48 protein-coding genes and 1 tRNA gene (1 of these 49 cut by a window edge) are annotated in these 57,277 nt (G+C 70.2%); 18 read left to right on the top strand and 31 right to left on the bottom strand.

Features of this window, described 5'->3' with window-relative positions; all coding sequences use genetic code 11:
* A protein-coding gene (locus ABD093_RS07905) for an arsenate reductase/protein-tyrosine-phosphatase family protein (protein WP_193118052.1) crosses the window boundary here: on the top strand, nt 1–461 show its 3' portion. Its footprint begins 58 nt before the window's first position; 461 of the gene's 519 nt are visible here — the last part of the coding sequence; its start codon lies beyond the left edge, outside the window; its stop codon occupies nt 459–461.
* Between the two features lie 96 nt (nt 462–557).
* Here ABD093_RS07905 and ABD093_RS07900 read toward each other — a convergent pair whose 3' ends face one another.
* From ABD093_RS07900 to ABD093_RS07875, 6 genes are all read right to left on the bottom strand, one after another.
* Nucleotides 558–2,078 (bottom strand): midas domain-containing protein, encoded by a 1,521-nt coding sequence (locus ABD093_RS07900; protein ID WP_343923549.1) that lies wholly within the window; start codon nt 2,076–2,078, stop codon nt 558–560.
* Nucleotides 2,079–3,030: 952 nt separating this feature from the next.
* Nucleotides 3,031–4,668 (bottom strand): phosphoglucomutase (alpha-D-glucose-1,6-bisphosphate-dependent), encoded by a 1,638-nt coding sequence (pgm, locus tag ABD093_RS07895; RefSeq protein ID WP_193118107.1) that lies wholly within the window; start codon nt 4,666–4,668, stop codon nt 3,031–3,033.
* Between the two features lie 193 nt (nt 4,669–4,861).
* Nucleotides 4,862–5,659 carry a hypothetical protein gene (locus ABD093_RS07890; protein ID WP_193118050.1) on the bottom strand — a complete coding sequence of 266 codons (798 nt, stop codon included), beginning with the start codon at nt 5,657–5,659 and terminating at the stop codon, nt 4,862–4,864.
* A 126-nt stretch (nt 5,660–5,785) separates the two neighbouring features.
* Entirely contained in the window at nt 5,786–6,796 is a 1,011-nt protein-coding gene (locus tag ABD093_RS07885) for an inorganic phosphate transporter (RefSeq protein WP_193118049.1), read from the bottom strand.
* Nucleotides 6,797–7,420 carry a DUF47 domain-containing protein gene (locus ABD093_RS07880; RefSeq protein ID WP_193118048.1) on the bottom strand — a complete coding sequence of 208 codons (624 nt, stop codon included), beginning with the start codon at nt 7,418–7,420 and terminating at the stop codon, nt 6,797–6,799.
* A 276-nt stretch (nt 7,421–7,696) separates the two neighbouring features.
* On the bottom strand, nt 7,697–8,323 hold the full coding sequence (locus ABD093_RS07875; protein WP_193118047.1) for a hypothetical protein: 627 nt from the start codon (nt 8,321–8,323) through the stop codon (nt 7,697–7,699).
* A 142-nt stretch (nt 8,324–8,465) separates the two neighbouring features.
* On the opposite strand from ABD093_RS07875, the gene ABD093_RS07870 reads away from it, so the two are divergent.
* Both ABD093_RS07870 and ABD093_RS07865 read left to right on the top strand, forming a co-directional pair.
* Nucleotides 8,466–9,125 (top strand): PH domain-containing protein, encoded by a 660-nt coding sequence (locus ABD093_RS07870; RefSeq protein ID WP_193118046.1) that lies wholly within the window; start codon nt 8,466–8,468, stop codon nt 9,123–9,125.
* Between the two features lie 31 nt (nt 9,126–9,156).
* Entirely contained in the window at nt 9,157–9,762 is a 606-nt protein-coding gene (locus ABD093_RS07865; RefSeq protein WP_193118045.1) for a DUF4126 domain-containing protein, read from the top strand.
* Between the two features lie 93 nt (nt 9,763–9,855).
* On the opposite strand, the gene ABD093_RS07860 is transcribed toward ABD093_RS07865, so the two are convergent.
* On the bottom strand, nt 9,856–10,548 hold the full coding sequence (locus ABD093_RS07860) for a hypothetical protein (RefSeq protein WP_343923545.1): 693 nt from the start codon (nt 10,546–10,548) through the stop codon (nt 9,856–9,858).
* Between the two features lie 166 nt (nt 10,549–10,714).
* Between ABD093_RS07860 and ABD093_RS07855 the strand changes: the two genes are divergently transcribed.
* Nucleotides 10,715–11,878, top strand: coding sequence for an ROK family protein (locus tag ABD093_RS07855; protein ID WP_343923543.1), 1,164 nt, complete (start codon nt 10,715–10,717; stop codon nt 11,876–11,878).
* 151 nt (nt 11,879–12,029) lie between these two features.
* On the opposite strand, the gene ABD093_RS07850 is transcribed toward ABD093_RS07855, so the two are convergent.
* The 4 genes from ABD093_RS07850 to ABD093_RS07835 all read right to left on the bottom strand — a co-directional run bounded on the left by ABD093_RS07850 (nt 12,030) and on the right by ABD093_RS07835 (nt 17,689).
* The gene (locus ABD093_RS07850; protein ID WP_343923541.1) at nt 12,030–13,475 is read right to left on the bottom strand and encodes an ABC transporter substrate-binding protein; all 1,446 of its coding nucleotides are present in this window, start codon (nt 13,473–13,475) and stop codon (nt 12,030–12,032) included.
* Nucleotides 13,476–13,485: 10 nt separating this feature from the next.
* The gene (locus ABD093_RS07845; protein ID WP_193118041.1) at nt 13,486–14,457 is read right to left on the bottom strand and encodes a carbohydrate ABC transporter permease; all 972 of its coding nucleotides are present in this window, start codon (nt 14,455–14,457) and stop codon (nt 13,486–13,488) included.
* A gap of 14 nt (nt 14,458–14,471) precedes the next feature.
* On the bottom strand, nt 14,472–15,383 hold the full coding sequence (locus ABD093_RS07840) for a carbohydrate ABC transporter permease (protein WP_193118040.1): 912 nt from the start codon (nt 15,381–15,383) through the stop codon (nt 14,472–14,474).
* Nucleotides 15,384–15,445: 62 nt separating this feature from the next.
* On the bottom strand, nt 15,446–17,689 hold the full coding sequence (locus ABD093_RS07835) for an alpha-galactosidase (RefSeq protein WP_343923537.1): 2,244 nt from the start codon (nt 17,687–17,689) through the stop codon (nt 15,446–15,448).
* 363 nt (nt 17,690–18,052) lie between these two features.
* Here ABD093_RS07835 and ABD093_RS07830 point away from each other — a divergent pair, with 363 nt between their 5' ends.
* Together ABD093_RS07830 and ABD093_RS07825 are read left to right on the top strand one after the other, a co-directional pair.
* On the top strand, nt 18,053–19,264 hold the full coding sequence (locus ABD093_RS07830) for a pyridoxal phosphate-dependent aminotransferase (protein WP_343923535.1): 1,212 nt from the start codon (nt 18,053–18,055) through the stop codon (nt 19,262–19,264).
* Between the two features lie 767 nt (nt 19,265–20,031).
* The gene (locus ABD093_RS07825) at nt 20,032–20,847 is read left to right on the top strand and encodes an endonuclease domain-containing protein (RefSeq protein ID WP_343923533.1); all 816 of its coding nucleotides are present in this window, start codon (nt 20,032–20,034) and stop codon (nt 20,845–20,847) included.
* 366 nt (nt 20,848–21,213) lie between these two features.
* On the opposite strand, the gene ABD093_RS07820 is transcribed toward ABD093_RS07825, so the two are convergent.
* From ABD093_RS07820 to ABD093_RS07800, 5 genes are all read right to left on the bottom strand, one after another.
* Nucleotides 21,214–21,603 carry a DUF1304 domain-containing protein gene (locus tag ABD093_RS07820; RefSeq protein ID WP_343923531.1) on the bottom strand — a complete coding sequence of 130 codons (390 nt, stop codon included), beginning with the start codon at nt 21,601–21,603 and terminating at the stop codon, nt 21,214–21,216.
* Nucleotides 21,604–21,653: 50 nt separating this feature from the next.
* Nucleotides 21,654–23,120: an FAD-dependent oxidoreductase gene (locus ABD093_RS07815; protein WP_343923529.1), complete on the bottom strand. Its 1,467-nt coding sequence runs from the start codon at nt 23,118–23,120 to the stop codon at nt 21,654–21,656.
* Between the two features lie 281 nt (nt 23,121–23,401).
* On the bottom strand, nt 23,402–24,400 hold the full coding sequence (locus ABD093_RS07810; RefSeq protein ID WP_343923527.1) for a transglutaminase family protein: 999 nt from the start codon (nt 24,398–24,400) through the stop codon (nt 23,402–23,404).
* Nucleotides 24,390–26,777, bottom strand: a complete 2,388-nt coding sequence (locus ABD093_RS07805) for a circularly permuted type 2 ATP-grasp protein (protein ID WP_343923525.1) — start codon at nt 26,775–26,777, stop codon at nt 24,390–24,392. Before ABD093_RS07805 ends, ABD093_RS07810 begins: the two co-directional genes overlap by 11 nt.
* A 46-nt stretch (nt 26,778–26,823) precedes the next feature.
* Nucleotides 26,824–27,501, bottom strand: coding sequence for an AIM24 family protein (locus ABD093_RS07800; RefSeq protein WP_343923523.1), 678 nt, complete (start codon nt 27,499–27,501; stop codon nt 26,824–26,826).
* A gap of 327 nt (nt 27,502–27,828) precedes the next feature.
* Between ABD093_RS07800 and ABD093_RS07795 the strand changes: the two genes are divergently transcribed.
* From ABD093_RS07795 to ABD093_RS07785, 3 genes are all read left to right on the top strand, one after another.
* Nucleotides 27,829–29,949: a serine/threonine-protein kinase gene (locus tag ABD093_RS07795; RefSeq protein WP_343923521.1), complete on the top strand. Its 2,121-nt coding sequence runs from the start codon at nt 27,829–27,831 to the stop codon at nt 29,947–29,949.
* Nucleotides 29,950–30,121: 172 nt separating this feature from the next.
* The gene (locus tag ABD093_RS07790) at nt 30,122–30,955 is read left to right on the top strand and encodes a DsbA family protein (protein ID WP_343923519.1); all 834 of its coding nucleotides are present in this window, start codon (nt 30,122–30,124) and stop codon (nt 30,953–30,955) included.
* A 73-nt stretch (nt 30,956–31,028) separates the two neighbouring features.
* Nucleotides 31,029–31,100 (top strand) — tRNA-Thr (locus tag ABD093_RS07785).
* Between the two features lie 100 nt (nt 31,101–31,200).
* On the opposite strand, the gene ABD093_RS07780 is transcribed toward ABD093_RS07785, so the two are convergent.
* The 3 genes from ABD093_RS07780 to ABD093_RS07770 all read right to left on the bottom strand — a co-directional run bounded on the left by ABD093_RS07780 (nt 31,201) and on the right by ABD093_RS07770 (nt 35,743).
* On the bottom strand, nt 31,201–32,877 hold the full coding sequence (locus ABD093_RS07780) for a variant leucine-rich repeat-containing protein (RefSeq protein WP_343923517.1): 1,677 nt from the start codon (nt 32,875–32,877) through the stop codon (nt 31,201–31,203).
* 308 nt (nt 32,878–33,185) lie between these two features.
* The gene (treS, locus tag ABD093_RS07775; RefSeq protein WP_343923515.1) at nt 33,186–34,967 is read right to left on the bottom strand and encodes a maltose alpha-D-glucosyltransferase; all 1,782 of its coding nucleotides are present in this window, start codon (nt 34,965–34,967) and stop codon (nt 33,186–33,188) included.
* A 98-nt stretch (nt 34,968–35,065) separates the two neighbouring features.
* Nucleotides 35,066–35,743: a uracil-DNA glycosylase gene (locus ABD093_RS07770; protein WP_343923513.1), complete on the bottom strand. Its 678-nt coding sequence runs from the start codon at nt 35,741–35,743 to the stop codon at nt 35,066–35,068.
* A gap of 77 nt (nt 35,744–35,820) precedes the next feature.
* Here ABD093_RS07770 and ABD093_RS07765 point away from each other — a divergent pair, with 77 nt between their 5' ends.
* The 4 genes from ABD093_RS07765 (at nt 35,821) to ABD093_RS07750 (ending at nt 40,002) form a co-directional block, all read left to right on the top strand.
* Nucleotides 35,821–36,285: a DUF3263 domain-containing protein gene (locus tag ABD093_RS07765; RefSeq protein WP_226850424.1), complete on the top strand. Its 465-nt coding sequence runs from the start codon at nt 35,821–35,823 to the stop codon at nt 36,283–36,285.
* An 83-nt stretch (nt 36,286–36,368) separates the two neighbouring features.
* Nucleotides 36,369–36,962 carry a LytR C-terminal domain-containing protein gene (locus ABD093_RS07760; RefSeq protein ID WP_193118024.1) on the top strand — a complete coding sequence of 198 codons (594 nt, stop codon included), beginning with the start codon at nt 36,369–36,371 and terminating at the stop codon, nt 36,960–36,962.
* A gap of 372 nt (nt 36,963–37,334) precedes the next feature.
* The gene (gene groL / locus ABD093_RS07755; protein WP_193118023.1) at nt 37,335–38,972 is read left to right on the top strand and encodes a chaperonin GroEL; all 1,638 of its coding nucleotides are present in this window, start codon (nt 37,335–37,337) and stop codon (nt 38,970–38,972) included.
* A gap of 568 nt (nt 38,973–39,540) precedes the next feature.
* Nucleotides 39,541–40,002, top strand: a complete 462-nt coding sequence (locus ABD093_RS07750) for an SRPBCC family protein (protein ID WP_343923509.1) — start codon at nt 39,541–39,543, stop codon at nt 40,000–40,002.
* 82 nt (nt 40,003–40,084) lie between these two features.
* On the opposite strand, the gene ABD093_RS07745 is transcribed toward ABD093_RS07750, so the two are convergent.
* Nucleotides 40,085–40,915, bottom strand: a complete 831-nt coding sequence (locus tag ABD093_RS07745) for a CPBP family intramembrane glutamic endopeptidase (protein WP_343923507.1) — start codon at nt 40,913–40,915, stop codon at nt 40,085–40,087.
* A gap of 483 nt (nt 40,916–41,398) precedes the next feature.
* Between ABD093_RS07745 and ABD093_RS07740 the strand changes: the two genes are divergently transcribed.
* Genes ABD093_RS07740 through ABD093_RS07730 form a run of 3 tightly spaced genes read left to right on the top strand, consistent with a single transcriptional unit; the run spans nt 41,399 to nt 44,315 of the window.
* Entirely contained in the window at nt 41,399–42,337 is a 939-nt protein-coding gene (locus ABD093_RS07740; protein ID WP_343923505.1) for a TRAP transporter substrate-binding protein, read from the top strand.
* Nucleotides 42,337–42,984 (top strand): TRAP transporter small permease, encoded by a 648-nt coding sequence (locus ABD093_RS07735; protein ID WP_343923503.1) that lies wholly within the window; start codon nt 42,337–42,339, stop codon nt 42,982–42,984. Before ABD093_RS07740 ends, ABD093_RS07735 begins: the two co-directional genes overlap by 1 nt.
* A 2-nt stretch (nt 42,985–42,986) precedes the next feature.
* Nucleotides 42,987–44,315 carry a TRAP transporter large permease gene (locus ABD093_RS07730; protein WP_343923501.1) on the top strand — a complete coding sequence of 443 codons (1,329 nt, stop codon included), beginning with the start codon at nt 42,987–42,989 and terminating at the stop codon, nt 44,313–44,315.
* Between the two features lie 97 nt (nt 44,316–44,412).
* Here ABD093_RS07730 and ABD093_RS07725 read toward each other — a convergent pair whose 3' ends face one another.
* From ABD093_RS07725 to ABD093_RS07710, 4 genes are read right to left on the bottom strand one after another with little or no spacing between them, the layout of a single operon-like run.
* Nucleotides 44,413–45,243: an energy-coupling factor transporter transmembrane component T family protein gene (locus ABD093_RS07725; RefSeq protein ID WP_343923499.1), complete on the bottom strand. Its 831-nt coding sequence runs from the start codon at nt 45,241–45,243 to the stop codon at nt 44,413–44,415.
* The gene (locus ABD093_RS07720; RefSeq protein WP_193118016.1) at nt 45,240–47,009 is read right to left on the bottom strand and encodes an ABC transporter ATP-binding protein; all 1,770 of its coding nucleotides are present in this window, start codon (nt 47,007–47,009) and stop codon (nt 45,240–45,242) included. The genes ABD093_RS07725 and ABD093_RS07720 overlap by 4 nt, the downstream gene beginning before the upstream one ends.
* Nucleotides 47,006–47,560: an ECF-type riboflavin transporter substrate-binding protein gene (locus tag ABD093_RS07715; RefSeq protein ID WP_193118015.1), complete on the bottom strand. Its 555-nt coding sequence runs from the start codon at nt 47,558–47,560 to the stop codon at nt 47,006–47,008. Before ABD093_RS07715 ends, ABD093_RS07720 begins: the two co-directional genes overlap by 4 nt.
* A gap of 26 nt (nt 47,561–47,586) precedes the next feature.
* Nucleotides 47,587–48,426: an SAM hydrolase/SAM-dependent halogenase family protein gene (locus tag ABD093_RS07710; RefSeq protein ID WP_343923497.1), complete on the bottom strand. Its 840-nt coding sequence runs from the start codon at nt 48,424–48,426 to the stop codon at nt 47,587–47,589.
* Between the two features lie 120 nt (nt 48,427–48,546).
* Between ABD093_RS07710 and ABD093_RS07705 the strand changes: the two genes are divergently transcribed.
* Nucleotides 48,547–49,365, top strand: coding sequence for an endonuclease/exonuclease/phosphatase family protein (locus ABD093_RS07705; RefSeq protein WP_343923495.1), 819 nt, complete (start codon nt 48,547–48,549; stop codon nt 49,363–49,365).
* Nucleotides 49,366–49,381: 16 nt separating this feature from the next.
* Here the strand turns inward: ABD093_RS07705 and ABD093_RS07700 are convergent, their stop codons facing one another.
* Nucleotides 49,382–50,023 (bottom strand): hypothetical protein, encoded by a 642-nt coding sequence (locus ABD093_RS07700; protein ID WP_193118012.1) that lies wholly within the window; start codon nt 50,021–50,023, stop codon nt 49,382–49,384.
* Nucleotides 50,024–50,123: 100 nt separating this feature from the next.
* Nucleotides 50,124–51,155: an LLM class flavin-dependent oxidoreductase gene (locus ABD093_RS07695; RefSeq protein ID WP_193118011.1), complete on the bottom strand. Its 1,032-nt coding sequence runs from the start codon at nt 51,153–51,155 to the stop codon at nt 50,124–50,126.
* Between the two features lie 105 nt (nt 51,156–51,260).
* Here ABD093_RS07695 and ABD093_RS07690 point away from each other — a divergent pair, with 105 nt between their 5' ends.
* Complete coding sequence (locus ABD093_RS07690; RefSeq protein ID WP_343923494.1) at nt 51,261–52,232, top strand: MsnO8 family LLM class oxidoreductase; 972 nt, start codon at nt 51,261–51,263, stop codon at nt 52,230–52,232.
* A gap of 127 nt (nt 52,233–52,359) precedes the next feature.
* On the opposite strand, the gene ABD093_RS07685 is transcribed toward ABD093_RS07690, so the two are convergent.
* The 5 genes from ABD093_RS07685 to ABD093_RS07665 form a co-directional block, all read right to left on the bottom strand.
* Nucleotides 52,360–53,184, bottom strand: coding sequence for a hypothetical protein (locus tag ABD093_RS07685; RefSeq protein WP_193118009.1), 825 nt, complete (start codon nt 53,182–53,184; stop codon nt 52,360–52,362).
* A gap of 173 nt (nt 53,185–53,357) precedes the next feature.
* Complete coding sequence (locus tag ABD093_RS07680) at nt 53,358–54,758, bottom strand: FAD-binding oxidoreductase (protein WP_319021603.1); 1,401 nt, start codon at nt 54,756–54,758, stop codon at nt 53,358–53,360.
* Nucleotides 54,759–54,846: 88 nt separating this feature from the next.
* Nucleotides 54,847–55,434 (bottom strand): hypothetical protein, encoded by a 588-nt coding sequence (locus ABD093_RS07675; RefSeq protein ID WP_193118116.1) that lies wholly within the window; start codon nt 55,432–55,434, stop codon nt 54,847–54,849.
* Between the two features lie 197 nt (nt 55,435–55,631).
* Nucleotides 55,632–56,627 carry a cation diffusion facilitator family transporter gene (locus ABD093_RS07670; protein WP_193119466.1) on the bottom strand — a complete coding sequence of 332 codons (996 nt, stop codon included), beginning with the start codon at nt 56,625–56,627 and terminating at the stop codon, nt 55,632–55,634.
* Nucleotides 56,624–57,085, bottom strand: coding sequence for an ArsR/SmtB family transcription factor (locus ABD093_RS07665; protein ID WP_193119465.1), 462 nt, complete (start codon nt 57,083–57,085; stop codon nt 56,624–56,626). The genes ABD093_RS07670 and ABD093_RS07665 overlap by 4 nt, the downstream gene beginning before the upstream one ends.
* Nucleotides 57,086–57,277: the final 192 nt, after the last annotated feature.

The raw sequence follows: 57,277 nt of genomic DNA, 5'->3' as shown, positions 1-57,277 counted from the left end.
CAGCGGTGATGCTGCGCGAGGCGATCCTGGAGGCGGGGCTCGCTGACCGGATCGAAGTCGGTTCGGCCGGCACGAGCTGGGAGGCCGAGGGGATGCCGATGGATGAACGCACCGAGCTCGCGCTCATCCGTGCGGGATACACGCGGCCCTTCGAGCACACTGCCCAGACCATCCATCTCACGGAGCTGCTCACCTGGGACCTCGTGCTGCCGATGACGATCGAGCACGCGCAGCTGCTGCGTCGCATGGCCGAGCAGGCACCCGAGGGGAAGGATGCCCCGGAGATCGCCCTCTGGCGCCGGTTCGATCCGAAGACGTCCGCGGAGACCCCGGAGACCGAGATCGCGGTGGACGACCCCTGGTACGAGGGTCAGGGCGCCTTCAACCGCACTGTCGTGCAGATGCAGCGGAGCCTGCCCGCGATCATCGCCCATGTGCAGGACGCGCTGAGCGCCCGCTGACGACATCTCGCCCCGGCTCGGGACCTCGACTCGGCCCGACACGCTGACTCGACCCTCGAGCTGACCCGGTCTGGCGTATCGACCCGGACGAGGGGCTTACTTCTTCGGCGAGATCGAGCCAGAGGCACGCCGGCTGTGCCAGGTGGCACCGGCGAAGCCTGCTGTGGTGAGGAAGCCGATGCCGAGCGCGACAGCGAGCACCTGCTGCATGCGGCCGAACGCGGAGTCGGGATCCTGCGAGGACACCGCGTTGAGGAGCTGGACGATCGGGCCGTCCTCCTGCGTGCTCGCGACCGGTCGTGGCTGCGGAGCCGGGCTCTGGTCGTCGGGGCTCGGTGCCGGCGCTTCCGACGTGGTCTCCTCGGGCGAGCTGCTCGTCCCGGGCGACGTCCGCTCGGTGTCCCTGCTGGCCTGCTCGGTCTCATCGACCTGGGCGTCCGAGTGCTCGTCGGTGGCAGGTGCTTGCGACGCTTCGTCCCGGGTCTCACGCTCAGGCTCGGCCTCGGGAGCGGTCTCAGGGGTGCTCTCCGGCTTCACCTGCGGCGCGATGGGGCGCGGCGCCTCGGACTGCTCGGGAGTATCGGTCTTCTCCGGTGCCTCGGTCGTTTCCGGAGACTCTGTCTCGTCTGGCGTCTCAGTCGTCTCGGGAGATTCCGTCTTCGCCGGGGTCTCGGTCTTGTCCGGCGTCTCTGTCTTCTCCGGTGTCTCTGACTGGTCGGGTGCCGTCGACGGCGCCTCGGACTCCGGCGTGGTCGGTGCAGGAGACTCCTCCTCCTCGGGGGTGTCGTCCTCGGTCGGCGTCTCCGGGGCGCCAGTCGTCTCGTCATCGTCGGGCGCCGTGGACGGAGTTTCTGTCGGTGTCGGTGTGCCCGTGCCAGTGGCGTCGTCGGTCGGCTTCTCGGCTGACGGCTGCGTTGTCGCTGAGGCCGGGGTCGTGGTCGGCGGCAAGAGAGCCGGATCCGAGTCGTCATTCTGCGACTCGTCCGTGGAGGCGCACTCCTCGCCCTCGACAGGCGCGGACGGCGTAGTGGTGTCGTCACTCTGCGCCGATGATGCGTCGGAATCGGCGTCATCGTCGTCCGAGGCCGACTCAGCGTCGGAGCCGTCCTGCGGGTCGGCATCCTCGGAGTCGTCGAGGCAGGTGTCCTCCGGAGCTTCTGCCTCGTCGTCCTCGCCCGCTGTCTGGTCACCGGTCTCGGTGCCCTCAGAGTCTTCAGTGGTCTCGGTGCCGTCAGCAGACTCTGTGTCCTGGCTGGGCTCGCTGTCGTCGGTGGACTCAGGGTCCTCAGTCTCCTCGGCCCCCTCAGCGAACTCGGTGTCCTCAGGGTCCTCAGCGGACTCGGTGGGCTCGCTGCCGTCGGTGGACTCCGTGCCCTCGGCGGACTCAGTGGAGTCCGCTGGAGTCGGGGACTCCTCGTCCGCGGGATCGTCCTTCTCCTGATCGGCACCGGGGGTGGCAGCAGCGTCGCCATCCGCGGGTTGCTGCGTGTTCGACGAGTCTTCCTGCGGCTTCTCGGTCTCCTCGGCGTCCTGCTGGTCGGCGCCCGAACCGATGGTGATCGTGACGGGGGCCGGGTCCTTCTCGGGGTGATCGTCAGCCGAGTCGGTGGCCGTCACCTCAACGGATGCGGTGGGCCCGGAGGCGGATCCTGCGTCATCGGCGGATTGCGTGGAATCGGGCGCGTCGACGGAATCGGCGGGTGCGCTCGCTCCGGAGGGCTCAGTGGCCTCAGGGGAGGAGGTGGTCTCGGGGGAAGCGGTGGCCTCTTCAGGAGCGTCGGTGTCTGCGGAGTCGGCGGGCTCAGCGCCTGCGCCGTCGCCGGGCTCGGTGGCAGTGTCGTCGGCAGATTCGACGGCCGACTGGTCGGCCTGATCGGGAGGTTCAGGTGGCGTCGCGAGGGCGGGTGCGGCGGCCGCGGGAAGGGAGAGTGTGAGGGCAGCGGAGCAGGCATACAGACGTGTTCGTAGCCGCATAGGCGCTAATCCCCCTCTCCGGGATGTGCTTCCGACGGGTGCGGTCGGCGTCATCATTGGTGGCCCGACGGAGCATATTACCCTACCGACCCTTTACCTTCGGGCTCCATGCTCCTGCGCGGAAGAGGGGTGACGCAAGGGGATGTGGACGGAGACACCCCGGCGTGACGCACGCTATGTTGACCGCTGCTTGGCAATTCCTTGACCATCGACCTGGCGCGTTGTCCAGATTGTCGCAGTGGGGCCGCTGCGCCGAGCTGAGCGCGAGCAATGGGGAGGAAGCGTGAATGCGCAGATGACCCAGGGGTCATATAGCCCTCCGGGCACTGCGGAGGGCACCCTCCCTCACGGGGCGAGCGCCGCCGGGACGACCGATGGCTCGGAGTGTCGACGGCGTCGCTCCCGATCGATCTCGGCCGCTCCAGCGCGACAGGACACCTCGCCCGCAGCGTGACGGGCGGCACGATCCGCGGCGGTTCTGTACGTCGTGCGGGAACTCTGTCGTCGCACGGTGACTCTTCACTGCGCGCAGTGGCTCCGTGCTGCGCCCCGCCCTCCGGAGCCGTGGCAGCCGGAGCGCGGGGCGCAGAGGTGGTCAGTCGGCCAGGGCGCCGTCGACCAGAGACTTCGCGGCCTCCTGGACCTGCGCGAGATGCTCCTCGCCGCGGAACGACTCGGCGTAGATCTTGTAGACGTCCTCGGTGCCTGAGGGGCGTGCGGCGAACCAGGCGGACTCGGTGGAGACTTTCAGGCCGCCGATCGCGCCGCCCGAGGGAGCCTCCGTGATCGCCGAGGTGATCGTCTCTCCGGCCAGCTCGGTGGCGGTCACCTGCGAGGGGTTCAGGGCCTTGAGCTTCGCCTTCTGGGCGCGGTCGGCCGGGGCATCGATGCGGGCATAGGCGCTCGAGCCGAACTCCTCGACCAGCTCCGCATGCAGCGCGCTGGGGGAGCGGCCGGTGACCGCGAGCATCTCGGAGGCCAGGAGCGCCATGATGATGCCGTCCTTGTCCGTGGTCCAGGCAGAACCGTCCTGACGCAGGAACGACGCCCCGGCGCTCTCCTCACCGCCGAAGCCGACGGAGGAGTCGATCAGGCCGGGCACGAACCACTTGAAGCCGACGGGGACCTCGTACAGCTCGCGGCCCAGGGAGCCCACGACCCGGTCGATGAGGCTCGAGGAGACGACGGTCTTGCCGACCTTCGCCCCGGCAGGCCACTCCGGACGGTGCGCGAAGAGGTACTGGATCGCCGTGGCCAGGTAGTGGTTGGGGTTCATCAGCCCGCCATCGGGCGTGACGATGCCGTGGCGGTCGGAGTCCGGATCATTGCCGGTGGCGATGTCGAACTCGTGGCGCTTCTCGAGGAGGGAGGCCATCGCCCACGGGCTCGAGCAGTCCATGCGGATCTTGCCGTCGCGGTCCAGGGTCATGAACGACCACTGCGGGTCCACGTCGGGATTGACCACGGTGAGGTCCAGGTCGTGCATCTCGCCGATCTCGGCCCAATAGTCCACCGCCGCCCCGCCCAGCGGGTCGGCGCCGATCCGGATGCCGGCGCGACGGATCGCGTCGATGTCCACGACATTGGCCAGATCCTTCACGTAGGTGTGGAGGTAGTCGTAGCGGCCGGCATCCTGCAGGGCTTTCTGACGGCCGTGGCGGCGCACGCCGTTCAGGCCCGCGGCCAGCAGCTCGTTGGCGCGGTCCGCGATCCAGGTGGTGGCGTCGGAATCGGCCGGTCCGCCATGGGGCGGGTTGTACTTGAAACCGCCGTCACGTGGCGGATTGTGGCTGGGCGTGACGACGATGCCGTCGGCCCGGCCGGGATCGTTCGTGGCGCGACCGCGGTTGTGCACGAGGATCGCGTGCGAGACCGCCGGGGTCGGCGTGAAGCTGTCCAGGGAGTCGACCTGCGCGGCGACGTCGTTCGCGGCGAGCACCTCGAGGGCGGTGTCGAAGGCGGGCCGGGACAGGGCGTGGGTGTCGCGGCCGATGAACAGCGGGCCGCGGATGCCCTGGCCGGCGCGGTATTCGACGATCGCCTGGGTGGTCGCGGCGATGTGGTCCTCGTTGAAGGCGGTATCCAAGGAGGAGCCGCGATGGCCTGAGGTGCCGAAGGCGACGGCCTGGTCCGGGTCCGACGGGTCTGGATGAAGGTCGTAATAGGCGTCAAGGAGAGCGTCGACGTCGACGAGGTCCTCCGGAAGGGCCTTCTGGCCTGCACGGGGGTGCATGATCATCACTCCATCCTGAGCTGTGGGTATGGCGCCACTCTAGGTCAGGGGTGCCGCGCGCATGTGCGGAAGGGCCGATCCCTGAGACGCAGCGTTCTCGACGGAGGATGCTCGCCGGCGCGTCGGTCCCGAGGGCAGTCCGTACGCAGGGGCGACGTCAGGCGCAAGGACGACGGCAGACACAGGGGCGACGTCAGGCGCGACGGCTCCGCACCAGGCGGACGATGCCGATGATCGTGAGGATCAGACCGATCAGGCCGGCGATGATGCCGATGATCGGGCCGATCAGCATCGGGGCCGCCATCTTCGTCACGCTGTACGGCCCGAGATAGGCAGGGGCCTCCGTGCCCGTGCAGGCGATCGTCACCGTGGTGTCCTCCATCGCGGCGACGCCGAGAGCCTGCTCGTACGACGTCCCGTTGCCGAAGGTGACCGATCCGGAGGTCGGGAACTCGGTGACTGCACCGGAGGACGATCCCTCGGCGGTGCACTGCGCCTCGGCGGCGTCCTCAGCGGGGACATAGAGGATGAGCATCTCGTTCTTGCCGACCTCGAGCTCGCCGGTTCCGCCCTCGAGCACGGTGGGCCCGGTCGAGGCGTCGCCCACCAGGGAGCTGAACGACCACACGAGCCCGCCGATGGTCGCCGCCGGGCCGATGATCAGCAGCAGAGCGAGCCCGATGATGAGCGGCAGCAGCCCGCGACGCTTGGACGGCGCGGACCCGCCCGATGACCGGGGCGGCTGGGCCGGCAGAGGCCCGGTGGCCGGCCCGTCGGGGTACGGCGCCTGAGCGGGCGACCCGTGGGCGAACGGTGCCTCGGCGGAGGGCTCCTGGGCGAACCCTCCCTGCGTGAACTGCCCCTCGGCGTACGGGACCGTCGGGCTCCCGGGAGCCGGCGACCCGGAGGCGGCTCCGGGGGACGTCGGTGCAGGGCGTCCGTAGACGGGACGTCTCCTCGGGGCGGGAGTGGTGGACTCGCCGTCGGACATCGGGTCTCCTTCGCGATCGGGCCTGCACAGGATAGCCGTCGACCCTCCGAGAACCCTCCGGGTCCAGCCCCGTCAATCCAGTCCGGTCTAGTCCGGTGAGGTGAGGTGAGGTGAGGTGAGGGGAGGTCAGCCCAGTTCGAGCAGCACGCCGGCCAGCGCCGCCGCGAGCAGAGCCGTCACGATCGGCGTCAGCAGCCACACCGCGACCATCGTGCGTGCCACGCGCCAGCGCACCTGACGCGGCCCCACCGCGACCCCGGCGCCGACGACGCCCGACGCGAGGCCGTGCGAGGTGGAGACGGGGGACTCCAGTCCGAAGATCGCCACCGACATCGACAGCACCGAGGAGCCCTCCGCGGCCAGGCCCTGGGCGACGGAGAGATCGGTGAGGCGGCGGCCGATGGTGCGGATGATGCGATGCCCGCCCAGGAAGGTGCCGGCCGCGACGGCGACCGCCACGGCCACCATCATCGGCAGGGCGGCGCCGAAGGACAGGTCGGAGACGGAGGCCGCGACGACGATCACGGCGAGGGGGAGACGGGCATCGCTGAGGCCGTGCCCGGTGGCGACCGCGCCGGCGGTGACCGTCTGGGCGAATCGCAGGTGCGCGACGCGAAGGCGCTCGTCGCGCGCCAGGGCGAGGATCCCCTGCATCACCAGATAGGATACGAGCACCGCGGTCAGCGGACCGACGATCGAGCCGATGACGATCACCACCAGTCGATCCCAGGCGGCGGCCGCCCCGATGGCCAGGGACGCCCCGATCACGCTCCCGTAGAAGGCGTGCCAGGTGGAGGAGGGCATCCCGATCCACCAGGTCAGCAGCTCCCAGCACAGGGTGGCGAGCAGGATCGCCACCAGGCCGGCGCCCAGCACGTCGGGCGTTCCGGCGGTCGAGGCGGCGAGCTCGCCCAGCCCCAGAAGGTGCAGCGCCCATGGAGCGGTCACGGCCAGCAGGAGCATCCCCAGCAGCGCTCCGAGCAGGTTCAGGATCGCCGCCATCCCCAGGGCCGTGGACTCTCGCAGGGACCGGGTGGTGATGGCGGTGGAGACCGCGTTGGAGGCGTCATGGAATCCGTTGACGAACGCCATCGCGAGCGCGAGGAGGACCACCAGGGCGAGAAGTGCCGGGGTCACTCAGGCGTCCTTGACGCGCAGCAGATCGGCCAGGCGCCCTGTGTGCTCCTGCAGCTCGATCGTGCGCCCCATGGACGCGGTGATGTCGCGCAGGGGGAGCAGGTCGGTGGACGCTCCGCCGCGCTGGTAGAGCTCGCCCAGGGCCTGGCGGACCAGCCGGTCCCCCTGCCGTTTGAGCTTGCGGATCTGCGGGTAGTAGTCGCCCATGTCCCGCACGCGGTTCAGCGTCCAGGTCGCGACGACCGTGAGCTCGGCCGCCCGTTCGATGCCCTTGGCCGCTTCGAGCAGGGGTGTGGGCAGGGCGCCGACCCGGGAGACGACCAGCAGCTCAGCCGTGTTCTCCATGGCCGCGACGGTGTCGGCCAGGGTGAGGGCGAGGTCGTAGAGCAGCTCCGCCTCGTACGGCGTGATCAGCGACTGCGCCAGGCGCTGCGCGATCCTCAGGCACAGCTCCTCGGCGCGGGACGCCTGGTCGTGCAGCACGGGCGCGATGCGGGTGCGCTCGCGGTATCCGTGGCCGAGCAGCCGGGAATGGGTGTCGGTGGCTTGGACCAGGAGCTCGGCGAGTTCGCTGAACAGGTCCGTCATCGAGCGTTCGACGCGACGCGGGAAGAGCTGCACCACCTCAGGTCTCCTCCTTGCGCCGTGGGGCGCGGTACCCGGTGCCGATCGCCGCTGGCGTAGGGCGTCGGCATGCTCGCGATGCTGGAGCGCCGGACCGGGATGCGCCTGTCGGCGCGAAGGCCGCTCGAAGCGGCAAATGTTGGAGCCCGGGGCAACCGCGGCCCGACGCCCGTTCATCGTAGGGCACTCACGGGCCGGGCATCCACCCGTCACCCGGGCTGGAATGGCATGTGCCACGTCTGCGGCGATGCACAGCCCGGACGCATGGCTCCGGGTTCAGTCCAGTCGGCCGGCCTCGGCGTGACGGCCGGCCATCGCGAGCTCCTCGCCCGTGCTCAGCAGCCGCTCCGCCTGCCGGGTGCGCTGGGGGCCGGGATCCTCATCGGCCAGCTGGGCGGTGCCATGGGCGACGATCGTGGCGACCGCCCCGGCGCGGGTCAGCGCGAGGGCGAGGTCGCCGGTGAACGCCCCGCGCAGGATGTCGTCCATCGTGCGCTGGACCTGCTGAACGTCCGGCGGCTCGGCGAATCCGGAGAGATAGCGCAACCCCGGGATGGTGCGCGAGCCGGCCCGGTAGCGGTGCACGACATCCTCGCCGCTGTGCTGGACCCAGGTATGCAGCACGTAGAGCCGCCACAGGGCACCGGGCAGGGTGCTCGCGGGCGATCCGGACCAGAGGGCGGCCAGGTCCGAGAGACCATCCTGCGCGGCCAGCCGCAGGACCCGTTCGACGACCTCGGGGTCCGAGCTGTGGAACACCCCGTCCAGGAGGGCCTGCGCCGAGTCATGGGCGAGATCCGTCGAGGTCGAGGGATCCGGGTCGCCGGGGATGGCTTCCGCGGTCGAGGGGAACAGGGAGGCCGGACGACGGAATCGGGGAGAGCTGGATCCAGGGGAGGACATGCTGTGAACTCTACGGCGAGCGACCGGACGCTGGCACCGGACCGGTGGCGCACCGCACGGCTCCGAGGCCCGTTCCGTCCGGTGCATGAGGTGGGGAGTTCAGCCCATCGACCCTGCGCAGAGGCCGGAATAGCCTGCGAGAATGACTATTCCGCGGCACCTCGACCCCGAGCCGGGGGTCCGTACTCTCCTGCCCGACTACTCGCGCAGCGCGGCGACGGTGGAACGGATGGTCGGCACCCTCCAGCAGGAGCCGACAGCACGGGGGAGGACCAGCCGCCGCATCGCCAGGACGGTGCGCCCGGCAGACGCGATGCGGGACACGCTGCTGCGGTCCGTGGTCTCCGCGCTCGCCCTCGGCAGCGCGCTGGTGATGGGGGTGGCGGCCGTGCTCCTGTGGACGACGACGGAGGACGGCCACGCTCCGGGCATCGGCCTGCTGCTGGTGCTGCTCGCGCTCCTCGGAGCGGCGACGCTCAGCGGCCTGCTGGGGATCCGGTTCGGACTGGTCGCCCTCGCGACCGCGAGGTCGCGCCTGCAGATCTCCGAGGAGGGTCTGCGGGTGGTCGGGGCGCTGCGGACCCGGGACGTGCCGTGGAGCAGGATCGTCGCGGTCGAGTCACGGGTGATCCATCCGGTGCACTGGCTGACCGTCGGCCTGCGGCTGCGCGACGGCGCCCGCATCGTCGTTCCCGCCCTGGACCGCCACATCTGGTCCTACACTCGGCCTTCCGGACAGGTCGTCCGTGCACTGCGTGCGGAGCTGCGCCGGCGGGAACGGGCAGCACGGGGCAGGCTCTGAGGGGCTGACACGAAGGGGCGGGGAGACGGCGATGGAAGCACTGCTGATGACGCTGGGATCCGGATGGGTGAGCGGGATCAGGCCCTACTTCATGGCCTTCCTGCTCGGGCTCGCCGGGCGCCTCTTCGACCTCGAGCAGGTCCCTGACGTCCTGCAGCGCACCGACCTGCTGGTCATCACCGCGATCCTGCTGCTGGTCGACTTCGCGGCCGACAAGATCGCCTTCTTCGACTCCTTCTGGGATCAGCTGCATACGGTGATCCGCCCGATCGCCGGTGGCGCGATCGGGTTCCTGCTGGGCGGCGAGACGGACACGACGACAGCGATCGTCATGGCCGTGATCGGTGCGGCGGCCGCCTTCGGTGCGCATGCGGCGAAGTCCACCGCGCGAGCCGCGGTCAACGTGTCCCCGGAGCCGGTCTCCAACGCCGTGGTCTCGACCGGTGAGGACGTCGCGGCGCTGGTCGTCGGAGGCCTGACGATCCTGCTGCCCGCGGTCGCCGCCGTGCTGGCACTCGTCCTGCTCGCCGCGGGGATCTACCTCATCTACCGGGTGCACAAGCTCTACCGGAACCTGCGCGGCAGGCTGCGCACCGCTCGCGCCGAGCGCACGACGGGGCTCGATCCCGCGCCCTGACCCGCGGGTTCAGGGGGAATCAGGCTGGCTCCCCGTCGGGCTCAGGCTGGCTATCAGCCGGGCTCAGCCGGGCTCAGCCGGGCTCAGCCGGGCTCAGGCGGTCGGAGCGGCCGGTGCTGAGCTGGCGCCGTCGGCCCACAGCTGGCGCACGGCGTCGGCGACTGCGTCCCGGGAGATGTCCGAGACGGTGAGGATCCCCTCGTCGTCGAGCGGGAGATGCCCGGACCGCCAGGTGCCGTCGGCCTCGGCGTGGAGCATCATCGGGGTCTCGTCCTCGGGCGTCGCGATGTCCTTGCGGCGCAGCGAGACGGTGCGCTCAGCCCCCTCGTCGAGGAAGGCGGTGACGATGTCGGCCACCGAGGCCGGGACGTGCGCCGGATCGGGCAGGGCGGAGACCACGAAGGAATCCAGCTCGTCCTGCGTGAGCATGAGCACTGCGTCGTCCGCCTTGATGACGAAGGCCATCCGCATGGCCTCGCCCTCGGCGAGGGCGAGGCCCAGCCAACGATCGGCGGAGGTCAGCGCGCTCGCAACGATCTGGCCCTCCTCGCCGAGCAGCCACTGGCCGTCGTCCGAGCGCTCGACCTTCCCGCGTGCCCGCAGCCCGGACGTGACCGCGGCGGTGATGAACTCCTGCGCGGCCTCGGGGGCGCGGCGCAGACCGACCTGCTCACGGGTGATCGCCCCGTTCTGCGTGGGGCGCAGCGCCAGCATGAAGTCGATCTCGTAAGCCGTGTAGATCGTGGGCTGATCGTCCGTCGCGGCGTCCGTCGAAGTCTCGCTCATGGGGTCCCCTGCTGCATGTCGTGGAGTCATTCCGGCGCCTCGGGCGAGGGTCCGGCGGTCTGGGAGGAAGCATGTCAGATGGCGAGGACATGATCCACAGGATCCCGATGCCCGGGGAAGGCAGGACAGCACGCGGGAAGCGGTCCACGCCGGATAAGCTCGGGCTATGCAGGGCAGTCACGAGGAGCACAGCGCAGGGCCGGACGTCGTCGCCGACCTCGGCACCGAGAGCATGCGCGCCGTCTACCGTGACCTGCTGCGCTTCGGTCCCCGCTCCCGCAGCGAGCTCACCAAGCGGCTGGGCCTGTCGGCGCCCACCGTCACGAGGGTCACCCGCGACCTGCTGGACCACGATCGCCTGCACCCGCTCACCGCCGTGGTGCGCCCCAAGGGACGCCCCCATGAGCCCCTCGACATCGTGGAGAACCGCGGCCCGCGCTTCATCGGCGTCAAGGTCACGGCGCAGGAGGTCCACGCCGTGGTCACCACCGTGCGCGGCAACGTGCTCGAGGAGCTCGTGATCCCGCTCGAGGACAGCTCCCCGGACGAGCTCGTCGAGGCGATCCTTACCCCGGTCGAGGCCCTCCTCGAGGCGCATCCGCACGTCGCCGGGATCGGGGTGAGCCTGGGCGGCCTGGTGGCCGGACGACGCACCGTCGTCTCCGCGCACCTCCTTGGATGGCAGAGCCCGGTCGAGCTCGCCGCCGTGCTCGAAGCCCGGGTGCAGCTGCCCGTCGTGGTCGAGAACGACCTGGTCGCGATGATCAACGGCCTGCACTGGTTCGGGATCGGCCGTGCCTACAGCTCCTTCGGCGTGCTCACGATCGGCGCCGGCGTGGGCTTCGGCACCGTGATCGACGGGCGGGTCGTCGAGGGTCGGAATCACATGGCGGGCCTCACCGGCCGGCTCGCCGTGAGCCATGACGCCCACGGTGAGCCGCTCGCGATCCGCGACGTGGCCAGCACCGAGGCCGTCGTGCGCGCGGCCCGGGCACGAGGCGTGCTCGCCGCCGACGAGGGGATCGACGAGCTGCGCGCCCTGGTCCTCGCCGGGGATCGGGCCGCGCGGGAGATCGCCGAGGACCTGGCCCGCGCCGTCGCGCTCGCCGCGGGCAGCCTGGTCGCCGTGATCGATCCCCAGGCGATCGTGCTCGGCGGCGAGAACGTGGACCTGGTCAGGGCGGTGTTCCCGATCTTCGAGGAGGCCCTGGAGCGGGCCCTCGCCCGCGGGCAGCAGGGCCTCGTGGTGCGCACCCTCAGCGGGGACTTCGACGAGTGGGCCCGGGGCGCGGCCGTGATCGGCATCCAGGAGTTCGTCGGCGTCCCCTGAGCGCCGTCCGACCCGCCGGCTCCGGCGCGACCGCCGGGGACCCGCCGGCGCGCGAGCTGCTGGCACCCGGACCTCGGACGACGGAACGGCCGACGCCCTCGCCGGCGTCGGCCGTTCCGTCACGCGGTCAATGCATCACCCGATCACTCGATCACTCGAACAGGGCGTTGACCCGGTCGTTGTAGGAGGCGAAGTCCGCCCCGTCGAGCTGCCGCATCCAGCACTGGTCGAAGGCCGCCTGCATGGTCTGCATGATCGCGGCGGAGTTCTCCACCAGCGGGTACAGGCCGGTCTCACCATTGGCCACCCGGTCCGTGAACGGGGTGACGTCCAGTCCCTCCTCGGCGAAGGCCTCGATCGCCGCCTCGGTGCCGACATCGGTCGACGGGAAGAACGGGGCGCGCTCGCCGATGACCTGCTGGGCGTCGTCGGAGGCCAGGAAGGCGATCAGGCGGGCGGCCTCCTCCTTGTTGTCGGACTGGGAGGAGATCGAGTCCCCGAGCCCGTTGAACATCGACATCGGCGTGCCGACGGGGCCCGAGGGGAGCGGGGCGATGCCCAGCTCCATGCCCTCCATGTTGTTGAAGGTCGTGATCATCCACGAGCCGGCCAGTGACAGCGCCGCCTTGCCGGTCTGCACCTGGGTCTGCGTGGGGCTGGAGTCGCCGAACACGCCGAAGGGCGGGAAGAGCCCCTTGTCGACGAGACCGAAGTACCAGTCCATGGTGGCCGCGAAGCGCTCGTCGTCGTAGTTGAAATGCGTTCCCCAGGTGTCCGCATCCGTGAACGTCCACCCGGTCGAGTAGGCGAAGGGGGACCAGCTGGTCTGGCCCGTGTAGTCGATCCCGCTGTCGGCGGCCATGCCGTAGCGGGCCACGTTCTTCGGGTCGAAGCCGTCCTCGTCGCCGCGCACGCCGTTCGCGTCCAGGGTGAGCCGGGCCAGCATCTTCTCGAAGCTGCCGCCGTCCTCGGGATTCCAGTCCAGATCCTCGAGGTCCTCCGGGGTGAGCCCCTCCTCCTCGAGCATCGTCCTGTCGTACATGACCGCGATCGTGTCGTAGTCCTTGGGCATCCCGTACCGCTTGCCGTCCTGGCCGGTCCACAGCTCCTGCAGACCGTCCTGGAACTGCGTGGCCGGGATGTCGTCGAGCGGTCCCAGGCCATCCAGCGGAGCGATCACCCCGAGCTTGAGGAACTCCGGGTAGCGGGCGAGGTGATCGGCGAAGGCGTCGGGACCGGCCTCCGCCACGAAGCTCGCCGTCAGCTTCGTCCAGTAGTCGTCCCAGCCCAGCTGGGTGACGCGCACGAAGACATCGGGATTCTTCTCCATGAAGAGATCGATCGCGGCCGAGTAGGCGGGGAGCTGGTTTGCGTCCCACAGCCAGTAGTCGATCTGGGTGGCTCCCGCCGGGGCGGAGGCGCCTCCGCAGGCGGACAGCGCTCCGGCCGCGGTGGCACCGGCGGCCAGGGCCGCAGAGCCCTGCAGCAGGCGCCGACGGGACAGGGATCGTCCGTCGGCCCGGGGCACGGCTGTCGGAGGGGTGGAGGGGGACGGGGCGGTGCGAGCAGTGCGTGCTCGGTGGATCGGGGAGTTCATCTGGGGCACCTCACTTGATCCCGCTGAAACCGATGGAGTTGACGATCTTCTTCGCGAAGAGCGCGAAGAGGATCAGCATGGGGGCGGCGGCGACCAGCGTCGCGGCCATCAGGCCCGACCAGTCGGGGCCGGTGCCGGGCGCCTGGGCCCGGAAGACGCCGAGCGCGACGGTGAGCACGCGGGACTGATCGGTGTAGGACACCATCAGCGACCAGAAGTACTCGTTCCACGCGGACATGTAGGTCAGCAGGGCGAGGGTGGCCAGCGGGGCGCTGGACATCGGCAGGATGAGCATGAAGAACACGCGCGCCTTGCTCGCCCCGTCGATCAGGGCGGCCTCCTCGACCTCGCGGGAGATGTTGTTGAAGAACTGGCGCAGGAAGAAGATCGCGAAGCTCGAGATGAACAGCGTGGGCAGCATGATGCCGAGCAGCGTGTCGACCAGGCCGAGGTTCTTGATCAGGATGAAGTTGGGCAGCAGGGTGAAGATCTGCGGGATCATCAGCGAGCCCAGGAAGATCATGAACACCGTCTCGCGGCCGCGCCAGCGCAGTCGCGAGAACGCGTAGGCCGCCATCGCGCAGGAGAAGGTCTGCACGACGGTCACGGCGGTCGCGACGATGACGGAGTTCAGCAGGTAGCGCCAGAAGTTGATCGAGGCGCCGCTGCCGCCCTGGGAGATCGCGGTCTCGACGTCCTGCAGGCCGAAGACGCGCTCGAAGCCGCCGGCGTTCATCCCGACCGGCAGCAGGCTGCCGGGATCGGTGGCCAGGGCGTTGTTGCTGGACAGCGCCGTGCGGAGCATCCAGTAGAAGGGGAACAGGGTGATCAGCAGGAAGATCACCATCACGGCCCAGGCCGCGATCTTCCCCCAGGGGATCGGCTTCTTCGGCCGCTGGATGGTGCGACCGGTGGGGTCGCTGGAGTTCGTGGGGCCGGCGGTGCCGGGGCTGCCGGTGACGGGGTGCGATGTGGTGGTCATGGTGTCCTCTCCCGTCAGTCCAGGTCCGACTGTCCGGCCTTGGTCAGCCAGTACTGCGTGAACGTGATGACCATGAGGATCACCAGGAGCGCGACGGACAGGGCCGAGGCGTAGCCGAACTCGTACTGGGCGAAGGCGTTCTCATAGATGTACATCTGCAGCACCTTCGAGGCGTCGGCCGGACCGCCCTGGGTGGTCACGGAGATCGTGTCGAACACCTGGAACGAGCCGATGATCGTCATGATCAGCACCAGCGCCAGGATCGGGCGCAGCAGCGGCAGGGTGATGCGACGGAACTGGGTGATCTCGCCGGCCCCCTCGGTGCGCGCCGCCTCGTAGAGATGGGTGGGGATGGACTGCAGGCCCGCGAACAGCAGCAGCGCCGTATAGCCCATGTGGCGCCACACGTTGACCAGCGCGACGGTCGGGATCACCCAGGTCTCGCTGGACCAGAAGGAGACCGGGTCGAAGCCGATCCAGGTCAGGAAGATGTTGAAGATGCCCAGCTGGGTGTCGAGGATCCACAGGAACGTGATCGCCGCGACCACGTTGGAGACCAGGTACGGGGTCAGCACGAGGGAGCGCAGGATCGTGGACTGGGTCAGGCGCTGCATGAGCACCGCGATCAGCAGGGCCACGACCGTCTGCACGCCGATGTTGATCAGCACGTACAGCACCGTGACCTTGAGGGACTTCCAGAAGATCGGGTCGGCGATCAGCCGCTGATAGTTCTCGAGCCCGATCCACTGGGGCGGGGTGAGGGTCGTGTACTCCGTGAAGGAGTAGTACAGGCCGGTCAGCAGCGGCCACACGAGGAACACCAGGAGGCCGACGGTCGCTGGCGCGATGAACAGCAGCGCCAGCTTCGTGTCGTCCTTCCGTCGGCGTCTCGGGGCCGACCGCGTCGACGTCGTCGCGGTGGACATGGCTACCTTCTTTCGTCGGACGGAGCCGGACGTCCCGGCTCCGTGCGTACAGCGCGTGGAGGTCAGGAGGCCTCTGCGCGGGTGATGTCGATCAGGAGCGCCTGCTCGGGATCGAGGAGCGGGGTGGCGAGGCCGGAGACCATGAGGGCCGCGCCGGGGAGGAGGAGGCCGCCGTCCTCGGCGGACTCCCGGGCCAGCTGCATCCAGCGCGGCGGGATGAGGCTGCTGGTGCGGGCGTCGGTCGCCAGCGGCAGGACGCGGTAGATGGCCTCGGGGTCGAGCCCGGGGAGGCGGAGCCGGTCGTGCTGCGAACGGTCGGAGCGGCCGACGGCGGCGAGGGTGAACAGGGCACGGTCGCGCTGCGGGGAGACGACGCCGTGCAGCCACAGCGGGCTGTCGCCGCGATCGGCGCGCACCAGGTCGCCGGTGAACAGCAGGTCGCGGCGGTCCTTGTAGAGGGTGATCCAGGAGCGCAGCGCGGCGGTCTCCTCCGCGCTCGCCTGCGTGAGGTCCCATTCGATGCCGAGGTGGCCGAACAGGGCGCTCGCGGCGCGGAAGTCGAGGGTGTGCAGGCGCCCCGTGGTGTGGGAGCGGCCCGAGGCGATGTGGCTGCCCATGAGCTCGAGCGGGACGAGCTGCGAGGTCCAGCGGTTCATCTGGTGGCGGTCCAGGGGGTCGATGCAGTCCGAGACCCACACCCGGTCGGTGCGCTCGAGCACCTCGAGGTCCACGCGGGCGCCACCGGAGGAGCAGGACTCGATCTCGAGCCCGGGGTGGGCGGCCTTCAGCTCGTCCATCAGCCGGTAGGTGGCGAGGGTCTGGGCGTGGACGGCGGCGCGGCCGGTGCCGCGGGTGGCGGCTTCGAGCAGATCGCGGTTGTGGTCCCACTTGATGTAGCCGATGTCGTACGCGTCCAGCACCGCACCCATCTGCTCGCGCACGTGGGCGAAGGCCTCGGGGATCGACAGGTTCAGCACCTGCTGGTGGCGGGACTCCAGCGGGATCCGGTCGGGGGAGGGGGCCATGACCCACTCCGGGTGCGCCCGGGCCACGTCGGAGTCCTCGTTGACCATCTCGGGCTCGAACCAGAGGCCGAACTCCATGCCGCGGCCGGTGACGTGGTCGACCAGCGGGCCCAGTCCGCCCGGCCAGGCCTCGGCCGAGACGGTCCAGTCGCCGAGCCCGGAGGTGTCATCGCGACGGGATCCGAACCAGCCGTCGTCCAGCACGAACCGCTCCACGCCGAGATCGGCGGCGCGGTCGGCGAGGTCGGTGAGCCGGGCGAGATCGTGGTCGAAGTAGACGGCCTCCCACACGTTCAAGGTGACAGGCCGGTCGGTGTCCACATGGTGCGGTCGCGCGCGCAGGTGCCGGTGGAAGCGGGAGGCAACCTCGTCGAGCCCCTCGCCGTAGGAGGCATAGAGCCACGGGCCCGCGTAGGACTTGCCGGGATCCAGCACCGCCTCACCCGGCAGCAGGAGCTCGCCGCCGCCGAGGATCCGGCTGCCGGTGTTGACCTGCTCCGCGAGATGGCGGTGGTTGCCCGAGAACGCGGTGTGCACGCCCCAGACCTCGCCGTGGCGGAAGCCGAACCCGGGCCGCCCGGCGTGCAGCACATGGGCGGCGTCGGCCCCGGTGCGGCCCCGACGGTTCTCGCGCAGGTGGGTGCCGACGGTGAAGGCGCTGCGCTGCGGGGTGCGCTCCTTGGACCAGCGGCCGGCGAAGTCCAGCAGCTCATCGGCGTCGCCGGGCACGGGGACGGAGACGGTGAGCTCCTCCAGCGCGTACGGAACGTCTGCGGTGTTCGTGCAGGTGGCGCGCTGGCGCAGGAGGCCCGACGGGAGCAGCTCGATCTCGAGGGCGATCTCGAGCCCGAGCTCCTCGTCGGCCAGATCGGCGCGCACCAGCGCTGCACCGGCCTCGGCATGCGGGGTGGTCAGCAGGTCGCCGTCGAGGGAGATCGCGTGCGTGACCAGGCGCGGCGCCCATCCGGAGTCGTCGGGCCGTGAACCGGTCAGTCCCGGCCGGCCGATCCAGCCGTCGCACTGCTGAGGGATGATCGCGATGCGCAGCGGCACGTCGACGGCGTTGTGGGGGACCGGCTCGACGGCCGTCGCGCACACAGCCTCCAGACCCTCCGGACCGAGCGGCCCCAGGGCGGCGCCCCAGTGGGCGATGGCGGGTGAGCGGCCGTCGGTCACGTCCAGCACCACGGAGACCCCGGACGCCGTCAGGTGGATCCGCTGCGTGGAGCCCGGGCTGGGCGCGGTGACGGCTGTGCTGACAGGGGTCCTGCGTGGGGACATCGATGACCTCCGGGACGGGACGGGACGGGACGGGATGGTGCGGTGCGGTGCGGTGCGGTGCGGTGCGGTGCGGGATGGGGCGGGACAGGACAGGACAGGACAGGGCGGGACGGGTTGCGAACGCGGGGCGGCGGACGACGGATGGTGCCGCCGATCGAGATGGATCGACCGGGTGGAGGCCGCTCATGAGTCCGTTCTCGAGCGTTCCGTCGGCCGGCGTGCCGCCTTAACTGAAACCATGAAACTAAACACTTCGACGGACGTCAAGGGCTTCTCGGTGTTGCAGTGCGGTCACGGGATCTGCGGTCGGTCGTCCGGCGATATCCTGTGGCGACCCGACCCGACCAGGCCAGGAGCCCCCGAATGATCTTCACCCAGTCCTCCAAGCTGCGCGACGTGTGCTACGAGATCAGGGGACCGGTGCCTGCCGAGGCAGCTCGCATGGAGGCCGAGGGCCACGCGATCCTCAAGCTGAACATCGGCAACCCCGCGCCGTTCGGCTTCGAGGCGCCCGACGAGATCCTCGTCGACATGATCAAGAACCTGCCCACCGCGCAGGGCTACTCGGACTCCAAGGGCATCCCCGCGGCCCGTCGCGCCGTCGCGCAGTACTACCAGATGCGCGACATGCCCGGCATCGACCTCGACGACGTCTACCTCGGCAACGGTGTCTCCGAGCTGATCCAGATGGTGTGCCAGGGACTCGTCGACGACGGCGACGAGGTGCTCGTGCCGCAGCCGGACTACCCGCTGTGGACCGCCTCGGTGTCGCTGGCCGGCGGCCGCGCCGTGCACTACCGCTGCGATGAGGAGCAGCAGTGGTGGCCCGACGTCGAGGACATCGCCTCGAAGGTCACCGATCGCACCAAGGCCATCGTGGTCATCAACCCCAACAACCCCACCGGCTCCGTGTACCCCGAGCACGTGCTGCGCGACATCGTGGAGGTGGCCCGCACGCACGGCCTGATGATCTTGGCCGACGAGATCTACGACAAGATCCTGTACGACGACGCGGTCCACACCTCGATCGCCTCGCTCGCCCCGGATCTGCTGTCGATCACCTTCAACGGGCTCTCCAAGGCCTACCGGGTCGCCGGTTTCCGTGCGGGCTGGATGGCGCTGTACGGGCCGAAGGACGACGCGACCAGCTTCATCGAGGGCCTGGACGTGCTCTCGAACATGCGCCTGTGCCCGAACGTCCCGGCCCAGCACGTCGTCGCGACGGCGCTCGGCGGGCACCAGTCGATCAATCAGCTGCTGCTTCCCGGCGGGCGGCTGCGCGAGCAGCGCGACGTCGCCTACGAGGGTCTCAGTGCGATCGACGGTGTCAGCGTGATCAAGGCGCAGGGGGCGCTGTACATGTTCCCCAAGCTGGACCGCGAGATGTACGCCATCGAGGACGACGAGCAGTTCGCCTACGACCTGCTGCGTCAGCAGAAGCTGCTGGTCACCCACGGCACCGGCTTCAACCTCGACACCCCGGACCACTTCCGCCTGGTCACGCTGCCGTCCGCGGAGATGCTCGCGAACGCCGTGGATCGCATCGGCGACTACCTCGCCAGCATCCGCCGCTGAGCGTCGCGCCTGTGAGCGCCGACCCGCCGACCTGATGGCCCGTCGACCCGCTGGGCCGACCCGTCGACCCGCTGATCCGTTGGGCCGTTGGGCCGTTGGGCCGACCCGCTGATCCGTTGGGCCGACCCGCTGATCCGTTGGGCCGTTGGGCCGTTGGGCCGTTGGGCCGACCCGCTGATCCGTTGGGCCGACCCGCTGACCCATCCTCAGAGTCCCGTTTCGCCTCGCCCGTTGACCGATTCCACTGTTTCGTAACGCTGGCGGGACGTTCTCGTGGATTGGTTCGGCGCGTCGGCCCTGGCCCGGCGCTTGACGACCGGGCGCTGGGGACTGGGTGCCTCGTTCCTCCTGCCCCGGGCCCCGCGCCGGGTGCCGTGCTCCGTGCCCCGCTCTGGGTGCCGCGTGCCCCATGCGGTGCCTGTTCCTCGTGCCCCGGTCCGGTCTCCGGGTGCCGATTCCACTGATTCGTGACGTTGGCGGGACGTTCTCGTGTATTGGTTCGGCGCGCCGGCCCGGACTCCGCGCTCGGTGGACTGGCGTGTGCTCGTCTTTCCTCCCCAGTGGATCTTGTCCACTGCGGGGGCCGCAGCAGTCTCTGCGACCCACCGAGTTCCTACTGTCGGGGGATGAGCAGCAGTGCGGGCAGTACTGGAGGAATCATTCCGCCGGGTCGAGTGTTCACGCGCGTCGGGATGCTCAGGATGGGGGTGAGTACCCGAAGGCTGTCGAGCCCCGAGTTCCGGCGTGTGCTCCCCGGGTGCTACACCGTGGACGCACAGCCGGCCGGGGTCCGAGAGGTGGCGCGGATCCTCCAGAGGAGAGTGATCCCCGGAAGTCTCATCTGCCACGTCACGGCGGCAGAGCTCCTGGGGCTCCCGCTGCCGGAGAAGCTCACCTGGGAGGGCGGCGCGACCATCCACTGCACGGTTCAGCCCGAGCAGAAACGAGGCTCGGCGCGGAAGCTCACGGTCCACGTGCGCAGGGATCGTCCGTCACTCGTCGTCGACGGAGTCACGGTGGAGCATCCGTTCTCCGTACTGCTGGATCTGGCGCCCTTGCTCAGCCATGACGAGCTCGTGGCCTGCATCGACTCCCTGGGATCACGGATTCGAGTATCGGGCGGGCTCACGGTGGATGCAGTGCGGACAGCGTGCCGGGGACGGCGTGCGCGCGGTATTCGTGCGCTGAGGGCGGCCGTCCGTGATGCTCGGGACTGGGTCGACTCGCCGCGCGAGACCACCACGCGTCTGATGGTGATCCGAGCGGGGTATCCCGAGCCCGAGACGAACCGTCCGGTCCGTGACCCGGTGACCGGCAAGGAGTACTGGATCGATCTCGCGTACCCCGCGTGGAAGATTGCGATCGAGTACGACGGCAAGCGGCATTTCACGGAAGAGCAGGCTCGGAAGGATCACGCGAAGGACGAGCTGCTGCACCGAGATGGATGGGCGGTCCTGCGGATCACCGTGGAGGACCATAAGGACTCCAAGGACTTCTTCGCCCTGCTGGACGAAGCCATCAGAACTGCCGAACAGCGGATCAGAGCCCACAGCGAAGCTGTCGACCAACGGCCGGCGGCGTGATCCGGGCGGAGCTGGCCGCTGGTGCCCGGTGTCAGGTGACGGATCTGCGGTGCGAGGTACACGATGCCAGGGGACGGATCCGCGGTGCGAGGTGCCCGGTGGTCGTGACGTTCCGTGCAGTGCAGGATCGGTTCACCGGGAGGATGCGGCGATTCCCTTGATTCGCTTCATGAGCGAAGCGGATCAAGGGAATCGATGAGGCGGGCGGGGAGTGTCTGCTTCTCGGTCGGGGGCGCGGGGTTTGTCTGCTCATGCGCGAGAGAGCGAGCGGGCGAGCTTGCCGGGCCCCTGGTGATCCGGTGACCCGGTGAGCGAATGGCGCGGGCCAGCTTGCCGGTGGGCGAGTGGGGCCGAGCACGCCTCCGGTCAGAGCGCGAGGGAGATCAGCAGCGTGATCACGGCGAGCAGCGGGAGCGTTCCCTGCTTCACCGCGGCTCCCCGATGCGTGGGGGAGCTGAGCAGCAGCACGGTCGCCGCGGCGAGCATGCACCCGGTGCCGGCGAGCATGAGCGTGATGCCCACCGTGGTCACCCCAGCCACGGCGAGAACTGCGCCGAGCGCCGCGAGCACCGCGAGGAACAGGTTGTAGAACCCCTGGTTGAACGCCAGGTCGTGAGTCGCGGAGGCCTCCGCGGCGCTCTGCTCCCCGAACACCTTCTGGGCGCGGGGCGTACCCCACAGGAGCGACTCCAGGGCGAAGATGAACCCGTGGAGCAGTGCCGCGGCCAGAGCCAGGATCGATCCGAGAACGAGCACAGCATCCTCCAGGGGAGTGATCAGGGAACAGGCGCGGGGTTGATCAGGGATCAGGCGCGGGAATGCTCGGGCATCCCGGCGCGGGAGACGGAGACCATCTCGTCGCGCTCGACGACCTTGACGCGGGCACGGGGCTCGCCGTCGGCATCCACCGCGGCGGCACCGAGGGCCTTCTCGTGCTCGTCCAGCGCCGTCCAGCCGTCCCAGGTCGTGTACTGCACGCCCCGGTCCTCGAGCAGGCGCAGGATCGCATCGTTGTCGCGTTCGGGCGCGGCAGTCAGGCGACCGGCGTCGATGTCCTCGAGCAGGCTCGAGATGGTCTCGATCGCGTCGGATTTCGTGGCACCGATCAGGCCCACCGGGCCACGCTTGATCCATCCGTTGGCGTAGACGCCCGGCACGAGCGTGCCATCGGCCTCGGTGACGCGGCCGGCGACGTTGCAGATCACGCCGCGCTTCGCGTCGTAGGGCATGCCAGGGAGCTCGGAGCCGTGGTAGCCGACGGCGCGGTAGACGGCGCCCAGCTCGTAGTCGATGAACTCGCCGGTGCCCGCGACGCGGCCCTCGTCGTCGAGGCGGGTGCGCTCGAAGCGCATGCCGGTGACCTTCCCGTCCTCGCCGATGACCTCGACGGGACGGTGCCAGAAGTGCATGTGCAGGCGACGCTGCACGGGGCCGCCGTTCCTGTCCGTCGGCTCCTCGCCGGCGGCCTCGCGGCGCTGCTGCTCCTCGAGCCAGCCCACGAACGTCTGGGTGACCTGGTCGGTGCGCTTGTCCGCCTTGATGGCCTCCCACTGGGCGTCGGTGATCTGCTCGACGTCACGGGGGTCCATGACGACCTGCAGACCCTGGGGGTGGGCGAGCTCGCGGGCCTCGAGCGGCGAGAACTTCGTCTGGGCGGGGCCGCGCCGGCCGAAGACGTGCACATCGGTGGTCGCCGCGGACTGCAGGCCCTCGTGGACGTTCGCGGGGATCTCGGTGCGCAGCAGCTCGTCAGCGCTCTTGGAGAGCACGCGCGCCACATCGAGGGCGACGTTGCCGTTGCCGATCACGGCGACGGACTCGGCGTCGAGCTCCCAGGTGCGGGGGTAGTCGGGGTTGCCGTCGTACCAGGCCACGAAGTCGGCGGCGCCGTAGGAGCCGTCCAGCTCGATGCCGGGGATGTCGAGATCCGCGTCCTTGAGGGCCCCGGTGGCGAAGATGACCGCGTCGTAGTGGGTGCGGAGGTCCTCGGCCGTGAGATCGGTGCCGAAATCGACATCGCCGAGGAAGCGGATGTCGCCGCGGCCGAGGATGCGGTGCAGGGCGGTGATGATGCCCTTGATGCGCGGGTGGTCGGGGGCGACCCCGTAGCGGATCAGGCCGAACGGTGCCGGAAGGCGGTCGAAGAGGTCGATCGCGACGTCGAGGTCACCGTTCTTGGCGCGCTCGGTGCGCAGAAGGGTCTCGGCGGCGTACACGCCGGCGGGGCCGGAGCCGATCACGGCCAGGCGGAAGGGCTGCTGGGAGAAGGACATCTCACCTCGGTCTCGTGGCGCGGGGCGCCTGGTCCGGTGCGTCATCGGACGCACGCTGATTTCCGCACAACCATATACGCGAAATTCGTCCCGATCCCGGTCGGTGTGAGCGGGCCGACTCACTCCGTGCCGCTTCCGGCCGCCTGTCCCGAGAGCGCTCGTGCTGATCAGGAGCTATACGTCGACGTACGTCGGGAAACTCCAGATGTCATGTTCGTCGTCGTCCGTCATCTGCCGACGCACGACCTGCGACCGCCCTGAGGCTCGGCGCCCCGGAGCGTTCAGAGCGTTCCGGGCGCCCCGGGCGCGACCGGCACCACGCCGACGGCTACATTGAGGGTGCTGGTCGCTCCGGGCGGTCCGACGACGATGCCCTTCAGCGGCGGGACGTCCGCATAGTCGCGCCCCCAGGCGGTCGTGACGAAGCGCTGGTCCACGAAGGTGCGGTTGGTGGGATCGATGTCCACCCAGCCGATGCCGGGCACGAGCACGCTGAGCCAGGCGTGGGAGGCGGCCGAGCCGATCATCTCGTCGGCCGGCTCGGTGACCAGGGCGCCCTCGGAGGACGGCGCTGTGCGCAGGTAGCCCGAGACGTATCGGGCGGCGAGGCCCGCCGCCCGCACCGCGGCGACCCCCACGTGCGCGAAGTCCTGGCAGACCCCGTGCCGTTCCGCGAGGACTTCCTCGAGCGTCGAGGTCACCGTGGTCGCGCCGGAGTCATAGGTGAAGTTCGCGTGGATCCACCCGGTGAGATCCGCGAGGCAATCCCCGATGGGGCGCTCCGGCGTGAACACGCTCGCCGAGATCTCGTGGGCCTCGCCCTGGTCGGGGATCCGCGGCGACGGGTGCACGAAATCGATGCTCTCCGCGGGCAGGAGCGGGCCCCAGTGATCCGGTCCGCACTGCTCCCAGGGGCGTGACATCGCCTCGGCGGGGTAGCGCCGCTCGGAGACGGTCACCCGGGCATGGGAGTGCACGTCGAGCTGGGAGTGGGGGCCGTCGACCAACAGATAGGTCGAGGAGTTGCCGTAGAAGTCGGTATGGGCCGTGAGCCGGGTGGGGACCGGGTCCACGACCACCTCATGGGAGAGCACCCGCTGGTACGGGGTGGCGCGGGGCTCGACGTGGGCGCGCCCGTAGTTCCGCGAGACCGGCTTCGCATAGCGGTAGCTGGTCAGGTGGTGCACGAGGTAGTCGACGGCGTCGGCCGACGGATCATCCTCGCCGCGCAGCGGGATCTCGGGCGCGTGCTGGCGGGCCTGCTGGTGATCAGACATCATCGATCCCCCATCGGGAGGTGGACTCCGAGGGTCGGAAGAATCGGTTCTCCAGTGCCGTGGCGAGCTCGCGCAGGGACCCGATCGCGGCGTCGGCCTCCTCGAGCATCGAGGTCGGGGCGCCACCGCGCGCCGCCGGCGTCGGGGCCGACGGGGGAGCCGGGGTCGGCGTGGGAGCCGACGGGGGACCGGGCACCGAACCGGACGGGGAGCCCGACGGGGAGTCGGACACCGTTCCCGGCGTCGACGCGGGCCGCAGCAGCTCCTGCGGCTGCCAGGAGCCGATGCGCGAGCGCAGCGCGGTCAGCGGCGCCCGCAGCTCGGGCGAGGGCGTCACCTCCGGCAGTCGGTCCAGGGTGGAGTTCAGCCGGTCCAGCTGGAAGGCGATCGAGCGGGGCAGCGTGGTGTCGTGGAGCAGCAGCTCGAGCAGGAGCTCGGGCTGCACCGCGGCATGGAACGTGCGCCGGTAGGAGGCCCCGGATTCCGTGATCAGGGCGACCGCCCCGGCGATGCGGGCCTCTGCGGCACGGGTGCGGCGGTGTCCCAGGGTGGCGCGCAGCAGGGACAGCAGCCCCATGGTCCTCTCCAGCTTGCGGCCCACCTCGGTGAGATCCCAGCCGAGGTTGCGGGGCATCGAGTCGGCGACCGCCCCGGACAGGGTCAGGCAGCCGTCGACGATGTCCGTCAGGCCCTGCTCGAGGGGCCGGTTCTCGCTGCCGGCCAGCAGGTGGAAGCTGCCGCGCATGCGGGCGATGACCGGCCAGACGTCGTCGGAGATGAGGTCGCGCAGGGTCCGGGTGGTGTGCGCGAGGGAGGCATAGGACTGGGCGAGCGACCCGGGACGGCCGCTGTCCGTGAGCAGGCTGGAGATCTCGCTGCGCACCGACTCCGGATCCTGCGCGTCCAGGTCCAGGAACCCCGGATACGTGGTGGTGACGTCGGTGACCGCGCCCAGCAGGACGGCCTGCGCGGTGCCGGCGGAGGCGCTCCGTTCCGAGCCCAGATCGTTCGAGGTGTCCAGCACGGTGCGCAGCAGCCTCGCGGTGGAGTCGACCCGTTCGAGGTAGCGGCCGAACCAGAACAGGTCCGAGCCGATGGACCGGGTCATCGCCGGATAGGCGGTGAGCACTCCGAGGTCCACACCGGCGCCGTTCGCCGGGGCCGAGCCCGAGTCGGCGGCACCCTCGGGCAGGGCGAAGCTCTCCGGGACCGTGACCCAGATGTCCTTGAGCGCCTCGGGGGCCTCGTCATCGGTGTGGGCGACGCCGCCGGGTAGCACCTCGTAGCCGTCCTCCGAGGCGATCACCAACAGGCGCAGCCGCGCCGGGCGCTCCACCAGCTCGTCGCCACCGGCAGGATCCGACGACAGCCACCGCGACGGCTCTGCGCCGGGGGACTCGCCGGTGGGCCGGGCTGCGGGACGCAGCTGGAGGTCCTCGTGGAGGATCTGGCGGCACAGGTCCGGGAGAGCGGCGCGCAGGGCGGGGTTCTCCAGCAGCCCGGCACCGAAGGGGTTGAGCATCTCGACGTCGCCGCAGCGTGCGGCCTCGACCAGCCCGGTGACCCCGCCGTACGGGGTGGGGCCCAGGTCCAGCGGATCCAGCTGGGCGGAGGGGAGCAGACGGACCAGTGCGTCGACCGTGTCGCCGGGATCGGAATCCACGCCGGGCAGGCGCAGCGTCAACGAGCCCGACCCCGTCTGCAGATCGCCGACCGAGACCACAGGAGAGCCCAGGAGGTTGGCGAGCCAGCTTTGATCGAACGCGCGCAGGGGGTCGTCCGGGTCTCCGGCGGTGAGCACGACGGTCCTCCCGGCGCGACCGTCGGTGCGGGTGCGCCGGTGCAGCGCCGTGCGCACGGTGTCGAAGAAGGGATGCAGCCGTCGAAGCTCCGTGGAACGGTACAGCGACGGCGCGCACCGTGAGAGGACCCGCCGCAGCTCGAGGGCGAAGCCTGCCCCGTCGGGCACGTCCACGCTGTCCTCGAGCACGACCCAGCTGCCATCGGCCTGACGGGCGACGGTGCTGGTCACGGCGAACAGGTGGGTGGCGCCGCGGGAGGGGATCCCGATCGCGGAGCGCAGATAGGCGGGATCCTGGAGCAGCTCGGCGGCCGGGGCGACGTCCGTGCCGAGCACGGTGCGGGGGCCGTAGAGGTCGGCGTAGAGGGCGTCGAGCAGTCGCACCCTCTGGATCAGGCCTGCGGAGAGCGTGTCCCAGTCCTCGGCGTCCAGGACCACCGGGACAGGGTCGATCACGGGTGTCGGCGCGGAGACGTCGGCGGCGAACATGCTCGCCGCCGACGTCGCGGCCAGGCGCCGGCCTCGAGGGCCGAGCGCGGCCAGCTCGTCGACCGGTGCTCCGGGTGCTGCGATTCTCACCGGACCATCGTAGGCATCCGGAGCAGGTCGATGCTGGATGCTGCGGTCAGGAACTGCTGGGGATCTGGATGCCCTCGGAGGGCTGGACCACGACGAAGCCCGGGCCGTGGAAGCCCAGCTGGAAGGACTCGCCGGAGCCGCGCCCGATCAGCGAGCCCATCTTGAAGTCGTTCTTGATCTGGGGCTGGAGGTTCGCCGACCAGCACACCGCCGCCTGCGGATCCACGAAGGTGGGCTGCTGGGAGCAGTCCAGGAGCATCGGCGGGCCGTCCGAGGTCACGGCGACCATGCCCTGTCCCTGCAGGAACAGGTTGAACAGACCGCCGGCCATGAAGCCCGCCCCGCCCAGGGACTTGATGTCCCACTGGATGGAGCTGTCGAAGGCGAGCATGTTCTTCGTGTTCAGGGTGAGGGCCTCGCCCTCGAGCTGGATCAGGAAGATCTCGTCGGCCTGGCGGGCATAGAAGATCTCCCCCTGGCCGCGGGTGCGCATCATGTTGCCGCCCTCGCCGGTGGCCATCTTCTTGAGCAGCTTCATGCCGCCGCCGGAGCCCTGGTACGAGAAGTCCATCTGCCCCTGGTAGGCGACCATCGCGCCGGAGGCCGAGATGATCTCGGGAGCGTCGGGGGTCAGCGAGCAGCGCAGCAGCTTGTTGGACTGCAGTGCCCACCGGTCGGTCGTCTGTCGTTCCTGATTGGCCGCGTCGAACAGATTTGAGCGCATGGGAGCCCTTCCTCTCGGATGCCGGGCCGTGGCCGCGGTCACCGCGGTGCCCACCGCACCGCTCGGGGATCGTCTCACGAGGAGGACCCGTCATGGGAGCGCATGAGCACATCCGGGACGGTGCGCCGCGGGCTCCGCGTGCGCATCTGCGGTGCGGGCCGTGTGGGGGAGCGGTGAAGTCGGCGCGATCGGGGTCCAGTGCCTCGTAGCATGGCGGTCATGGTCGAGCATCCGTCTGCCGGTTCCCCCGGGCCCACTGGGCACTCCGGGCATTCCAGGTCGCCGGGAACGTCGAGGACGTCGCGCAGCACGCGGCAGGATCCGCGCTTGACCGCGCTCGCCGAGGACTCCGGCTACGAGATCCTGGGTCGGATCGGCGCGGGGGGCATGGGGATCGTCTACCGCGCCCATGACGCGGACGGCCACGACGTGGCGATCAAGCTGCTGCGCCACGAGATCTCCGACGACCCCCGGGCGCGCGAGCGCCTGGCGCGGGAGGTCGCCGCGCAGAAGCTCGTGCGCAATGACAACATCGTGCGGATCCTCGATGCCGAGCTCGAGTCCTCCGACGCCTTCGTCGTCACCGAGTTCGTCCCGGGTCCCACGCTCGAGGATGCGGTGCGGGTCAACGGCGGGCTGCATCCGGAGGCGGTGCGCGAGATCGGCCTGGTCATGGGCGACACCCTGCATGCCATCCACCGCTCCGGCGTGATCCATCGCGATCTCAAACCCAGCAACATCATGCTGCGGGGGACCTCCGAGGAGGATCTCGCGGTCTTCGATCCCGACGGCGACCGGCTCGATCCGGTGATCATCGACTTCGGGATCGCGATCGCCGCCGAGGAGTCCCGTCTGACGTCGACCGGGCTGGTGATGGGAACGGCCGCCTACCTGGACCCCGAGGTGATCCGCACCGACCACACCGGCGAGGCCGGGGACTGGTGGTCCTGGGCGGCGCTGCTGTCCTTCGCGGCGACCGGCCGCGATCCCTTCGGCAGCGGGCGCGCCGATCTGGTGTTCCTGCGCGCCGAGCGTGGTGAGCTCGACGTCGAGGGGCTCCCCGTGGAGCTCGCCGACTGGCTGCGCTCGGCCCTGCAGTCCGAGCCGGAGAAACGGCCCGCCCCGCAGGATCTGCTCGCGCGTCTCGCAGAGCTCGACCTCACGCGCTTCGAGGACGCCGGGCCGACGGAGGCTCTCCGGGCCGACGGGTCCACCGCCGCGCTGCCCGCGGCTGCGGGTGCAGCTGCGGGCGCGGCCGCCGTATCCGGCGCGACAGCAGCCGGCGCGACGGCATCCGGTGGGACCGCCGGGACCGAGGCGATGGACAGCCGCTCGACGGGGGCCGGCGACCCGCCCACGGAGATGCTCCCGGTGACCGGCACGCCGAGCGAGCAGGCCGCCGACGGCACGACCGACAGCTCCGCCGAGCAGCCCACCCAGGCACTGCCGCGCGTGGGCACCCCGCAGGACGCTCCGATGGAGGCGCCGACGGAGGCGCTGCCGCGGCAGAGCACACCGGTCGAGGCGCCCACGGAGGCGCTCCCGGTGTTCGCCGCCCCGACGCAGCAGCTGCCCGTCATCCCACCGGCCCCGGCGGAGCAGCAGAGCTCCGGCTTCCCCGGACCCTCGGCGCATCCGGTCCAGCGTGGCCCCCACCCGCCCTCCGCGGCGCCCGTGCAGCAGGCGATGCCTCCCCAGCAGGCTCCCCAGCAGCACCCTCATCCGGTGCACCAGCAGCCGGCTCCTCAGCAGCTCGCGCCGCAGCAGCCTGCGGGCCAGCAGTTCGGGCCGCAGCAGGGCGTCCCTGGTGCCGACGGCAGTCAGCGGATGCTGGGCGCCTGGGCCACCCCGCTGCCACCCCGACGGCCGTTCCTGGTGTGGATCGGCCACCTGCTGATCGTCACGCTCGCGGCGGTCGCCCCGTATGCGGCGCTCGCGGTGTTCCTCCTGCTCGGTGCGCTCGCCCGCACCTGGGAGCGGTCGCACAACGCGGTCGCCGGCAAACGCCTGCGCGGCTCCACGGGATCCGGGCCGGCGTGGGCGGCAGGGTTCGCGAGCCCCTTCCGCTTCCTGCTCGGTCTGCTCGAGATCGCGCTGCAGGCACTGTTCCCACTCATCCTCGGGGTGCTCGTCGGGATCGCCCTCGACGCCGCCTGGACGCTGCTCCAGGGGGCCGCGCCGCCGGACGGGGCCGCGTATGCGACCGCGATGGCGGTCACGCTGCTGATCACGTGGGTCGGGATCGGCAGCCGGACCACCCGCAACGGCGCGCACCGGATACTCGATTCGGCCGCCCCGGACAGAGTCTGGACCGCCGTGGTGCTCGTGCTGCTCATCCTGCTGCTCGGCGCTGTGGTCTTCACCGTGCTCGCCCGCGAGGGCGTGGTCGACTACTTCCCCTTCCCCGACGGTCCCACGCTGGAGGACATCGCCATCTGGCGCCGCTGAAGCGGCGTGCGCGCCGCGCCTGAAACGGCCCGTCGCGCGCAGCATCGCCCCCGTCGGCGGATCCCGTCGGCGTGAAGTGGCCCATCCATCCCGTTCCCGCCCAGGGATCGACGGTTAAACTCTCATCGACCTGTTACCCACCGCAGCCCCGGATCGGGGGCTAGGAGCATTCATGGCCGCGTCCGGTTCGTCGAAGTCAACGCCGTCGAAGTCGGCGCAGGAGCGTCGCGAGGCGCAGCGGGAGGCCCTCCGCCAGCAGCGCCAGAACGAGCTGCGCCGCCAGCGCACCGTGCGCACCGTGGTGATCGCCGTGATCGTCGTGGTGGCGCTGGCCATCGCGACCGGTCTCGGGGTCCTCATCTACCGCTCCGCGCAGCCCGAAGGTCCCGTCGCGGTGCCGCAGAGCATGAGCGAGGACCAGCCGTACCTCACGTTCGGCGCCCCGGAGGACTCCGGGAAGCCGGTGCTCGAGATGCACCTGGACTTCATGTGCCCCATCTGCGGCCAGTTCGAGGAGATCAACGGCAAGGACGTCCAGAAGATGGTCGACGACGAGGAGGTCACCCTCCACCTCGTGCCGCGGCGCCTGCTGGATTCGGCGTCGACCACCGGTGACTACTCCACCCGTACCGCGGCCGCGATGGTCGCCGTGTACGAGGAGGACCCTGACCAGGCGATGGCCTTCATGCAGCTCCTCTTCGCCAACCAGCCGGCGGAGAACTCGGCCGGTCTCACCGATGATCAGATCTGGGCCTATGCGAAGGAGGCCGGAGCGTCGGAGGACGTCAAGGCCACGATCGACGCCAAGACCTATCAGCCGTGGGTTCGCAAGGTCGCCGAGCCGTACGCGAAGGACAAGACAGAAGGCACGCCCTACGTCGAGATCGACGGCACCCAGTTCCAGGACTGGGTCACCCCGGGCGCCCTGCGCGAGGCCGTGCTGGCCGCAGGCGGCAAGTCCGCGGCCTCCGACGCCGGTGGCGCCTCGGACGCCGGTCAGGGCTGATCGGACTGTCTGCAGGGCCCTCAGGGGTCCTCTAGACTTCCGGGTGCGGTCGAGGCATCGGCCGCATCCGCCCGCTGGAGTGGCGCAACGGTAGCGCACCTGTCTTGTAAACAGGTGGTTGCGGGTTCGATTCCCGTCTCCAGCTCGTGAGAGGACCCCCTCGGATCGTCGATCCGAGGGGGTCCTCGTCGTTCGTGGTGCGTGGTGCGTGGTGCCCGAGCGGGTCGACGCGGGAGGTCAGCGGATCAGAACGTCTCGTACGACGCCCGGTTGACCGAGAAGCCGTGTCCGGTGTCGGTGTTCCAGCAGGTCATTCCCTCGGAACGGCTGGTGCAGGCCGTGTTGCCGTGCTTGGCGCTCTCCTCGTACTCGAGCGTCTCGGCGGTGTCGCTGAGGTACGAGGACCCGCAGGCGCGGACGGCGGTGCCCTTGCTGACCTTCATCGAGAAGGGACCGTCCGAGCAGTCCTCGAGCCCGGCGCCGGTGAAGCCGCGCTCCACGATCGAGCAGGCCACGGTGTCCTTCTCGAGCTGGCAGGTGATGTTCCCGGAGGGGGACCGGAGCTCGGTCATCTCGTGCGCACCATCGGGGGCGGGGGAGACCGGCTCCTTCGAGGGGGTCTCCTCCTCCGTGGTGGTCGGGGCCTCCTCGGGAGCGGAGGAGGGCGCCTCCTCGGCGGAGGGGGAGCTGTCGCGCTGGTACTCGTCGTCGTTGCCGGCCAGCAGGGCGCGGGCCCCGAAGCCGCCGGCGATCAGCAGCACGATCGCCAGCAGGAGGCAGCAGCCGCCGGCGAACCACAGACGGCGCCGCGACGGATCGGTGCCCTCGGGCGACTCGGAACCCGCGGGAGGCGGCGGAGATCCAGCGCCGTGCTGCGCCGCAGCCGGGCCGGAGAACGCCGGCAGACCGTAGGCGGCTGTCGGGGTCGGCTCCACCGGGTGCTGAGGCTGCGAGGCAGAGCCCTGCCATGAAGCCGCTCCGAGCCCCGGTGCGGCTGCCGCAGGCCCGGCCGACGGCGGGGCTGATGCGGTGGACGGTGACTGTGCCGGGGGAGAGACCGGTCCGGGCGAGACCTGTCCGGACTGCGCGGGTCCGGTCGGTGCCGGTCCGGACAGTGCAGGACCGGTCGACGCAGATCCGGACGTCAGCGCTGCTGTCTCGGGAGGGGCCTGAGCGGCGGGAGGCGAGGCAGGCGCTGCGGGCGATCCCGCGGCGCGGTCTGCCCCGCCGGCAGCAGCTCCTGCCGCCGCGGCTCCGGCTCCGGCGGGGCCGACGGTCGACGGTGAGGCGCTCGACGGTGAGGCGCTCGACGGTGAGACGGCCGACGGCGAGATGCTCGACGGCGAGGCGTTCGACGGCGACGTGGAAGGGTTCACGGGGCCCAGCGGGACCACGCCGCGGTCCTCCGCGACCCGCACTCTCACCGGTCCGGATCCGCCGGTGGATGACGTTCCGTCGGCCCGATGCGTCGCGTGGCTGCCTGCTCCGTCGGCGGGCTGGGACGCCTCTCCCCAGAGCCCGTCCTCGGAGAAGTCGCCCCAGACGGAGACCTCGTCGGGCTCATCGCTCTCGTCGGGCTCTTCGCCGGAGTCGCGGGACTCCTCGGCGTCGCCGCCCTCGTCGGACTCATCGGACTCGCCGGGGCTCTCGTCCTCGCGGGACCTGGCGGGACTCTCGTCCTCGCGGGTCTCGTCAGAACTCTCGGCCCGAGGTGCCTCGGCTGCGCCGCTCGAGGACTCCTCGAAGGCCGCCTTGGCCCAGGGGTTCGTGGCCAGGATCCATTGCCGTGCCACCTCGGGACAGGACGGGTTCAGCACGATCAGCTTCTGCAGCTGGGGATGCTTCTCGGTGAGCTCGAGAAGGCGCTCCGGCGTCGTGCTCGGGTCGCGTGCTTCCTCTGCGGCTGATCGCGGCTCCGTCACATCCCACTCCCTCTGCATAGACACGGGCTCACGGGGGCGCCCAGGACCGGTTCGGGCGCGGGTGATCGCGCCGAGAACCCCCGAGAGTCTGACACCACGCACGGCGACGGTCCACCTCGGCCCCTTCCACGGCGTGCTCGCCCAGCCGCTGCGGAGCGCTCGCGCGCGGGATGACCAGCGCTCCTGCCGGGAGTGTCCGGGGCGGGTCGGCACGGGCCGACGGTCCACGCGCCGCGTGACGCACCGCATGGCCGTGCATCCCCCGCGGCGACCTCAGGCCGGCACCGCCAGGACGTCCAGCACGATGATCACTCCTCCGCGGCGATCACCGGCATGGCGGTGGTGACGGTCATCGGCTCCCCGTCGGGGTGCAGCTCGCGCACCTTCAGCCAGTAGTAGCCGTGCGCCCCGAGCATCACGGTCAGCGAGCCGTCCTCCGCGACGGGCGGGAACTCATGGCCCCCGAACAGATCACGCACGGTGCGCCGTGCGAGCCCTCCGAAATCGAGGCTCGCCGTGACCGGCTGCCCGGACAGGTTGAACACGCACAGCAGGGTCTCCGCATGGAAGGACGCCTCCTCGCCGTGCTCGGCGCCGTCGTAGGTGCGGGTGAAGGCCAGCACCCGGTCGGAGTCCGCCGGGACGTTGCGATAGGCACCCATGCCGAAGGCCTCGTGCTCCTTGCGCACCGCGAGCATCCAGCGCACGAAGTGCAGCAGCGAGCTCGAATGGGCCATCTGCGCCTCCACGTTGGTGGTGGCGTAGTGGTAGACGAGGGACTGGATCACCGGCAGGTACAGCTTGCCGGGGTCGGTGATCTCGCTGAAGCCGGCGTTGCGGTCCGGGGTCCACTGCATCGGGGTGCGCACCGCGTCGCGATCGGTGAGCCAGATGTTGTCGCCCATCGCGATCTCGTCGCCGTAGTAGAGGAACGGGGAGCCGGGCAGCGACAGCAGCAGCGCGTGGATCAGCTCGAGCTCGCCGCGGGAGTTGTCCAGCAGGGGTGCGAGGCGCCGACGGATGCCGACGTTCGCCCGCATCCGGGAGTCCGGTGCGTACCAGCCGAGCATCGCGGAGCGCTCCTCGCCGGTGACCATCTCCAGGGTCAGCTCGTCATGGTTGCGCAGGAAGGTCCCCCACTGAGCGCCCGTGGGGATCTCCGGGGTGTCCTCGAGGATGTCGATGATCTGCCGGGCGCTGCCCTCGCGCAGGGCATAGAACAGGCGGGGCATCACCGGGAAGTGGAAGCACATGTGGCACTCGGGCTTGTCGTCGGTCCCGAAGTAGTCCACGACGTCGCTGGGCCACTGGTTGGCCTCGGCGACGATCACCCGGCCCGGCCAGTGCTCGTCGACGAAGGTGCGTAGCTCGGCGAGGAAGTCGTGGGTGGCAGGGAGGTTCTCCCCGTCGGATCCCTCTTCCTCGAAGAGATAGGGGATCGCATCGGCCCGGAACCCGTCGATGCCCTTGTCCATCCAGAACCTCACCACGTCGAACATGGCCTCGCGGACCTTCGGGTTCTCGAAGTTCAGATCGGGCTGGTGGGAGAAGAAGCGGTGCCAGAAGAACTGGCGGCGCACCGGGTCGAAGGACCAGTTCGACTCCTCGGTGTCCACGAAGATGATGCGGGCCTCGGAGTACTTCTCGTCGGTGTCCGACCAGACGTAGAAGTCGCCGTACGGGCCCTCGGGATCCGAGCGGGACTCCAGGAACCACGGGTGCTTGTCCGAGGTGTGGTTCATCGGCAGATCGATGATCACGCGGATGCCGCGCTGATGGGCCTCGGAGACCAGACGCTCGAAGTCGGTGATCGACCCGAACTCCGGCAGCACCGCCTCGTAGTCGGCGATGTCGTAGCCGCCGTCGCGCAGCGGGGAGGCCATGAACGGCGGCAGCCAGAGACAGTCGATCCCCAGCCACTGCAGATAGTCCAGGCGCTCGATGAGGCCGGTGAAATCACCGGTACCATCCCCGTTGCCGTCCGCGAACGCGCGCACGAGCACCTCGTAGAAGACGGCCTTGCGGTACCAGTGGGGGTCGTAGTCGACCCCGGGACCCTGGGGTGAGAACTGGCTGGGGTTCAGGGGCATCGGATCCTCCGCGGCAGTGAGGGTGGGCCGGGCGCTCGGCGTGCCCCTACAGTAGTGCGCTTCCGAGGTGCCGCGGAGTACGCCGTCGGGCCCTGTCGTCACTCGGGGATCCGCCAGTCGATCGGGGAGGCGCCCTGTGCTTCGAGAAGCTCGTTGACCTGGGAGAACGGACGAGACCCGAAGAACCCGCGGGAGGCGGACAGCGGGCTGGGATGCGGGCTCGCGACGTAGGGCACCTCGCCGAGCGCCGGGATCAGCGACTGGGCATCACGACCCCACAGGATCGCCACGAGCGGCCCGCCTCGAGCGACCAGTGCCTGGATCGCCGCGTCGGTGACCTGCTCCCAGCCCTGCTTGCGATGCGAGGCAGGAGCTCCCGGAGTCACGGTCAGGACCCGGTTCAGCAGCAGCACGCCCTGGTCCTGCCAGGCGGTGAGGTCCCCGTGCGCGGCCCGCGGGATCCCGAGGTCGCTCTCCAGCTCGGTATAGATGTTCGCGAGGGACCGGGGCAGCGGCCGCACGTCGCGGTGCACGGCGAAGGAGAGCCCGAGGGGATGACCCGGGGTCGGGTAGGGATCCTGGCCCACGATGAGCACGCGCACCTCCGACATCGGCCGGGTGAAGGCCCGCAGCACCGCATCGCCCTCAGGGAGGTATCCGCGGCCGGAGTCGATCTCGGCGCGCAGGAACTCGCCCAGAGCATGGATCCGGCCCTCGACGGGGGAGAGCGCGCGGGCCCAATCGGTGCTGATGGTCTCGGTGAGCGGGGTCGGCATGTGAGCAGTCTTCCACCGCCCGGGGCGGTGCGGCGAGCCGGATTCGGGAGGGGCCCGCTCCCGCGTAGCCTCGACCCATGCCCGTCGACCCTGCCCAGGATCCCGACCGCGCCCAGCGCGGGACGGGCCGCGAGCCGGGCCGTGAACCGGATCACGACATGGGTGCCGCGAGGGGCGGTGGCGTGGGGGACGTCGGCCTGCTGGGGGACCCTGCGGAGGGCTCCGAGCCCGGCGCCGGCCGCGGTGACGCGCCGGACGACGTGAGCGACCAATCACTTCCGGGTCCGCAGGGCGGATTGGTCGAGCGCGACCGGATGATCCTCGCGCTGGAATCCCGCACCTTCCGCTACGTCGGCGCCAAGGAGCGCGCGATCCGCGAGGAGATCGGGATCTCGAAAGTGGCCTATTACGTGCGCCTGAACTCGCTGCTCGATGATCCGGCGGCGCTGCGGGCGGCACCGGCCGTGGTCAACCGGCTGCGCGGCCGACGCACCTCCGAGGACGGTGCCGCGCCGAGCCGCGGCACCGGTCGCGTCGCCTGAGGGACCGTCCTCGCCGCCCGACGGAACGGCCGACGGGGCGTGTGCTCCACACCCTCACCGCGCGAAGCAGGTTTAATGGGGCCGTGGCTGATTCCCAGTATCCCTTCCCGCCGGACCGATTCGATGACGAGGCCGACGCCGTGTCCTTCCACGGCGCGCATCGCGCCGAGGAGCCGTTCTGGCGCCAGAACCTGCTCTACATCATCATCATCGGAGCCGCGCTCGTGATGCTGATCGTGCTGCTCTTCCTCATCGGCGGCCGAGGCGGCGACGGCGACGAGCGCGCTCAGGATCCGACGACGCCGGCCGCGAGCGAGTCCAGCGAAGCACCTGCTGAGGAGACCACGGAGGAGGAGACTCCCGCCCCCGAGGCGGACAAGTCCATCCCGATCCAGGTCATCAACGCCGGAGGGATCAACGGTCTGGCCGGCAGGTGGCAGTCCACGCTCGAGGACTCGGACTGGGCCGAGGTCGGCGTGGGCACCGCGGACAACGTCCAGCAGGAGCCGGTGGTCTTCTACCACGACCAGGAGGACGCCGAGACGGCTCAGGCCCTCGCGGACGAGGTCGGTGCCGGGGAGGCCCGGCAGAGCGACGAGTACGAGGCCCGCATCACCTACGTGGCCGTCGACGATCCGGAGTCCGGCAACGACGAGGAGGGCGGCGACGAGGGCTGATCGCCGCCGCACTCAGCACTTCGGACGCGCGCCGCTCTTCCCACCGGAACGGGCGGCGCGCGTTCTGCTGTCTGCTGTGATTCCGGTCGGCCCAGAGCGGAATGGTGGGATCCGGGCCTCTGGAGTTAGCACTCTCCGGCTCCGAGTGCTTATGATGTTCTGGCACTCGATGATCGAGAGTGACAGCACCTCCGGGTGTCGCCGCGCTCGGGAGTCGTGAGCCTGATCGGACAGCAGAACACTGCTGACCGGCCACGAACATTCCGGCCCCGTGAGGGGCTCTGCGCCGTGGGACATGAACACGGTGCGGGGTCTCGTCCGTCGCGGGCACAGGGTCGGGTGGACACCACACCACACGGGAGAGATTCCACAATGGCCAAGCTCATCTCTTATGACGAAGAGGCCCGGCGCGGTCTCGAGCGCGGAATGAACCAGCTCGCCGACGCCGTCAAGGTCACCCTCGGTCCCAAGGGCCGCAACGTCGTGCTCGAGAAGTCCTGGGGCGCGCCCACCATCACCAACGACGGCGTGTCGATCGCCAAGGAGATCGAACTCGACGATCCCTACGAGCGCATCGGCGCCGAGCTCGTCAAGGAGGTCGCCAAGAAGACTGACGACATCGCTGGCGACGGCACCACCACCGCCACCGTCCTCGCCCAGGCCCTCGTCAAGGAAGGCCTGCGCAACGTCGCAGCCGGCGCCAATCCGATCGCGCTCAAGCGCGGCATCGACCAGGCCGTCGCCGCGGTCTCCGAGACCCTGCTCAAGCAGGCCAAGGAGATCGAGACGAAGGACCAGATCGCTCACACCGCGGGCATCTCCGCTGCTGACCCGGCCATCGGCGAGCTCATCGCCGAGGCGCTGGACAAGGTCGGCAAGGAAGGCGTCATCACGGTCGAGGAGTCCAACACCATGGGCCTCGAGCTGGAGCTGACCGAGGGCATGCGGTTCGACAAGGGCTACATCTCGCCCTACTTCGTCACCGACGCCGAGCGCCAGGAGACCGTGCTGGAGGATCCCTACATCCTCCTGCTGTCCTCCAAGGTCTCCTCGGTCAAGGACCTGCTGCCGCTGCTGGAGAAGGTCATCCAGGCCGGCAAGCCCCTCGCGATCATCGCCGAGGACATCGAGGGCGAGGCCCTCGCGGTCCTCGTCGTCAACAAGCTCAAGGGATCCTTCAAGTCCGTGGCAGTCAAGGCCCCGGGCTTCGGCGATCGCCGCAAGGCGATGCTGGAGGACATGGCCATCCTCACCGGTGGCCAGGTCATCGCCGAGGAGGTCGGCCTCAAGCTGGAGACCGCCGGTCTCGAGCAGCTCGGCCAGGCGCGCAAGATCGTCGTCACCAAGGACGAGACCACCATCGTCGAGGGCACCGGCGACGCCGATCGCATCGCCGGTCGCGTGTCCCAGATCCGTGCCGAGATCGAGAACTCGGACTCGGACTACGACCGTGAGAAGCTCCAGGAGCGCCTCGCGAAGCTGGCCGGCGGCGTGGCCGTCATCAAGGCCGGTGCGGCGACCGAGGTCGAGCTCAAGGAGCGCAAGCACCGCATCGAGGATGCCGTGCGCAACGCCAAGGCCGCTGTGGACGAGGGCGTCGTCGCCGGTGGCGGCGTCGCGCTGCTGCAGGCCGGCAAGGACACCTTCGACAAGCTCTCGCTCGTCGGCGACGAGGCGACCGGTGCGAACATCGTCAAGGTCGCCATCCAGGCCCCGCTCAAGCAGATCGCGGTCAACGCCGGTCTCGAGGGCGGCGTCGTGGCCGAGAAGGTCATCCACCTCCCCGTGGGCGAGGGTCTGAACGCTGCCACCGGTGAGTACGAGAACCTGCTCGCCGCCGGCATCATCGACCCCGTCAAGGTCACCCGCTCCGCGCTGCAGAACGCAGCGTCCATCGCGGGCCTGTTCCTGACCACCGAGGCCGTCGTGGCCGACAAGCCGGAGCCCAAGGCCCCGGCCGGTGGCGGCGACGACATGGGCGGCATGGGCGGAATGGGCGGCATGATGTGATCCCCTGCTGGTCGACCTGTCGCGGGCTTCCCCGCGGCAGGGGACCGGCACGGCGGGAACAGTCCCAGGGCTGATCACGCACCGCTCTCCTGAGCGTCAAGGGCCCCGATCCTCTCCGGAGGATCGGGGCCCTTCACTGTGCCTCGGGGTGCATTCCCGCTGTGCTGCCGGAGCGTTCCCTGGGTGCCTGGCCGTTGTGCCGCCCGAGCGGTCCCTGAGACATCCTCCGTGTCTCGTACGAACTGTCGTCACCGGGCGAGGGCTCGCGGCTCAGGGGAGCGTGAGCCCTCGCCGGGAGACGAAAGCTCGTATCCCGCTGTGCAGCAGGGACGAGCTGAGGGCGGCTGAGGGGCGGTGCCGGGTCGGGGTGAGCGGCGCACCATCCGCTGACGACATTCGACGCCGTTGCCCCTATCCGAGATCAGATCGGCAGCTGGCCGGCCCGCCCCCGAGAGCAGATCGGCCGCCCCTGCGGCGTCAGGATCCGGGATCCGCCTGCGGGACGCCAGCCGAGATTGCGGACTGCTCACTTGTTCCGCGGTGTCTCCGGCCACGGGACAATGGCGCCATGACCTATGAGATGAAGGATTCGATCGTCGTTCCGGCCGCGCCGGACGAGGTGTACGCGCTGCTCAGCGATGTCACGCGGACGGGGGAGTGGAGCCAGCAGTGCCTCAGGTGCGAGTGGGAGGACGAGCAGAGAGGGGTGGGTGCCCGTTTCACAGGGTTCAACCACACCCCGGAGCGCACCTGGCAGACCACGTCGGAGGTCATCGTGGCCACCCCGGGCGAGCACTTCGCCTGGTCGGTGGGGCCCGGCCGGGCGGAGTGGGGGTACCGGCTGCGACCGACCGCGGCCGGCGGGACGGAGCTGACCGAGTACACGCGCACGACGTCGTACTTCGAGGAGGTCTTCGCCGAGCGCTACGGCGACCGTGCCGAGGAGGAGATCGCTCTGCGTCAGCAGGCCGCGCGCACCGGGATCCCGGCGACTCTCGCCGCGATCCGCGAGGTGCTCGCCGGCCGCTGAGCCGGCTCGGCTCAGCCGGCCCCGCTCAGCCCAGCCCAGCCGTCCCAGCTCAGCTCGGCCCGCCCAGCAGGCCCCGCTCGGCTCAGACGAGGAAGATCGGGACCACGCCCGGATTGTGCGCGTGGACGATGGCGAGGAAGACCATCACGTCGAACAGCAGGTGCACGATCAGCACGTACAGCAGCGAGCCGGTGCGGGAGAACAGCCAGCCCTGCAGCAGCGCGAAGGGGGCGGTGAGCAGCGGCCCCCACTCCTGGTAGCCGAGCTCCCACAGGAACGAGACGAAGATGACCGCCTGCAGGACGTTCGCCGTCCAGAGCGGGAAGTGGCGGTGCAGCAGCGCGAAGCACGTGCAGATGAAGAACAGCTCGTCCCAGGTGCCCACGAAGTTCACGCCGACGAAGAACCGTGCCAGCGCGCCGCCATCGGTGATGTGCGGCCAGTTCTCGTAGGCGCCCGAGGTGATGAAGTAGTAGGGCAGGATCAGCCAGCCCAGCACGGGGACGGCGACGATATATCCCATCTGCCAGCGGTTCCATGTCCCGCCGGAGAGCCAGGGGAAGCGGATCGCTCGGCGACGCAGCACCAGGCGGTCCACCAGCAGCGGTGCGGAGACGGCGAGGATCAGCACGGTGCCGATGGTGAAGAACCGGTCCCAGTCCACATCCGCCTTCACCGAGGTGGTCGAGACGATGGCGATCCCCAGGCCGATCAGGGAGAGGTCCTTGCCGAGCTCCCGGGACACGAGGAAGGCGGCCAGCAGACCGAGGAGGAGCACCCCGTGCCCCCACCCGGCGAGCTGGAGACCGAACAGCAGGAAGGCAGAGGCTGAGACGCCCGCCGCCGGCAGCACGCCGATCGGAGGTGTGCTCCGTGCGGGAGCGTGGGCGGCAGTGCTGGGTGGCGTCGCCATGCGCTCCAGCATGCCAGGCGAGGTGCGCCGGCGGGATTCATCTCACCACCCCCTGCGATGGCAATGCTCGGCAACGCCTGAGACCGGTTTCTCAGCTCCTGGCACCCTGACCGGGGTCGACCACGCGATGCGACCGGGCATTGTCGCCTTCGGGCTCGACAACGAGCCGGTGAGGGCTCCTGCGCAGGAGTCCCCTCGACGCATCGCCACTCGGCCCCGGAGCGCTCGCGGGCCGCTGCCGCACACGGCATCGCGGCGGCGAGTGCACGTCCGTGCCGTGGCTGCACCGCGGTCCGGAGACGTCATTCGAGGAGGAATGCAGTGCGAACACCATCGTCCCGCCGTCGAGGAGCTGCCCGCTCGCTCGCCGGTCCCCGTCACGGAGCCCGGGAAGGAGTGGGACGTCGGAGATTCCTGACGTCCCTCCCGGTCCTCGGTGCCGGTACCGCCCTGCTCGGGGGCTGCGCCACCCAGGAGGGTGCCGTGACCGACGTGGACCGGGTGCTGTCCATCTCGCTCGGACAGGCGGAGTCGCACCCCAGCTACGGCTCGCTGATCTCCTTCGGCGAGCGCATCGCCGAGGCCACCGACGGCCGCTACGGTGCCCGCGTCTACGCGAACAACTCGCTGGGCGACCAGCAGGAGACGGTGCAGCTGGTCTCCGACGGCGCGATCGACATGGCGGTCATCTCCGGCACCCAGATCGAGAACTCCTCGCCTCGCTTCCTCCCGATGAACGTGGCCGGGGTGTTCGACGACATCGACCACCAGAACCGCGTCATGCTCGACGAGTCGATCGTCGGCGAGCTGTTCGCCTCGCTCGAGCCGCAGAAGCGGCTCTCCGTGCTCGGCGGATACACGCAGGGAGGTCGGCACCTCTACACCACGAAGGGTCCCATCGAGACCCCCGAGGACCTCGCCGGGATGAAGATCCGCGTCCAGGAGTCCGAGATCTTCCTGCGCCTGATCACCAACATGGGCGGGGTGCCCACCCCGATGGCCTACAGCGAGGTGTACACCGGCCTGCAGGCCGGCGTGCTCGACGGTGCGGAGAACAACGAGATCTCCTACGTCACCCAGCGCCATTACGAGGTCGCCAAGCACTTCACGATGACCAACCACCTCGTCGGCTTCGACTTCATGCTCGCGAACACAGACCTCCTCGAGGGGATGGACGAGGCGGACGCCGACGCCCTGCGCGAGGCCTGGGCCGTCACCCAGAGCGAGTTCGTCGAGATCTGGAAGCAGCAGACCGCCGACGCCACCCAGGAGATGCTCGACCGCGGTGTCGTGATCACCGAGCCCGATCCTGACGTGTTCCTGCCGATCATCGAGGAGACCGGGCTGTCGATCCTCGAGGATCCCGCAGACATCGCCCTGTACGACGCGATCCGCGCCGTGAGCGAGAAGGAAGGTGCCTGATGCTGTTGATCCGTGAAGGACTGCTCAACGTCCTCAAGGTGCTGTGCATCGTGCTGTTCTCGGTGCTCGTGCTGGTCGTGGTCTGGCAGGTGTTCACCCGCCAGGTCCTCGGCGCACCGAGCCCCTGGACCACCGTCACCGCGCAATACATGTTCGTGTGGCTGAGCCTCTTCGCCGCCACGCTGGTCTTCGGGGAGCGCGGCCACATCGCCGTCGACTTCCTGGCGCTGCGCGCCCCGGGCGTCGCCCGCCACGTGCTCATCGTCCTCGTGCAGGGATGCACGCTCGCCTTCGCCGTGCTGGTCATGGTCTGGGGAGGCATCCGCGGGATGTCGATGTCCTGGGACCAGGTGATCCCCGGTTTCCCCTTCACCGTGGGGCTGATGTACCTCGCCCTGCCCGTCACCGGCACGATGATCGCCTTCCTGGCTCTCGAGGACCTCGTTCTCGCACTGCGCGGCGATGAGCTCGCCCCGCTCGAGGAGACCGACGACGAGGCGGCCGAGAGCTCCGGCGCCGCAGCCGCCGCCGCGGTCGTCGAGGACCAGGACGTCGAACCGGACCACGACCTTCACCTCGACCAGGGCGTCCGGACCGATACCACCGCACGCCCCGGTTCTCGCACCGACACCGAGAAGGAGCACTGATCATGGATCCCGCGATGCTCGCCGGGATCATCCTGATCATCGGCATCCTCGTCCTCATCGCCATCGGCGCCCCCATCGCCATCGCGATCGGGCTGCCCTCCGTGGTGGCGCTCATCGCCGTCATCGGCTTCGAGCCCGCAGTGTTCGTCTCCGCCCAGCAGATGTTCACCGGCGCGAACTCGTTCTCCCTGCTCGCGATCCCGTTCTTCGTGCTGGCAGGGCAGCTCATGAACACCGGCGGCGTCGCCGCCAGACTGATCGACGCGGCGAAGGTGCTGGTGGGCCGGATGCCCGGCTCCCTCGCCCAGACCAACGTGGTCGCCAACGCCCTGTTCGGGTCCGTCTCCGGCGCAGCCGTGGCCTCGGCCGCGGCGGTCGGAGGCATCCTCGGCCCGCGCCAGCGCAAGGAGGGCTACGACCCGGCCTTCGCCGCCGCGGTGAACGTCGCCTCCGCCCCCTCGGGCATGCTGATCCCGCCGTCGAACACGCTGATCGTGTACTCGCTGGTGTCCTCCACCTCGGTCGCGACGCTGTTCGCCGCCGGGTATGGCCCGGGCCTGGTGTGGATGCTCGCCTGCGTCGTCATGGTCTGGCTGGCCGCCAAGCGCAACCCCGCGCTGGTCGGGTCCGACAACGGTGCCGCACGCGGCGAGCTCACCCTCGCGACCGCACTGCGCACTCTGCTCGCCGCCGTCCCCGCCGTCTTCATGATGGTCATCGTCATCGGCGGTCTGGTGGCCGGGTTCTTCACCGCGACCGAGTCCGCCGTGATCGCGGTGGTCTACTCCCTGGTGCTGGGCTTCATCTACCGTCAGCTGACCGTGAAGAAGCTGCCCGCGGTGATCCTCTCGGCTACGCGGACGACTGCCGTGGTGCTGCTGCTGATCGCGGTCTCCGGGGTGCTCGGCTGGGTGCTCGCCTACGCGACCATCCCGCAGTTCATCGCGACCGCACTGCTGGGGGTCTCGAGCTCCCCGATCATCGTGCTGCTGCTGATGATGCTGGCACTGCTCGTCGTGGGCATGTTCATGGACCCGACCCCGGCGATTCTGATCTTCACCCCGATCTTCCTCCCGGTCGCGCTCGAGCTGGGCGTGGACCCGATCCACTTCGGCCTCATGATCACCTTCAACCTGTGCTTGGGCACGATCACCCCGCCGGTCGGAGTGATCCTGTTCGTCGGGGCCCGGGTGGGTCGGATGAAGGTCGAACCGGTGATCAGGCGTCTGCTGCCGTTCTACGTGCCGCTCGTGATCGGCCTGCTGCTGATCGTCTTCGTCCCGCAGATCTCGATGTTCATCCCGAACCTGCTGGGCATGTCCAGCGAATGACACCGGCCGCCCGCTGAGCAGGAGGTCGACAGCATGACGGCGTCGACCACAGCGTGACGGAGAGGGCCACGGCGATCACGCCGTGGCCCTCTCCGCCTCAGGCGAACGGGTTCCAGTACCGCCCGCCGTTGACGACGAGCAGCGCGACCGGCACTGCCACGAGCACCACCGCGATGAGCATGACCAGCACGTCGCGGCCGCGCACGGGGGTGCTGACCAGCCAGGTGCGACGCCTCCCGCGCCCGAATCCGCGCAGCTCCATGGCGGCGGAGACCGACTCGATGCGGTCGAAGGTGCCCAGCAGCAGCGGCATCAGGACCGAGCTGAGGTTCCGCAGCCGGGTGCGCAGGCCGGCGCCGCGGGACGTGTCGAGTCCGCGCGCCTGCTGGGTCTGGGAGATGGTGCGGAACTCGCGCTGCACGTCGGGGATGTAGCGAAGGGCGAGGGAGATGGCGTAGGCGAACCGGTAGGGCACCCCGATCCGGGCGAGCGACGAGGCGAACTCGGGCGGCCGGGTGGTGGCCACGAACAGCAGCACGGCCGGCAGCACCGCGAAGTACTTGAGCGTGACGGCGAGCTGGTAGAACAGCTGCTCGGAGGTCACATCCCAGCGCCAGGGCCCGTCCAGCAGCAGGTGCCGCGTGCCGAACAGCTCCGTGCCGTAGCCCGGTGCGAACAGGAAGATCCCGATGTTGTTGAGCACCATGAAGATCGTGATCAGCCAGAGCACCACGGAGAGGTCCCGCAGCCGCACCCCGGAGACCGCCCACAGCACGAGGGAACCGGCCGCGACTGCGGCGAGATAGCGCACGTCGAAGCCGATCATCGCGCCGAGCACGACGCCGAGGGCGAGGGCGAGCTTCGAAACCCCGGACAGGGCATGGAGGGGCCCCTCGCGGTCGACGTATCCCAGCAGCGGACTGCTCATCCGGCATCCCCCTGGGCGGCCCGGACCTCACGGTCCTCGGCGACGAAGCGGTGCACGAGACGGTGGGGGTCCTCGATGCCGCAGCGACGGGCGAGGTCGTACAGCCCGGTGGTCACGAGGTCGGCGCGGGCGCTGAGCGCCGGATCGGTGAGCACCACGGCGGGGTCCTCGTCGGCCAGCAGGTGGCCCTGCGAGAGCACGAGCACCCTGTCGGCGTACTCGAGCGCGAGGTGCATGTCGTGGGTGATGAGCAGGACCGTGGTCCCGGCGGCGTGGAGCGTGCGCAGGAAGTCCATGAACTCGGTGTAGTGCGCGAAGTCCTGCCCGGCGGTGGGCTCGTCGAGGATCAGCACCTCGGGCTCGAGCGCGAGCACGCAGGCGATGGTCACGCGCTTCTTCTGGCCGTGGCTGAGCGCCGAGACCGGCCAGGAGCGGAACGGGGCGAGCCCGCAGGCCTCGAGCACCATGGTGGTGCGTCGGGCGATCTCGTCCTCCCCGATGCCTCGGGCCCGCAGTCCCAGCGCGATCTCCTCGGTGACCAGCGGCCGGGAGAGCATCTGGCCGGGCTCCTGCAGCACGAAGCCGATGTGCTCGCCGCGCTCGGCGAGGCTCCAGCCGCGGGCGTCGGCGGCGCCGATGCGCAGCTCCCCGCCGCTGAGGCTCTCGAAGCCGCAGATCACGCGGGCGAGGGTCGACTTGCCGGCGCCGTTGGACCCGAGCACTCCGAGCATCTCTCCACGGCGCACCTGCGCGGTGATGCCCTCGAGCACCACGGAGCTCCGGTCGGGGCCGACGGGGATCTCGCAGCGCACGTCCCGCAGGTCCAGCGCGATGCCGGCATCCCCGGATCGCTCGTCCCGGGAGCGCTGCGCGTCGGCGGAGCCGTCGTCGGGCGACCCCTCTTCCACCCAGGCGCGCACCGCCTCGACCTGCTGGGTGGTCAGGGCGATGTCGGTGCTGCGCGAGGGTCGCTGCGCGGCCGTGACCGGCGCCCCGGCGTAGCGCAGGGCGGTGACGTGCAGCGGGGGCCGGATGCCATGCTCCTCGAGCAGGCCGGAGGCGAGGACCTGGTCGGGCGCGGCATCGGCGATGATGCGCCCGTCGCTCATGAGCACAACCCGGTCGACGTCGCGATGCAGGACGTCCTCGAGGCGATGCTCGACCATCACGATGGTGCGGCCGTGATCGCGGTGCAGATCGTCCAGGAGCTCCACGGCGGCGCGCCCGGAGGCGGGGTCGAGGTTCGCCAGCGGCTCGTCCAGCAGCAGCACCTCGACGTCGTCGACGAGCACGCCGGCGATCGCCACGCGCTGCTTCTGACCGCCGGAGAGCGCCTGCGGGGCGTCCTCCAGGCGGTCGCCGATCCCGGCGAGCTCGGCGGCGCGCCTGATCCGCGAGGGCATCTCCGCGCGCGGGACCTGCTGGTTCTCGAGGCTGAAGGCGATGTCCTCGGCCACGGTGAGCCCCACGAACTGGCTGTTGCTGTCCTGCAGCACCGTCCCGATCACGGTGGCCGTCTCCACGAGCGGCACCTGGGCAGGATCGTTCCCGGCCACGCGCACGGTCCCGCTCGCGGTGCCGCGGAAGTGGTGCGGGATCAGCCCGTCGAGCGCATGGAGCAGCGTCGACTTCCCCGATCCCGAGGCACCGACGATCGCGATCTTCTCGCCGCGCCGCACCGTGAGGTCGATGTCGTGCAGGGTCGGCTCGGCCTGCGCGCGGTACTGGAAGGTGTACCCGCGCAGCTCGAGCAGCGGGGCCGTCACTGGTCGCGGCTCAGCGACCCGCTCCGGGTGCGGGTGCGGGCGTACACCGACAGGATGATCGTGGCCAGGATGCAGGCGGTCACCGAGTTGGCGACGAAGGCGAGCGCGCCCTGCGCCCAGACCTTGTTCGCCGGTTCGGAGTAGATCAGCACGTCGCCGAGGGGTGCGATGAGCAGCCAGGCCACCCCGTTGGCGAGCAGGATCGAGAGGTTCAGGCGGATCGCCAGGGACGTCCCGAACTCCCCGTCAGCGATCGCATTCTTGAGCAGCAGCGCTCCCACGACCAGGCCGAACACGCCGGAGGCGAGCTCCCAGCTGATCCAGATGCCGTACCCGGTGACGTCGATGAGGAGGTGACCGATGAAGCCGGCGAGGGCACCCACGAACGGGCCGTAGAGCACGGCGAACACGGCCAGGATCGCGTACTGGATGTTGATCGAGGTGTTGGGGATCGGGGTCGGGATCGCCGCGAAGCGGCCCAGCACGAAGAACAGTGCGGCGCCGATGCCGATGGCGACCACCTGGGTCACGGGGGAGTGGGAGCGGGTCATGGTGAGGTCCTTCGGGGTCGAGGCGTTCAGCGCACCAGCACGAGGGTGACGTGCCAGGAGGCGCCGGTGCCGAGGGAGAAGGCGCGGGCGTAGTGACCGCGGTTGATGGCGATCGCCATCCGGTCCAGGGAGTTCACGTAGAGCAGCGATTCGCCGACCTCGACGGCCGCGAAGCTGCGGGCGTAGGTGACCTGGGTGGCGTGCACGACCGTGTCGTGATGGTGGACCCGCACGGTGACCCGGTCTCCGGGGGCGACGTCGAGCTCGCGGAAGAGAGTGTGGGGGATGGAGGTCCACAGCGAGCCGTAGCGCACGTCGAGGGTGTCGATGATGCCGACCACGCCGCCCTCGCGCAGCTCGGGCTCGGTGACGGGCAGGCGCACCATCTGCTCGAGGTCGACGACGGGGCCGACCTCCTCGAAGGTGGTCGCCCCGGCGGCGAGGCGGGCCCCGGTGAAGGCATAGATGTCCCGGCCGTGGAAGGTGTAAGACTCCTCCGAACCGGGCCGACGGTTCCTGGTCTCGTCGATCTCCCGCAGCTCGGTGATGCCGAAGATGTTCTCGAGATGGGTCAGGGTGCCGTTGTCCGGGGTCACGACGTAATGGCCGGTCCCGGTGCGGGCCACGACGGACAGGCGGTCCGAACCCACCCCGGGGTCGACGACGGAGACGAACACCGTGCCCTCGGGCCAGTAGGTGAGCACCTGGGCGAGCCGGTAGGAGCCCTCCCAGATGTCGTACGGCGGGATGTTGTGGGTGACGTCGTGGATCCGCAGCGCGGGGTCGACGCCCACGGCGACGCCGTACATCGCGCTGACCGCGCCGTCGTCGAGGCCGAAGTCGGATTGCAGGACCAGTGCTCGCATGGGGCAAGTATGCGACGTCGACGTACCCGTCGGCCCACATCGCCGTCATACGGCGCCATCTGGCGGGCCGGGTTCGCGATAGACCTGTCGAAAGATGCGCGGATCACGGAGGATGGAGGGATGATCCTCCCCGATGCCCAGCCGCCGGCCCTGACGATGCTCACCCAGAACATCCGTTATCACGATGGCGGGACGCGACCGGGGGAGCCGGATCACTGGGGTGAGCGGGCGCCGGTTCTCTCGGACCTGCTGGCTGCGGCCGACGCCGACGTGGTGGGCGTCCAGGAGGTGCTCGCCTCTCAGATCCCGGTGCTCGACGAGGCGCTGGCACGGACCCACCAGCGCCTGGGCATCGGCCGCGAGGGCGGCGGGCGCGGCGAGCACAACCTGCTCTACCTGCGCCGGGACCGGCTCGAGCTGCTGGACTGGGACCAGTTCTGGCTCTCCGAGCAGCCTGCGCTGATCGGTTCCGTGGGCTGGGACGGTCACTGTCCGCGCATCGCCGTCTGGGCGCGGGTGCGTGACCGGGAGACGATGCAGGAGCTGGTGCTCGCCGTGACCCATCTCGACCATGCCGGTGAGCGCGCCCGGGAGCAGGGCGCCGAGCTGCTGGCTCGGCGCCTCCAGCAGGCGGCCGACGGCGCGCCCGCCGTGCTGATGGGGGACTTCAACGCCGCCGGCGGCAGCAGCGCGCCGTGGGATGTGCTGCAGACGGCGGGCTTCGCGGATGCGCACGACGTCGCGGCCACCTTCGAGGGCGAGGACATCGGCACGTTCCCCGATTACGGGGAGCCAGTGGTGGGGGAGATCAGGATCGACTGGATCCTCACCCTCGGGATGGACGTGGACTGGTCGACCACGCATCTGCATCTGCTCGAGGGCCGCGCCCCGAGCGACCACGCCGCGGTCGCCGCGATCGTGCGCCCCGCGGTCACCTGAGCAGGTCGAGAGCGGCTCACATGTCGCGGGCAGAGGTCACCAGCTGGGTCCCGCCCTCGCACACGACGACGATCTCGAGGAGGTCCCCGCCGTGGGAGATGTTCGCCCCCTGGGTGAGGGCCTCGACGCCCGCCAGCGGGATCCACCCGCCGGGGCAGGGCGTGAGCTCCGGCTCGAGCGTGGGGACGATGACGTCGAGCAGCTCGTCGTCGCTCACGGTGTCGGGCTCGTCCTGGCCGCCGCCGTCGGACGCCTCCAGCTGCCGGGCCTCCTCCACGAGCGAGTCGACCTGCTCAGCAGGGAGCTCGACGACGCCCTGCCACCAGTAGTCGTCCGGAGCCGGGAGCAGCTCACGCCCGTCGGGGTCTGTGAACTGCCCGTCCGTGATCGTCACGCGCTGCACGTCGTCCAGGCCCGGGAAGTGCGTGGAGACCAGGTCCGTGGACTGCGTGACCAGCTCCGGCCGGTAGTAGCGCGCCGAGTCCTCGTCGTAGGCCCACGACGAGGAGTCTCTGCCACCCCTGTCGCCCTTGTCATCGTCCTCACCACGGTCCCCGCCCAGCAGCCCGCAGCTCGCGAGCGGGAACAGGCAGAGGCCGGCGACCACGGCGCACGCTGCGGTGCGGCCTGCTGTGCGAGTGCGGTGAGGACTGGTCACGGCGATGCTCCCTGGACGAAGTGGGTTGGGCCGAGGCGGGGAGGTCGGAAGCCTGAGGGACAGAGGCGGGGAGGGCGGCGGCAGGTCAGCCGGCGGCAGGTCAGCCAGCGACGGGGGCCGAGGCGTCCAGCCCCCAGGCCTCGGCGAGGAGCTCGAGGCCCTTCAGCCGGTCGGCGGGGTCGAAGGAGTAGGCGGTGAGGATGAGCTCGTCGGCCTTCGTGGTCGCGACGATCTCCTCGAGCTGGCGCACCACGGTCGCCGGCGAGCCGACGGCGCGGATCGAGAGGGTCTGGTCGACCTGCTGCACCAGGTGGGGCGCGGCGACCTCGTCGATCGGACGCGGCGGCTGGATCTTCTGGCGCTGGCCCGTGACCACGCCGAGAAACATCTGCTGCAGCGTCGTGAACTGCCGCTGGGCCTCCTCGTCGGTCTCGGCGACGACCAGGTTCACGCCGACCATGGTGTGCGGCGCGTCGATCTGAGCGGCCTCCGCCCGGGGGTCGAAGTTCTCCCGGTAGGTCTCCAGCGCCTTGAGGTACTGGAACGGCGCGAAGTGGGACGCGACGGAGAAGGGCAGGCCGAGCTGGGCCGCCAGGCGCGCGCCGTTGGCGGTGGAGCCGAGGATCCACATGGGCACCTCGGTGCCGCGGGCGACGTCCGCCGAGATCGGCAGACCGCCGGAGGTCGCCTCCTCGCGGGACCAGTCCCGCATCTGCTCGACGGCGGCGATGAACGCCTGCGGCTCCGCGGAGGTGCGGGCCAGCAGCTGTGCGGTGAGCTGATCGGTTCCCGGCGCCCGGCCCAGCCCCAGATCGATGCGGTCCCCGTGGAACTGCACCAGGGTGCCGAACTGCTCGATGACCGCGAGCGGGGAGTGGTTGGGCAGCATGATGCCGCCGGAGCCCACGCGGATCCGCTGCGTCAGCGAGGCGGCACGGTCGATCAGCAGCGAGGTCGCGCTGGAGGCGAGGGAGTTGGTGTTGTGGTGCTCGGCGAACCAGTAGCGCTCATAGCCCAGGCGGTCGGCGGCCTGCGCACCGGCCATGGAGGCCTCGATGCCCTCCCGGGTGGACATGCCCTCCGAGATCGGGACGAGATCGAGCAGCGACAGCGGCACATGAGGAGCATTCATGACTCGAGCCTAGCCACGTCGCAGCGAGCGTGGCAGGGGAGGAGATGAGACCTTCTCGACGGCAGAATCGGGAAGAACTCGGCCGGGCCTCACGTTGATCACGGCATGAGGCTCTCCCTGCTCGACCGCTCCCGCATGCGCCATGGCCAGCCGGAATCGGCCGCGCTGGGTCATTCAGTCGAGCGGGCGATCGCGGCCGAGAGCGCCGGGTACGAGCGGTTCTGGGTGGCCGAGCACCACACCGTGCCCGGCATCGCGAGCGGCTCGCCGGCCGTGCTCCTCGCAGCGATCGGTGCCCGCACCTCCCGGATCCGGCTCGGCTCCGGGGGCGTGATGCTTCCCAACCATCGCCCGCTCGTGGTCGCCGAGCAGTTCCGCATGCTGGCCGCGCTGTATCCGGGGCGCATCGATCTCGGCGTGGGCAGGTCGCTGGGATTCACCGAGCCCGTCCGCTATGCCCTGGGCCGGCTCGAGGCGAGCCCGGACTCCTTCGCGCAGGAGATCGCCGGGGTGCGCGACCACCTCGAGGGCGCCGCGCCGCTCACCGCACGCCCCGACGCCGTGGGCGACGTGCCCCTGTTCGTGCTCGCGACCGGCAGCGGGATGGACACCGCCGCAGACCTCGGCCTGCCCGTGGTGATCGGCGGCCCGATCCTGGACTTCCCGGAGCTGCCGGCCCGGCTCGACTCCTACCGCGGCGCGTTCCGCTCCCATCGCGGCAGCGCCCCGGAGATCGTGGTCTCCCTCGACCCCCTGATCGCCGACACCGACGACGAGGCCCTGGAGCTCGCGCTGCCCGAGATCTGGGCGATGGCCCGGTCCCGGTCGACGGGTGTGTTCGACTCGCTCGAGCCCGTGGCGCGGATCCGCGCGACGACCTGGAGCTCCTCGGAATCACGGCGCGTGGAGAAGGGCCTCGCCACCACGGTCGCCGGCTCGGCGAGCACGGTGCGCCGACGCATCGAGCAGATCCTCGAGCGAACCGGCGCGCAGGAGGTCCTCGCGACCGGATCGACCTACGACCGGGACGCGCTGAGCGCCTCGGACCGCGACCTGGCACGGGTGCTGATCGGCTGAGCAGCTTCAGGGCCAGGGCCAGGGCCAGGGCCAGGGTCAGGGTCGGGGGCAGCGTGGGTGGTGGTGCCGGCGTCAGCGCCTGCGTCCGGCACACAGCGCCTGCGTCCGACAGGTCGCGCCTCCGCGCTCACCCCACCTGCAGCCCGAAGCTCAGCAGGATGTTGCCGAGCACGAGAGCGGCCAGGATCGCGAGTCCGACGACGGGCACCGCCCGCAGCCGCAGCGGCTCGACCGGGACCTCGGTGACGGCACGGGAGAAGATGTGCGCCATCGGCGCGAACACCAGGATCGCGGTCCCGGCGGCGAGGATCGCGATCTGGTTGCCGGCGGGGACGTCGGCCGGACTGATCGCGAGGTACACGATGCTCAGCAGCACCGAGATGATCATCCCGTACAGCCATGGGAAGAGCGTCATCGCGTTGCGCCGGTACGGGTCCGGGCCGGCATGGCGGGCCATGTGCGTGGCGAAGGCCCGGGCGTTGAGGAACATGCCGCCCACTCCGGCCAGCAGGGCGAGCAGCTGGAGAGGCAGCGGCAGGCCCAGCAGCTGCGCCGCCATCCCGGTGTCCCCGGCTCCCATCGGGGTCAGGCACAGATAGGAGATGCCCTCCTGCACCGAGGTGAAGGCGAACCACAGCCACACCAGGTGTCCGAAGCCCGCACGGCGCCGCAGCGGGGTCCAGATCTGCAGCAGCACGCCCGTGACGAGGCTGAACGCCGGGCCGGCCAGGAGCATCACCACCTGATCCGCCTCCGACGGGGACCCGAGATGGTTGACGCCGAAGGAGTACACGGTCGACGGATGCCCCAGGGCGAGCCCCGCCACCAGGTGCGCCTGCTCGTGCAGGAAGATCATGAGCGCGCTCGCGATCAGGGCCGCGACCAGGTTGTTGAGGAGGAGCGTGCGGGTGGAGGGCAGCGATGGCGTGGTAAGTGTGTCCTGGGTCACCATGGCCTGATCCTGCCATCGTCCACGCCGCTTCGCACCGGAATGCCGGGATTGAAGGGAGCGCCGGGGTGACCGGCGCGCACGGCTGGTTGCCTGACGCCCGCGAGCGGCGCGGGCCCCGCGGATCAGTGCCTCAGTGACTTAGCGGCACGTGCGATCTTGACGATGTCTCACTCTCACAGTGCTTTGCCGGGATTCAGCAGGTGCTGCGGGTCGAAGGCGTCCTTCAATCGGCGCTGCAGCGCCCGAGAGTCGGGGGAGAGCTCGAGATCCAGCCAGTGCTGCTTCGCGGAGCCGATGCCGTGCTCGCCGCTGATCGTGCCGCCGAGGTCCAGAGCCATCCTGACCAGGTCGTCGGCCGCGTCGAGGATCGCCGCCGGCAGCTCGGCGGCGGGGTCCTCGGGCACGCCCGGCATCGAGAAACCGGGGTGGAGGTTGCCGTCGCCCGCATGGGCGACCACCGAGGTGCGCACCCCATGGCGGCGGCCGATCACCTCGAGCTCGGCCAGGACTTCTGCCAGCCGGGACTTCGGCACCGCCACGTCCTCGCCCAGGCGGGCCCGGCCGCCTCCCGCGGCACGACTGGAGCGGCGCAGCTCCCAGAGCTTCTCCGCCTCCGTCTCGTCCTCGATCACGCGCACGGCCGCCCCGGCACCGGTAAGAGTCCGGACGAGGTCAGCCGCCTGCTCCTCGATGCCGTAGCCGTCGAGCTCGATCAGCAGCATCGCGTTGTCGCCGTCGGCGATCCGTGCTCCGGTGTACGCGTCGATGTCGGCGAGGGTTCCGGCGTCCAGCAGCTCGGTCGCCGCCGGCCGCACGGGGCTGCGGGAGATCGCCCCGACCCCCGCAGCTGCCTGTGCGGCCGAGGGGAAGCGGGCCAGCACGGTGCGGCGGGCCACCGGGAGCGGATGGATCCGCACGGTGGCCGCCACCACCACGGCGAGGGTTCCCTCGGAGCCGATCAGCAGCTGGGTGAGGTCGAGGCCGGTGACTCCTTTGATCGACCGATGCCCGGTGCGCAGCAAGTTGCCGTCGGCGAGCACGACCTCGAGAGCGAGCACGGATTCACGGGTCACCCCGTACTTCGCGCAGTGCAGCCCTCCGGCATTCGTGGCGATGTTGCCGCCGATCGTGGAGATCGCGACGCTCGCCGGATCCGGGGCGTAGAAGACGCCGTGCGGGGCGAGGGCCGTGGAGAGATCCGCCGTGATCACGCCCGCCTCGACGACGGCGATCTCGTCCAGAAGGTCGATCTCGCGGATCGTCGTCAGCCGTTCCAGCCCCAGCACGATCACGCCGTCGCGGGCAGCGGCCCCGCCGGAGAGCCCGGAGCCCGCGCCCCGGGGCACCACCGGTGTGCCTGTGCTGCTCGCGAGGCGCATCGTGGTCTGGACCCCGTCGACATCCCGGGGGAGGACCAGCACGAACCGTGCGCCGGCCTCGGGACGCACCGCGCGGTCCGCACCGTAGCCCGCGTCGGGAACCCAGGGCACCGCGTCCTCGCCGAGCTGCTCACGCAGCTGGGCGGCGAGCTCGTCGAGCGAGGTCGTGGGGCCGGAGGGTTCGGTGCTGGTCACGGTGCTCCTTGTGCGAGGTGCGCGGTCCGCGGAGGGCAGGTCAGCACTCGGGACAGTGCCCAGGCCTGTGCTCGGATCAGTGCGCAGGTCAGTACCCGGGAGGGCGATACCCGCCCGGCGCCTGCTGCCCGCCGGACGCATACTGGGCGCCGGCGGCGAACTGCATGCCGATCTGGGCGTGCACGAGCTCGTTGTGCTTCGAGGCGGCGACGCAACCCCAGATTATGCTCCCGATCCACACCGGGATGCCGACCAGCGGCGCAAGGATTACGAGGACGGAGCCCAGGCCGAGGGTGATCAGCGAGATGACGAAGACGACGATGCCGGTGAGCACAGCCAGGGCCAGGCCGATCCCGAGCATGATCAGGGCGCCGGCGACGGTCGAGTAGAACATCCCGAACGGACCGAAGAAGAAGGTGAGCACGAAGGCCACGCCCACGCTCTTCTGCGTCGGCACATATATCGGCGGCACACCCATGCCGGGCTGGCCGGGCGGCGGACCGTATGGCTGCAGGGGAGCGTAGGTCAGGTGCTGCGATCCGGCGAGCGGGTCGTAGCTGCGAGCGCCGGCGGCGGCGCGTCCAGGGTCGACGTACCCCGACGGGACCAGCTCGCCGGACAGCGTGGGCGGAGTGCGGCCCTGCGGCGCCTGCGCGTCGTACGGGTTCTGGCTCATGCGTCCTCCTGGTCGGGCGGCTCGTGGGCACATCGTAGGCCCGAGGGCGGACGATCCACACACGTCATCCACGTCGGGCGCCGACCGTCGGCCCAGAGCCCAGAGCCCAGAGCCCAGAGCCCAGAGCCCAGAGCCCAGAGCCCAGAGCCCAGAGCCCAGAGCCCAGAGCCCGGAGCCCGGAGCTCGGGCTGGACGCCTCAGCTCTGCGGCGGACGGGTCGGGTCGTGGTCGTCCCCATGGATCGGCACGTGGGCCTCCGGGATGTCCTCGTAGCTGGCCGGATCGGAGATCGGCTCGAGGTGGGTGAGCACGGTGAGCCCGGGCAGGGCGCCCTTGAGCTCGTCCTCGAGGTCCTCGATGTAGTCGTGGCCGTGCTTGACGGTCCACTCGTCGGGGACGAGCACGTGCACGGTCATGAAGCGCTCGCGGCCCGCCTCGCGGGTCTGGAGGCCATGGAAGGTGGTGCTCACGCCGTCGGTGCGGCGGCGCAGGATCTCCGTGATGATCTCGTGGTCCTCGTCCGGAAGGGCCTTGTCCAGCAGTCCGGACACCGACTCGGTGAGCAGGCTGATGCCGGCGATGATGATGTTCACGCCGACGGCGAAGGCGACGATCGCGTCGAGCCTCTCCCACCCGGTCAGCGCCACCAGTCCCACGCCCACCAGGATGCCGGCGCTGGTGACGACGTCGGTCATCAGATGCTTGCCGTCGGCGCGGAGGGTGATCGAGTGGTGCGCCTTGCCGGCGCGCAGCAGCACCAGGGCGACCGCGCCGTTGAGCACGGAGGCGATCACCACGATGACCAGGCCGATGCCGAGGTTCTCGAGCGGGCGCGGGTTCACGAACCGCTCGACGGCGGTGACCATGATGACGGCGGCGGCCACGAAGATCATCAGGCCCTCGATGGCGGCCGAGAAGTACTCGGCCTTCGCCCGGCCGTAGAGGAAGCGCTCGGTGGCGGGACGCGCGGCGACGGTCAGGGCGATCAGGGCGACGACCGCGGCGACCAGGTTCACGGTGGACTCGGCGGCGTCGGAGAGCAGGCCCACGGAGCCCGTCATCGCCCAGGCACCGGTCTTCAGCACGATCGTGAGGATCGCGGTGACGATGGAGAGCCAGGCGAACTTCCGCAGGTCCACCTTCGTGCCTGAGGCGGGCCGTGGAGCGGCTGTGTCGGGATGCGGGGCGGTCATGCGCGGGAGTCCTTGTCGGAGGGGACGGGCAGGGAGGATTCTGGCGGCGGCGCTGCGGGTCGTGGTGCCGGTGGTGCTGCAGGTCGCGCGGTGGCCGGCATCGGGGGATCCGGGGCGAGGGTGCCGTCCGGGGCGATGTGCTCGAAGATCTGCTCGACGAGCGAGAGCACGTGCGGGTCCTCCACGGTGTAGAAGCTGTGGCGGCCTTCGCGATGTGCGGAGACGATGCCGGCCAGCCGCAGCTTGCTGAGGTGCTGGCTGATCGTGGGGAGGCTGAGTCCGACCTTGGCGGCCAGCGAGCCGACGTCGAACCGGCCCGTGATCATGAGGCTGACCAGGTGCAGACGGGCGGGAGAGGCGAGCATGGCGAAGGTGTCGGCCGCGGCGGCGAGCTGCAGCTCGGTGGGGTCCTGCCGGTCCAGCACAGGTTTGGACTCGAGCTCGGTGCGTGCATCCATCGGGTCTCCTGGGCGTCGTTCGGCGGGCGTCTCGATCCTCATATGGATTCGTCAGTTGCGCAAGTAGCGAAGTGTTGTTGGTGATGCGTTCGATGAGCTCGTCCGGAGGGAGGGTGTTTCATTAGCTGTGTAAGGGTCCGGTCTCGAACCGAGGTGTGACCTGCTGTCCCGCCTCTGAGAAGGACCGATGAC

The sequence above is a fragment of the Brachybacterium tyrofermentans genome, assembly GCF_039526165.1.
Lineage (GTDB): Bacteria > Actinomycetota > Actinomycetes > Actinomycetales > Dermabacteraceae > Brachybacterium > Brachybacterium tyrofermentans.
Note: the sequence above shows the minus strand (reverse complement) of the source record. Positions and strands in the feature narration are given on the sequence as shown.

Coding starts and splice junctions, on each gene's coding strand:
- ABD093_RS07695 (WP_193118011.1), bottom strand. CDS start 51,155: ATGAATGCTCCTCATGTGCCGCTGTCGCTGCTCGATCTCGTCCCGATC.
- ABD093_RS07750 (WP_343923509.1), top strand. CDS start 39,541: ATGACCTATGAGATGAAGGATTCGATCGTCGTTCCGGCCGCGCCGGAC.
- ABD093_RS07770 (WP_343923513.1), bottom strand. CDS start 35,743: ATGCCGACCCCGCTCACCGAGACCATCAGCACCGATTGGGCCCGCGCG.
- ABD093_RS07665 (WP_193119465.1), bottom strand. CDS start 57,085: ATGGATGCACGCACCGAGCTCGAGTCCAAACCTGTGCTGGACCGGCAG.
- ABD093_RS07790 (WP_343923519.1), top strand. CDS start 30,122: ATGGCCGCGTCCGGTTCGTCGAAGTCAACGCCGTCGAAGTCGGCGCAG.
- ABD093_RS07765 (WP_226850424.1), top strand. CDS start 35,821: ATGCCCGTCGACCCTGCCCAGGATCCCGACCGCGCCCAGCGCGGGACG.
- ABD093_RS07735 (WP_343923503.1), top strand. CDS start 42,337: ATGCTGTTGATCCGTGAAGGACTGCTCAACGTCCTCAAGGTGCTGTGC.
- ABD093_RS07745 (WP_343923507.1), bottom strand. CDS start 40,915: ATGGCGACGCCACCCAGCACTGCCGCCCACGCTCCCGCACGGAGCACA.
- treS (WP_343923515.1), bottom strand. CDS start 34,967: ATGCCCCTGAACCCCAGCCAGTTCTCACCCCAGGGTCCCGGGGTCGAC.
- ABD093_RS07705 (WP_343923495.1), top strand. CDS start 48,547: ATGATCCTCCCCGATGCCCAGCCGCCGGCCCTGACGATGCTCACCCAG.
- groL (WP_193118023.1), top strand. CDS start 37,335: ATGGCCAAGCTCATCTCTTATGACGAAGAGGCCCGGCGCGGTCTCGAG.
- ABD093_RS07890 (WP_193118050.1), bottom strand. CDS start 5,659: ATGTCCGACGGCGAGTCCACCACTCCCGCCCCGAGGAGACGTCCCGTC.
- ABD093_RS07815 (WP_343923529.1), bottom strand. CDS start 23,120: ATGTCCTTCTCCCAGCAGCCCTTCCGCCTGGCCGTGATCGGCTCCGGC.
- ABD093_RS07830 (WP_343923535.1), top strand. CDS start 18,053: ATGATCTTCACCCAGTCCTCCAAGCTGCGCGACGTGTGCTACGAGATC.
- ABD093_RS07675 (WP_193118116.1), bottom strand. CDS start 55,434: ATGAGCCAGAACCCGTACGACGCGCAGGCGCCGCAGGGCCGCACTCCG.
- ABD093_RS07875 (WP_193118047.1), bottom strand. CDS start 8,323: ATGTCCTCCCCTGGATCCAGCTCTCCCCGATTCCGTCGTCCGGCCTCC.
- ABD093_RS07710 (WP_343923497.1), bottom strand. CDS start 48,426: ATGCGAGCACTGGTCCTGCAATCCGACTTCGGCCTCGACGACGGCGCG.
- ABD093_RS07715 (WP_193118015.1), bottom strand. CDS start 47,560: ATGACCCGCTCCCACTCCCCCGTGACCCAGGTGGTCGCCATCGGCATC.
- ABD093_RS07860 (WP_343923545.1), bottom strand. CDS start 10,548: ATGAGCGAGACTTCGACGGACGCCGCGACGGACGATCAGCCCACGATC.
- ABD093_RS07800 (WP_343923523.1), bottom strand. CDS start 27,501: ATGCGCTCAAATCTGTTCGACGCGGCCAATCAGGAACGACAGACGACC.
- ABD093_RS07725 (WP_343923499.1), bottom strand. CDS start 45,243: ATGAGCAGTCCGCTGCTGGGATACGTCGACCGCGAGGGGCCCCTCCAT.
- ABD093_RS07845 (WP_193118041.1), bottom strand. CDS start 14,457: ATGACCACCACATCGCACCCCGTCACCGGCAGCCCCGGCACCGCCGGC.
- ABD093_RS07685 (WP_193118009.1), bottom strand. CDS start 53,184: ATGGTGACCCAGGACACACTTACCACGCCATCGCTGCCCTCCACCCGC.
- ABD093_RS07870 (WP_193118046.1), top strand. CDS start 8,466: ATGACTATTCCGCGGCACCTCGACCCCGAGCCGGGGGTCCGTACTCTC.
- ABD093_RS07810 (WP_343923527.1), bottom strand. CDS start 24,400: ATGATGTCTGATCACCAGCAGGCCCGCCAGCACGCGCCCGAGATCCCG.
- ABD093_RS07865 (WP_193118045.1), top strand. CDS start 9,157: ATGGAAGCACTGCTGATGACGCTGGGATCCGGATGGGTGAGCGGGATC.
- ABD093_RS07840 (WP_193118040.1), bottom strand. CDS start 15,383: ATGTCCACCGCGACGACGTCGACGCGGTCGGCCCCGAGACGCCGACGG.
- ABD093_RS07850 (WP_343923541.1), bottom strand. CDS start 13,475: ATGAACTCCCCGATCCACCGAGCACGCACTGCTCGCACCGCCCCGTCC.
- ABD093_RS07855 (WP_343923543.1), top strand. CDS start 10,715: ATGCAGGGCAGTCACGAGGAGCACAGCGCAGGGCCGGACGTCGTCGCC.
- ABD093_RS07690 (WP_343923494.1), top strand. CDS start 51,261: ATGAGGCTCTCCCTGCTCGACCGCTCCCGCATGCGCCATGGCCAGCCG.
- ABD093_RS07730 (WP_343923501.1), top strand. CDS start 42,987: ATGGATCCCGCGATGCTCGCCGGGATCATCCTGATCATCGGCATCCTC.
- ABD093_RS07670 (WP_193119466.1), bottom strand. CDS start 56,627: ATGACCGCCCCGCATCCCGACACAGCCGCTCCACGGCCCGCCTCAGGC.
- pgm (WP_193118107.1), bottom strand. CDS start 4,668: ATGCACCCCCGTGCAGGCCAGAAGGCCCTTCCGGAGGACCTCGTCGAC.
- ABD093_RS07835 (WP_343923537.1), bottom strand. CDS start 17,689: ATGTCCCCACGCAGGACCCCTGTCAGCACAGCCGTCACCGCGCCCAGC.